Annotated in this window: 52 protein-coding genes (1 of these 52 running past the window's edge); 21 read left to right on the plus strand and 31 right to left on the minus strand. The window is 36.9% G+C overall.

Annotated elements, in window-relative coordinates; genetic code table 11:
- Positions 1–48: 48 nt before the first annotated feature.
- From DDF69_RS17070 to DDF69_RS17080, 4 genes are all read right to left on the minus strand, one after another.
- The gene (locus tag DDF69_RS17070; RefSeq protein ID WP_228411904.1) at positions 49–918 is read right to left on the minus strand and encodes an IS3 family transposase; all 870 of its coding nucleotides are present in this window, start codon (positions 916–918) and stop codon (positions 49–51) included.
- Positions 915–1349 (minus strand): hypothetical protein, encoded by a 435-nt coding sequence (locus DDF69_RS22320; protein ID WP_228411903.1) that lies wholly within the window; start codon positions 1347–1349, stop codon positions 915–917. Before DDF69_RS22320 ends, DDF69_RS17070 begins: the two co-directional genes overlap by 4 nt.
- Before the next feature lie 136 nt (positions 1350–1485).
- Complete coding sequence (pelA, locus tag DDF69_RS17075) at positions 1486–2505, minus strand: pectate lyase (protein WP_114821842.1); 1020 nt, start codon at positions 2503–2505, stop codon at positions 1486–1488.
- A gap of 78 nt (positions 2506–2583) precedes the next feature.
- Positions 2584–3771 (minus strand): DUF4861 family protein, encoded by a 1188-nt coding sequence (locus DDF69_RS17080; protein WP_228412031.1) that lies wholly within the window; start codon positions 3769–3771, stop codon positions 2584–2586.
- A 206-nt stretch (positions 3772–3977) separates the two neighbouring features.
- Here DDF69_RS17080 and DDF69_RS17085 point away from each other — a divergent pair, with 206 nt between their 5' ends.
- The 5 genes from DDF69_RS17085 (at position 3978) to DDF69_RS17105 (ending at position 10258) form a co-directional block, all read left to right on the plus strand.
- Entirely contained in the window at positions 3978–4331 is a 354-nt protein-coding gene (locus DDF69_RS17085) for a hypothetical protein (RefSeq protein ID WP_114821843.1), read from the plus strand.
- Between the two features lie 189 nt (positions 4332–4520).
- Positions 4521–6773, plus strand: coding sequence for a TonB-dependent siderophore receptor (locus DDF69_RS17090; protein ID WP_114821938.1), 2253 nt, complete (start codon positions 4521–4523; stop codon positions 6771–6773).
- A gap of 3 nt (positions 6774–6776) precedes the next feature.
- Complete coding sequence (locus DDF69_RS17095; protein WP_114821844.1) at positions 6777–8222, plus strand: ABC transporter permease; 1446 nt, start codon at positions 6777–6779, stop codon at positions 8220–8222.
- The gene (locus tag DDF69_RS17100) at positions 8223–9569 is read left to right on the plus strand and encodes a DUF3526 domain-containing protein (protein WP_114821845.1); all 1347 of its coding nucleotides are present in this window, start codon (positions 8223–8225) and stop codon (positions 9567–9569) included.
- Complete coding sequence (locus DDF69_RS17105; RefSeq protein ID WP_114821846.1) at positions 9563–10258, plus strand: ABC transporter ATP-binding protein; 696 nt, start codon at positions 9563–9565, stop codon at positions 10256–10258. The genes DDF69_RS17100 and DDF69_RS17105 overlap by 7 nt, the downstream gene beginning before the upstream one ends.
- A 98-nt stretch (positions 10259–10356) precedes the next feature.
- Here DDF69_RS17105 and DDF69_RS17110 read toward each other — a convergent pair whose 3' ends face one another.
- A complete protein-coding gene (locus DDF69_RS17110) occupies positions 10357–11652 on the minus strand; it encodes a cryptochrome/photolyase family protein (RefSeq protein ID WP_114821847.1) in 1296 nt (431 codons plus the stop codon).
- A 218-nt stretch (positions 11653–11870) separates the two neighbouring features.
- Here DDF69_RS17110 and DDF69_RS17115 point away from each other — a divergent pair, with 218 nt between their 5' ends.
- Positions 11871–12089 carry a hypothetical protein gene (locus tag DDF69_RS17115; protein ID WP_162800957.1) on the plus strand — a complete coding sequence of 73 codons (219 nt, stop codon included), beginning with the start codon at positions 11871–11873 and terminating at the stop codon, positions 12087–12089.
- 63 nt (positions 12090–12152) lie between these two features.
- Here DDF69_RS17115 and DDF69_RS17120 read toward each other — a convergent pair whose 3' ends face one another.
- The 3 genes from DDF69_RS17120 to DDF69_RS17130 form a co-directional block, all read right to left on the minus strand.
- Complete coding sequence (locus DDF69_RS17120; protein WP_114821849.1) at positions 12153–12917, minus strand: hypothetical protein; 765 nt, start codon at positions 12915–12917, stop codon at positions 12153–12155.
- The gene (locus DDF69_RS17125) at positions 12914–13408 is read right to left on the minus strand and encodes a MarR family winged helix-turn-helix transcriptional regulator (RefSeq protein ID WP_114821850.1); all 495 of its coding nucleotides are present in this window, start codon (positions 13406–13408) and stop codon (positions 12914–12916) included. The genes DDF69_RS17120 and DDF69_RS17125 overlap by 4 nt, the downstream gene beginning before the upstream one ends.
- 114 nt (positions 13409–13522) lie before the next feature.
- The gene (locus DDF69_RS17130; protein WP_114821851.1) at positions 13523–14368 is read right to left on the minus strand and encodes an AraC family transcriptional regulator; all 846 of its coding nucleotides are present in this window, start codon (positions 14366–14368) and stop codon (positions 13523–13525) included.
- A gap of 71 nt (positions 14369–14439) precedes the next feature.
- Between DDF69_RS17130 and DDF69_RS17135 the strand changes: the two genes are divergently transcribed.
- Positions 14440–15816 (plus strand): MFS transporter, encoded by a 1377-nt coding sequence (locus tag DDF69_RS17135; RefSeq protein WP_114821852.1) that lies wholly within the window; start codon positions 14440–14442, stop codon positions 15814–15816.
- A 38-nt stretch (positions 15817–15854) separates the two neighbouring features.
- Entirely contained in the window at positions 15855–16244 is a 390-nt protein-coding gene (locus DDF69_RS17140; RefSeq protein ID WP_114821853.1) for a hypothetical protein, read from the plus strand.
- 64 nt (positions 16245–16308) lie between these two features.
- Here DDF69_RS17140 and DDF69_RS17145 read toward each other — a convergent pair whose 3' ends face one another.
- The 3 genes from DDF69_RS17145 to DDF69_RS17155 form a co-directional block, all read right to left on the minus strand.
- On the minus strand, positions 16309–16959 hold the full coding sequence (locus tag DDF69_RS17145) for an HD domain-containing protein (protein ID WP_114821854.1): 651 nt from the start codon (positions 16957–16959) through the stop codon (positions 16309–16311).
- A gap of 91 nt (positions 16960–17050) precedes the next feature.
- Positions 17051–17908, minus strand: a complete 858-nt coding sequence (locus DDF69_RS17150; RefSeq protein WP_114821855.1) for an AraC family transcriptional regulator — start codon at positions 17906–17908, stop codon at positions 17051–17053.
- A gap of 121 nt (positions 17909–18029) precedes the next feature.
- Entirely contained in the window at positions 18030–19187 is a 1158-nt protein-coding gene (locus tag DDF69_RS17155) for an MFS transporter (RefSeq protein WP_114821856.1), read from the minus strand.
- A gap of 193 nt (positions 19188–19380) precedes the next feature.
- Here DDF69_RS17155 and DDF69_RS17160 point away from each other — a divergent pair, with 193 nt between their 5' ends.
- Positions 19381–19992, plus strand: a complete 612-nt coding sequence (locus DDF69_RS17160; protein ID WP_114821857.1) for a GNAT family N-acetyltransferase — start codon at positions 19381–19383, stop codon at positions 19990–19992.
- Between the two features lie 49 nt (positions 19993–20041).
- Here DDF69_RS17160 and DDF69_RS17165 read toward each other — a convergent pair whose 3' ends face one another.
- On the minus strand, positions 20042–20956 hold the full coding sequence (locus DDF69_RS17165) for a helix-turn-helix domain-containing protein (RefSeq protein ID WP_114821858.1): 915 nt from the start codon (positions 20954–20956) through the stop codon (positions 20042–20044).
- A 78-nt stretch (positions 20957–21034) separates the two neighbouring features.
- Entirely contained in the window at positions 21035–21832 is a 798-nt protein-coding gene (locus DDF69_RS17170; RefSeq protein WP_114821859.1) for an SDR family oxidoreductase, read from the minus strand.
- A 134-nt stretch (positions 21833–21966) separates the two neighbouring features.
- Here DDF69_RS17170 and DDF69_RS17175 point away from each other — a divergent pair, with 134 nt between their 5' ends.
- On the plus strand, positions 21967–25308 hold the full coding sequence (locus DDF69_RS17175) for a DEAD/DEAH box helicase (RefSeq protein WP_114821860.1): 3342 nt from the start codon (positions 21967–21969) through the stop codon (positions 25306–25308).
- 97 nt (positions 25309–25405) lie between these two features.
- Here DDF69_RS17175 and DDF69_RS17180 read toward each other — a convergent pair whose 3' ends face one another.
- The 5 genes from DDF69_RS17180 to DDF69_RS17205 form a co-directional block, all read right to left on the minus strand.
- The gene (locus DDF69_RS17180) at positions 25406–26716 is read right to left on the minus strand and encodes a T9SS type A sorting domain-containing protein (RefSeq protein WP_162800958.1); all 1311 of its coding nucleotides are present in this window, start codon (positions 26714–26716) and stop codon (positions 25406–25408) included.
- Between the two features lie 240 nt (positions 26717–26956).
- Positions 26957–28132, minus strand: a complete 1176-nt coding sequence (locus DDF69_RS17185) for an acetyl-CoA C-acyltransferase (protein WP_114821862.1) — start codon at positions 28130–28132, stop codon at positions 26957–26959.
- 156 nt (positions 28133–28288) lie between these two features.
- Complete coding sequence (locus DDF69_RS17190) at positions 28289–28816, minus strand: endonuclease V (RefSeq protein ID WP_262510859.1); 528 nt, start codon at positions 28814–28816, stop codon at positions 28289–28291.
- Entirely contained in the window at positions 28803–29612 is an 810-nt protein-coding gene (locus DDF69_RS22450) for a GNAT family N-acetyltransferase (RefSeq protein ID WP_317048658.1), read from the minus strand. The genes DDF69_RS17190 and DDF69_RS22450 overlap by 14 nt, the downstream gene beginning before the upstream one ends.
- 105 nt (positions 29613–29717) lie before the next feature.
- Positions 29718–30758, minus strand: a complete 1041-nt coding sequence (locus DDF69_RS17205) for a M28 family metallopeptidase (protein ID WP_114821863.1) — start codon at positions 30756–30758, stop codon at positions 29718–29720.
- 161 nt (positions 30759–30919) lie between these two features.
- On the opposite strand from DDF69_RS17205, the gene DDF69_RS17210 reads away from it, so the two are divergent.
- Positions 30920–32059: an aminotransferase class I/II-fold pyridoxal phosphate-dependent enzyme gene (locus tag DDF69_RS17210; protein WP_114821864.1), complete on the plus strand. Its 1140-nt coding sequence runs from the start codon at positions 30920–30922 to the stop codon at positions 32057–32059.
- A gap of 137 nt (positions 32060–32196) precedes the next feature.
- On the opposite strand, the gene DDF69_RS17215 is transcribed toward DDF69_RS17210, so the two are convergent.
- Entirely contained in the window at positions 32197–34929 is a 2733-nt protein-coding gene (locus DDF69_RS17215; protein WP_114821865.1) for a sodium-translocating pyrophosphatase, read from the minus strand.
- Between the two features lie 135 nt (positions 34930–35064).
- On the opposite strand from DDF69_RS17215, the gene DDF69_RS17220 reads away from it, so the two are divergent.
- Positions 35065–36786 (plus strand): amidohydrolase, encoded by a 1722-nt coding sequence (locus tag DDF69_RS17220; protein ID WP_114821866.1) that lies wholly within the window; start codon positions 35065–35067, stop codon positions 36784–36786.
- Positions 36787–36867: 81 nt separating this feature from the next.
- On the opposite strand, the gene DDF69_RS17225 is transcribed toward DDF69_RS17220, so the two are convergent.
- The 10 genes from DDF69_RS17225 to pdhA all read right to left on the minus strand — a co-directional run bounded on the left by DDF69_RS17225 (position 36868) and on the right by pdhA (position 46157).
- A complete protein-coding gene (locus tag DDF69_RS17225; protein ID WP_114821867.1) occupies positions 36868–37479 on the minus strand; it encodes an inorganic pyrophosphatase in 612 nt (203 codons plus the stop codon).
- 17 nt (positions 37480–37496) lie between these two features.
- Complete coding sequence (locus DDF69_RS17230) at positions 37497–38009, minus strand: hypothetical protein (protein ID WP_114821868.1); 513 nt, start codon at positions 38007–38009, stop codon at positions 37497–37499.
- 24 nt (positions 38010–38033) lie between these two features.
- Positions 38034–39209 carry a hypothetical protein gene (locus DDF69_RS17235; protein ID WP_114821869.1) on the minus strand — a complete coding sequence of 392 codons (1176 nt, stop codon included), beginning with the start codon at positions 39207–39209 and terminating at the stop codon, positions 38034–38036.
- A gap of 90 nt (positions 39210–39299) precedes the next feature.
- Positions 39300–40232 (minus strand): phytanoyl-CoA dioxygenase family protein, encoded by a 933-nt coding sequence (locus DDF69_RS17240; RefSeq protein WP_114821870.1) that lies wholly within the window; start codon positions 40230–40232, stop codon positions 39300–39302.
- Positions 40233–40305: 73 nt separating this feature from the next.
- Positions 40306–41220 carry a hypothetical protein gene (locus tag DDF69_RS17245; RefSeq protein ID WP_114821871.1) on the minus strand — a complete coding sequence of 305 codons (915 nt, stop codon included), beginning with the start codon at positions 41218–41220 and terminating at the stop codon, positions 40306–40308.
- The gene (gene radC / locus DDF69_RS17250; RefSeq protein ID WP_114821872.1) at positions 41217–41894 is read right to left on the minus strand and encodes a RadC family protein; all 678 of its coding nucleotides are present in this window, start codon (positions 41892–41894) and stop codon (positions 41217–41219) included. Before radC ends, DDF69_RS17245 begins: the two co-directional genes overlap by 4 nt.
- Before the next feature lie 29 nt (positions 41895–41923).
- Positions 41924–42502: a murein L,D-transpeptidase catalytic domain-containing protein gene (locus tag DDF69_RS17255; RefSeq protein WP_114821873.1), complete on the minus strand. Its 579-nt coding sequence runs from the start codon at positions 42500–42502 to the stop codon at positions 41924–41926.
- A gap of 13 nt (positions 42503–42515) precedes the next feature.
- Positions 42516–43184, minus strand: coding sequence for an ABC transporter ATP-binding protein (locus tag DDF69_RS17260; RefSeq protein ID WP_034696709.1), 669 nt, complete (start codon positions 43182–43184; stop codon positions 42516–42518).
- A 291-nt stretch (positions 43185–43475) separates the two neighbouring features.
- The gene (locus tag DDF69_RS17265) at positions 43476–45071 is read right to left on the minus strand and encodes a 2-oxo acid dehydrogenase subunit E2 (RefSeq protein WP_114821874.1); all 1596 of its coding nucleotides are present in this window, start codon (positions 45069–45071) and stop codon (positions 43476–43478) included.
- A gap of 84 nt (positions 45072–45155) precedes the next feature.
- On the minus strand, positions 45156–46157 hold the full coding sequence (pdhA, locus tag DDF69_RS17270) for a pyruvate dehydrogenase (acetyl-transferring) E1 component subunit alpha (protein ID WP_114821875.1): 1002 nt from the start codon (positions 46155–46157) through the stop codon (positions 45156–45158).
- A gap of 850 nt (positions 46158–47007) precedes the next feature.
- Here pdhA and DDF69_RS17280 point away from each other — a divergent pair.
- The 3 genes from DDF69_RS17280 to DDF69_RS17290 are packed head-to-tail and all read left to right on the plus strand — an operon-like array spanning position 47008 to position 49919.
- The gene (locus DDF69_RS17280) at positions 47008–47610 is read left to right on the plus strand and encodes a phosphatase PAP2 family protein (protein WP_034696715.1); all 603 of its coding nucleotides are present in this window, start codon (positions 47008–47010) and stop codon (positions 47608–47610) included.
- An 8-nt stretch (positions 47611–47618) separates the two neighbouring features.
- The gene (locus DDF69_RS17285) at positions 47619–48110 is read left to right on the plus strand and encodes a BlaI/MecI/CopY family transcriptional regulator (protein ID WP_114821876.1); all 492 of its coding nucleotides are present in this window, start codon (positions 47619–47621) and stop codon (positions 48108–48110) included.
- Between the two features lie 24 nt (positions 48111–48134).
- Positions 48135–49919, plus strand: coding sequence for a DUF4153 domain-containing protein (locus DDF69_RS17290; RefSeq protein WP_114821877.1), 1785 nt, complete (start codon positions 48135–48137; stop codon positions 49917–49919).
- A gap of 55 nt (positions 49920–49974) precedes the next feature.
- Here the strand turns inward: DDF69_RS17290 and DDF69_RS17295 are convergent, their stop codons facing one another.
- Complete coding sequence (locus DDF69_RS17295) at positions 49975–50733, minus strand: hypothetical protein (protein WP_114821878.1); 759 nt, start codon at positions 50731–50733, stop codon at positions 49975–49977.
- Between the two features lie 137 nt (positions 50734–50870).
- Positions 50871–51221: an RNA recognition motif domain-containing protein gene (locus DDF69_RS17300; protein ID WP_034696719.1), complete on the minus strand. Its 351-nt coding sequence runs from the start codon at positions 51219–51221 to the stop codon at positions 50871–50873.
- 367 nt (positions 51222–51588) lie between these two features.
- On the opposite strand from DDF69_RS17300, the gene DDF69_RS17305 reads away from it, so the two are divergent.
- From DDF69_RS17305 to DDF69_RS17330, 6 genes are all read left to right on the plus strand, one after another.
- Positions 51589–52002 carry a DUF6157 family protein gene (locus DDF69_RS17305; RefSeq protein WP_114821879.1) on the plus strand — a complete coding sequence of 138 codons (414 nt, stop codon included), beginning with the start codon at positions 51589–51591 and terminating at the stop codon, positions 52000–52002.
- Between the two features lie 97 nt (positions 52003–52099).
- Positions 52100–52495, plus strand: a complete 396-nt coding sequence (locus DDF69_RS17310) for an acyl-CoA thioesterase (protein ID WP_034696721.1) — start codon at positions 52100–52102, stop codon at positions 52493–52495.
- Entirely contained in the window at positions 52492–53052 is a 561-nt protein-coding gene (locus DDF69_RS17315) for a helix-turn-helix domain-containing protein (protein WP_114821880.1), read from the plus strand. The genes DDF69_RS17310 and DDF69_RS17315 overlap by 4 nt, the downstream gene beginning before the upstream one ends.
- A 204-nt stretch (positions 53053–53256) precedes the next feature.
- A complete protein-coding gene (locus tag DDF69_RS17320) occupies positions 53257–56124 on the plus strand; it encodes a heavy metal translocating P-type ATPase (RefSeq protein WP_114821881.1) in 2868 nt (955 codons plus the stop codon).
- Between the two features lie 4 nt (positions 56125–56128).
- Positions 56129–56857: a DUF72 domain-containing protein gene (locus tag DDF69_RS17325; protein ID WP_114821882.1), complete on the plus strand. Its 729-nt coding sequence runs from the start codon at positions 56129–56131 to the stop codon at positions 56855–56857.
- Positions 56858–57152: 295 nt separating this feature from the next.
- On the plus strand, positions 57153–57671 hold the 5' portion of the coding sequence (locus DDF69_RS17330; RefSeq protein ID WP_114821883.1) for a polysaccharide deacetylase family protein. It continues 351 nt past the right edge of the window; 519 of the gene's 870 nt are visible here — the first part of the coding sequence; it begins with the start codon at positions 57153–57155; the stop codon falls past the right edge of the window.

The following is a 57671-nucleotide window of genomic DNA, read 5'->3' on the forward strand; positions in this document are numbered from 1 at the left end:
TGACTAGTCCTGAAAATCTGATACAGATTATAGTACAAAAATAAATAATTAAACCAGAGTAATTTTACTATTGCTTTGGTTTTTGTTTTTATAGGTTTTCATTTTAATTTGTGACTGTTTATGCATTTGGTTTGGAGTTAGATAATGATTTGAAAAATGTGGGCGTAAATTATTGTAGATTTCGATAGATTCATTTACTATCTTTTTCCTTAAATTGTTGTTTATATCATGTTTATCAATATCAAACTCATGCTTTAAAATACCATTTATTCTCTCTGCTACTGCATTTTGATAAGGATCAGAGTTTTGTGTCATACTACATTTTAATTGATGTTTCTGTAAAAGTCTTTGATACTCATTCGAGCAGTATTGTAAACCACGATCGGAATGATGGATTAAAGATTCTCTCATACCTTTATACTTCTTTAGAGCTCTTTTTAAAGCTATAATACTACTCTGTGTATTTAAATTGTCTGCAACAAAGTGTCCCATTATTTTCTTAGAATACGCATCAGTTATTAAACTTAAATAGCTTGGATTTTTTCGGTTCCCTATATAAGTAATATCTGCAACCCATACCTGGTTGGGCTTTGTTATCTGATAGTCAAGGAGCAGGTTCTTATGCTTTCTAAAACGATGATGAGAGTTGGTTGTAATGTGATAGCTTTTGCGAGGTTCAATCAATAAATGATTAGCTTTTAAGATGGCAAAGAATTTATCTCTCCCTACCTTAATGGAGCTTAAGGATCTCTGTAAAATAAAATATAATTTCCTGCCTCCTAACCGGGGCATCTTAACACGAAGATTCTCTACCAGCTTTACTACCTCTGAAGCTTTATCTTTACAAACTTTCGTACGCTTGATACTTCTATAATAGATTTGTCTATTTAACCCTAACAATCCACAAGTAAAAATCAAAGTTTCTTTTTCTTTACTGCGGAAGTAATCGATTGTTCGGGTGGTGAGTTTTTTCGAATATCAATGTGATATTCTTTCTCAGCCAGATCAATCATCATATCAAAAAATATGGACTTCTTATCTGCAATATAAGCCTGCTTTTCTAAAAAAGCCTTTTGCTTTTCAAGAAGCCTTACCTGGGCTTCTAATTCCATAATACGTTGTTCAGGTGTTTTTTCCATGGCATAAGGTCTTTGGTTTTCCCAATCAAAGTTACCATATTTTCTCAGCCAATTTAAAATAGTACCATGAGATTGAATACCATATTTCTTACGACAACTAGTAATAGTGGATGCTCCACATTCAACTTCTTTCACGATTTGAAGTTTTAAACTTAAACTGTAATCCTTCTGTGTGCGTTTAATGTACGTGGATCTTAATGTTTCTTCCATAACGATTCTTTTTTGTGTATCGCTATTTCAGGACGAGACAAGTAGTCATAAAAGGAAGAGGGCGTCTCAGAAATGAGATGCTCTTTTTTATTTGAAAAAAATAAGCGGGATGAAACCCGCTCCTGTTAAAGATCAATTATTCACTTAATTTATTTTTCTCAAGCCATTTCGGGTATTCCTTGGCTAAAAGCTTTTCTGCAAAATCACCAAACCAGCTGTATCCGTTTCTCCTCTCCTCCGAAACTTCATTATAATTGTATTTTACACTTCCATCACGGTCTCCAAACAAAGGTTTATTGGTATGAATATCATAAAACCTAGCCCAGATCACAGAGTTTTTATCTTCAGCCAATACTCTTACCGCTTTTCCATTCTGTTTTGTCACATTGTAGCTGTACCCTTCTATTTTATTCTGTCTGAACCATTGTATGGCAGCTTTGATTGATTTTTCAATCTCAGGAGTTACCGGCTGCATCATTAAAAACCTTATAATTCCAACAGATTCTCCGGTGGCTAATGAAATGGGTTCGAAAGCTCTTGCCTTATCCGGCTGCAGTGTAATCTCATGATACTGATCTGCCCAAATGGAAGGAATTCCTTTCTGCAGAACCTGAGTTTTTAAAATACACCCAATTCCTTTTTGTACGGCAATTTTTGATTTTTCTTTTAATAATGAGGAAACCACATCAAAATTATTCTTTCCTTCCGCTGCATTAAAAAGAACCGTCAAAGCGTTGATCATCGCATTATCATTATAGGTCACCTGCTTTCTGTAGAGCCCTGAATTAGGGTAATACTGAGGAAAACCTCCGTTTTCATACTGCATAAGAAGGAGATAACTGATTCCTTTTTCCGCTGCTTTTAAATAATCCGGATTTTGGGTTGTTGAATAGGCTTTAATCAACGCAGTGATCTCCCTTGAGGTGGCATTGTTATCAATTGTAGCGTGATCATCACCTGTTGATTTTATCTTTTTTAAAAGAGCATCATCAATCGGCAGATTATAATTAACAACCGATTTATCCTCAAGCTGTTTTCCCCAGCCACCATTGGGAAGCTGATAGATCAGCATTTTCTCCGCTAATGTATCTTTCACCTGAGCAGAACAGTTAACCGACAATATTCCTAATGCAAATGTGTATATTTTTAGATTCATTTTTTATTATTTAAAATTAAACTGAGCATTTTACCCTCAAACACTCCCACCCTATAACTCTCAAACCCTCAAACTCTCTCATCTAATAACTTTCACCACCAAAGGTTTCGCAATGATCTCCGACTGTTTCTCAAGCAATCGCTCCCAATCGCTCTGTGTCTGAACCTGTCCGCTTTTCTGCCACGCAAATCCTGCATAATAGGTTAAGACTTTTGAAGGCTTGGTCACAACATACAGATTACTTTCATCTGGAATTTCAGAAGTGAAGGCAAGTGATTTTTCAACAATTTTAGGATCTATTACAATTCCTTCTCCTACAAATGCATCATCAATTTTTTCCCAATGAAGATAGTATCCGCTTTTATCATTCAGTTGAGTTTTTCCCTCGTTTTTGTGAAGGGTAATCCCGATGGTGTAATTCGGAACGGGCTTTTCTATTTCAAAAGTGGATTCAAATTTTGAGAAATTGGAACCCAGATCTAAAGAAATTCTTTTGGTTTCTTTCACTCCATATTCGCTCCATGGCTGGTAAGTAAGTTCAAAAACAGTTCTCAAAGGACCTTCGGCAATTGTTTTGGAGGATATAAAGTTTTGGGAAGTCTGAAGTTTTTCATTTTTCCATATCCCGATTCCACCCGTTCCACGGCTGTTTCCTACATGATAAGGATCGTAGCCCTCACCTCTTGTATCTTTATGATAATACATCGGATCTGTGAGATAGCCTTTGTACCATTTGTTGATCACAGGCAGATCTGTTCTTTTCAGCCAGATATCTACGCCGCTTGAAAGAGTACTGCTTTTGATTCCCTGTAAAGCTTCCTGCTGGCCTTTCGGACCATATACTCTGAAGGCAATCTTGTCGTTTTCCCAGGCATAATCATCTACCCTTTCCGGAACCAGCCTCGAATAAGTGGAAATTCTGCTTTCCGGAATCTGAACCTTTCCGTTCGCTACAATTGTATAAGAATTCGTCTTCCCTGCATCAATACTCACCTGAAAAAGCAATTCTTCGCCTTTTCCATCTCCATCATAATCAATCCATTGAATGGGAATCCACTTTCCTTTTACATCTTTTATTCTAAGGTCTTTTTCAGTATGCTTACTTAAAAATGATTTCAATACAGTATTGGGAACTGCTACCACTTCATTTCTGGCAAAACTCAAAGGATTCGTAACCTGAATAATGCTTTGAGCAGGTAAAAACCCGAAAGTAATGCAACCGATTGCGCAATTTAAGCCCCGAAAGGCAGTTTTTGAAATCAACATAAATTTAATCAATTAGTTAATTGATCAAAAATATAAATAATTTGCTAATATTCTACTGAAATTAATTCAAATTTTAAAGACTAAATCAACACGATTTATGAAAATAATTAAATCATCTTCATTTCAACCCAAAACTAAAAATATCCAGTACTTTTTATTCATCATTCAATTTTTATCAAATTAAATTGTACATTTGTTTTTCTATTATGCAAAAATTTCTCAGAGTCTTTTTTGTTTTTTCTTTACTTCTGATATTTGTTTCGAATGTCAGCGGGGTAACGACATGTCTTGATCATGCCAGGCACGCCAAAAGTAAAGTGATTTATAAAAAAGGTTCAAAAGAAGAGAAAATTCCTACCTTTTCACAGGACGACGAATGTCAGTGTGCGCTTCATCTGCATATGACCAATATTCTTCTCCCTGAACCTTTGAATTTGGATTTTGCTATTGACACAACCAATGATAGTGAAATGCCACAACCAAAAGCCATTTCATATCGTTGTCTTCTGGACTTTTTCAGTTCCAGAGCTCCCCCATCCCTATTTTCTGCGGTAGCGTAATCTATGCTGCCCTAATATTTCGTTTACAGATTTTTTAGTCTGTACTGTAATTCCGTGGATACCTGTGTCTTCACACCAGTAAGGATATCCTTTTTATTAATGGGCAAATTCACTGCCCGTACATCCCTGTTCATGATTACCAGTAATTTTAATTATTCGGAAATAATTCATTGTATTTCCCCAAATTCTATGAAACTTTTTAGCGTAAGTTTCATCACCGCATCATCATTTCTCTGTGCCCAATCCCGTTCTGAAGATTCATTATCTACAGTGGTTCAAACCGTTGAGGTCATCGGAAGAAAGTCTAAAGATTACACTTCTGACTACTCTTTTGCCGCCACCAAGATTGCAATGAAAAACAAAGATCTACCCTTAACACTCAATACCGTTACCAAAGAACTGATCACCGACCGTCAGGCTTTCCAGCTTGGAGATGTGATGAAAAATGTGAACGGAGTTTCTCCTTCCAGCTACTATAACCAATACAACATCCGTGGCATCAGCCAGAATGAAGAAGGCCAGATCATCAATGGAATGAGGACAAGGCAATATTATTTTTTACAGCCGATGACTTCCAATATTGAACGTGTGGAGGTTTTTAAAGGGCCGGCAAGTATTACCATGTCCAGTGTAGATCCCGGAGGAACGATCAATATGGTTACCAAAAAGCCATTGTCAAACCCTCGTCATGAAATCAGTTTATCAGGTGGAAGCTTTGAAACTTACCGTGTCACTACAGATCTTACAGGTCCTTTAAATAAGAGCAAAACTTTATTATACCGTTTTAACGGAGCGTATCAGAATGCTCATTCATTCAGGGATCATGTTAAAAACAGCGGTATTCTCATTTCACCTTCTATCACTTTTGTTCCGAATGAAAAAACATCTGTGAATGTAGAAATGATTTTCAATGATCTCTATGGAAATCTTGACCGCGGACAGCCGATTTTCGGAGCTGTGGCCGGAAAAACAGATTTGTACAGCACTCCAAGAAGCCTGAATTTAGGCGCTCCGGATGATTTTTTTAAAACCAGAGAACTCATAATCATGGGAACGGTTGCCCATCATTTTAACCAATCCATCAGTTTTAATGCTTCCTATATGAAGCAATATTGGAGAGAAAACCTGCAGGAACACAGAACAACCAACTCTTTTGTGCCTGATATGGATAACAAATCGGTTTCCAGCCTTGCCATGATGCAGTTTGTACAGAGAAAGCAGAACTGGGCCACAGATAACATTAATGCTTATTTTAATTTTAAATTCAAAACCGGTGCTGTGCTGCATCAGGCTTTGATGGGCTATGACAGTCAGATCTGGGAAAAACGCAAAGGCGGACAACAGAATGCTGCAAGAGGTTTCCTTTTGAAGAACGGTTCTGTAGCTTCTTCTTACAACCCTTCAAAAGCCTCGGAATATCAAACGGTTAACTATAATGGAACGATTATTCCTAAACCTAATGTCACTCCATTTGATCTGAATCCGGATGCTGTAAATTATCAGGGTACTGATTTTAATACCCTTAATGTGATTACACCTTTACCTTCTGCTCTTACTACCACCCATGCAGCTTATATTCAGCATCTTTTTACCTGGAAAAAGTTTAAAATCTTATCGGGAATCCGTCAGGAGTGGTTTCAGGATATCACCAATTTCAAAGAAACCAATGAAACATCTTTTACCAACAACAAACTGCTATACAGATTCGGTATTACTTATAGTGTAACGGATCATATCAATGTTTACGGGACGTATCTTACAGGTTATCAGCCTCAATCCAATACCGTAACGTTGATGCCCAACACCTCCGGTCTTACGGGATCGGCAGCAAGACTCAAACCTTTAACTTCTGATCTTAAAGAATTAGGAATCAAAGCTCAAGTTTTTGACAGAATCTCAATGAATCTTGCTGTGTATGAAATCAACCAGAGAAATATTTTAATCAATGCCAATAATCCTTCAGAACCTGATGAGCTTGTACAGCGCGGGGCAGACCGAAGCCGGGGATTTGAAGCTGAGTTTTCCGGACATATCCTTCCTCAATGGCATATTTACGGAGGCTACAGTTATATTGATGCTAAAATTCTGGATGATACCAACCTTGATCTTGTGGGAAAGAGAAAGGAAAACACGTCTAAGAATTCGGTGAATATCTGGACGCGCTACAATTTTTCAACGATTGAATTCCTCAAAGACTTTGGAATTGGGGCAGGAATGCTTTATCAGAGCTCTAAAATCCCGTGGTTTACAAGGAGTTTTGAGCTTCCCGCCTATACTACGATAGATGCTGCTTTGTATTATACTCCGGCAAAATCTGTTCAGCTTTCTTTTAATCTGAATAATATCACCAACAAAGTCTACTGGATCGGAGCTCAGAACTACCTCAGGCTTTTCCCGGGAACTCCAAGAAATTATTTACTAACTGCTACTTATAAATTTTAAACTATGGCTATTTCAAACTTACAATTGATGGTGAGAAAAACCTGGCAGGATTTGTTTAAAGGAAAACAAAATCTGCTCACCACGATTGCCGTACTCCTGTTCTGTATGCTGAGTATTGGCATAGGATATACAAAATACACGGACTCTTTTTCAAAAATAAAAGAATACCGGAAAGAAGTGCGGGAAAGCTGGGAGCACAGACCAGATAAACATCCGCACCGTATGGCACACTATGGATATCTGGTTTTCAGAATCGGGCATCCATTGAATATTTTTGATAATGGACTGGATGATTATTTAGGAAACGTCATATTTCTGGAGGCCCATAAACAGAACACTGCCAACCTTTCGGAAGCAGGAAGTTCCGGAACTTTAGTCAGATTCGGGGCGTTTAGCAGTGCATTTATTCTGCAGAGTATTGTTCCATTGATTGTTCTTTTTCTGGGATTTGGATTAATTGTTCAGGAACGTGAGAATGCCACTTTAAAGATCATCAGTGTGCAGGGAGCTTCCGGAAGAGATATTATCTGGGGTAAAATTCTGGGACTCTGGCTGTTTTCTTTATGTTTCCTGATTCCGGTTATTCCTGTTGTTTTCATGGCTGCATTCATGTCCGAGACTACCAATACAGCGGATATTGTATTACGCTTATCATTTCTGCTGCCAGCTTATATGATCTATTATTTTTTTATCTGTACGTTAACCGTAGTAGTTTCTGCGAATAGTAAAAGCACCTCATCAGCACTGATCAGCCTTATTGGTTTCTGGCTTCTTTTTATTATTGTTTTGCCTAAAGGAATTCAGTTTGCAGCACAGAATTTATATCCTGCACCTTCCCGGATTGCTTTCGAAACCACTCTGGAAAAAGATATTTTAAAATCCGGTGACAGTCATAATCCTGATGATCCGCATTTTAAAAAAATTAAAGATTCTTTACTGGCAAAGTATCAAGTGAAAACAACCAATGAACTTCCTTTCAACTACGGTGGATTTGTCATGAAGGAAGGAGAAAAAATAAGCTCACAGATTTACATCAGACATCAAAAAGAATTGCAGACCATTTACAACAAACAGCAAAGTCTGACAGATTTTTCAGGGTTGATTAATCCTGCGATAGCCATTAAAAACTTTTCCATGATTGCTACAGGCACAGATTTCTTCTCTTATAACCAGTTTCAAAAACAGGCAGAAGAATATCGCTATCAGATGGCTCAACATTTAAATGATTTGCAAATTGAGCAGATCAGCAATATTAAACCGGAAAACGGCGGGCCACCTGCTGTCATCGACCAACACAACTGGGAAAAGTTTCCGGATTTCCAGTACCGGTATACTTCCGTTCTGGATAGTCTGAAACAACAGCCAATACCTGCTGCTGCATTAGTTCTATGGATGGCTATCTGCATTATTGCGATCGAAATAAGTGGAAGAAAATTAAAATTAATCTAAATGAATCGTTATTTATATACCCAATTTTACCGTAACAAAGCCTATATCATTGCACTGCTGTTTTTATTGATAGCCGGACTGATGGCTATTTATACAGGGAAAAAGTTTTTAGACAGAAATGAAGATATTATCTCCAAAAGCGGAGCTTTCCAAAAAGAAAGTATAGAAAGGAATACAAAATTTCATAAAGATGATCTGGGGCTGGTTCTTTATTATATTAAATTCAATCTGGTAAATGAAACACCCAAACTGGCTGCTTTAAATATCGGAATGCGTGATTTAAATCCTTCTATTCAGGGATTAACCATCCGAAATCTGGAGGAACAACGCTACAATGCTGATTTTTATAATCCTGCCAATGCAGCGGTTGGAAATTTTGACTTTAGTTTTGTCATTGTTTTCCTTTTCCCACTGGTGATTGTCGCATTCTGTTATAATTTGATTTCTGAAGAAGAAGAAAGAGGAACGTGGAAACTGCTTTCTGTCCAGAGCGGTAATTTGCAAAAGCTTCTGGATCAAAAGATGCTCATCCGTCTTTTGGCTGTAACGGCTGTTTATCTTGCATTAATTATCATCGCTTCGATCTGGATAAAAATACCTTTAGACTCTTCCTATATTGCTTTTATGATCAGCGGTTGGTTGTATATTCTGTTCTGGTTTGCCCTGTGCAGATGGATTGTTTCTTTCCGTAAATCATCGGCTCAAAATGCATTAATCCTTCTTACCGTATGGGTGGGAATCAATTTTATTATCCCGATGAGCAGTAATATTCTGATACAAAAGATCTATCCGGTTCATGAATCTCTTAAAGCCGTAATGGAACAGAGAGAGGGCTATCACAACAAATGGGATGAGGCCAAAAGTCCCACTATGGAAAAGTTTTACAAAGCCTATCCACAATACAGCAATTTTAAAGTAGAAGAAAATGATGCCTTCACATGGACCTGGTATTATGCCATGCAGCATATGGGAGATCTTGAATCTGCAAAATCTTCAGAACAGTATACAGAAAAAATGCAAAAAAGGAATCAGGCAGCAAACTATTTGGGATATCTCCTTCCGAATCTTCATACTCAGCTTTTAGAAAGTCATCTGGCAAAATCTGATATGCAGAATCATTTGCAGTATGCTGCATCACTCAAGAAATTCCATGAGAAAAAAAGGTTGTTCTTCTACCCTCTTATTTTCTCGGGAAAAAATGCGGAATCTATCAACTGGGCGCAACAAACCATACAGGTATTTAAATTCTCCGAACATATACAATGGATAAAAATCCTTCTTCCTTACCTCATCTTCATTGCTTTGTTCATCATCCTTTCACAATACAAATACAGAAAACTATGTTAAAAACAGTCAACCTACATAAAAAATACAACGATTTTACCGCCCTTCATGCTCTTAATCTGGAAGTAAAAAAAGGAGAAATTTTTGCGCTGCTCGGACAAAACGGAGCCGGAAAAAGTACAACCATCAATATTCTTCTGGGACTCATTAAAGCGACTTCCGGAGATGCTTTCATTAATGATATTTCGGTAAAAGAAGAACCTCAAAAAATAAAAAAACATCTGGCTTATATTCCAGAAACAGTCCTTTTATATCCTAATCTCACGGGTATAGAAAACCTTGATTTTTTCTCTAAAATTGCAGGGTTTGATTATCAGAAAGATGCACTTGCAGCGTTACTTAAGCGCACAGGATTACAGGAAATAGCGCATAACAAAGCATTGGGAGGATATTCCAAAGGAATGCGCCAGAAAGTAGGAATTGCCATTGCACTGGCTAAAGATGCGAAAGTACTTCTCCTGGATGAGCCTACCAGCGGGCTGGATCCTATTGCTACAGCAGAGTTTACAGAAATTGTACGTCAGCTGGGCAAAGAAGGCAGAACGGTTTTAATGGCGACTCACGATATCTTCAATGCAGTGAGTGTAGCTACGAATATCGGGATTATGAAGCAGGGAGAACTGGTACAGAATTTACCGTCCAAAGCATTTACAGCACAGGAATTACAGGAGCTGTATCTGAAAACAATCTGATGAGCCTGTTACTTCAGTAAGTAACTTTTCATATTAAATATCAATTGGTTGATGCCCGGTGACATTTTCGTTGCCGGGCATTTTTCATATCACATTATTTATGTCAATGCTTTTTTATACTCTGATAAAGCTCTTTCACGGGCAAAGGTATGCTCTACGATGGGAGAAGGATATGCTGGCGTATTCCATTCCGGCAGCCATTTTTTGATGTACAATAAGTCTTTATCAAATTTTTCTGTCTGGGCCGTTGGATTAAAGACCCTGAAATAAGGAGCCGCATCACAACCTGAACCTGCTGCCCACTGCCAGTTTCCATTGTTTGCAGACAGATCGTAATCGTTGAGTTTTAAGGCAAAATACGCTTCTCCCCAACGCCAGTCGATCAACAGATGTTTACATAAGAAACTTGCCACAATCATTCTTACCCGATTATGCATATAACCCGTCTGATTCAATTCTCTCATTCCGGCATCTACGATGGGATAGCCTGTCGTTCCTTCGCACCAGTGTTTAAACTCATCTTCATTATTCCGCCAGTGGATATTATCATACTGTTTTTTGAAAGATTGATGAACCACCTGAGGAAAATGATATAAAATCTGCATAAAAAACTCACGCCAGATCAGCTCCGAAAGCCATACCGCGTTATGTTTCAATGCAAAAGCCACACATTTCCTGATGCTGATGGTTCCAAAGCGTAAAGCAATGCCGAGTTGTGTAGTATGTTGCAACGCTGGATAATCACGAAACTGATCATAATGATCTATAATAGAAGCCTCCAGAACCGGTTTTTTAAAATCAAAATCCGTTTTTTTGAAACCGATTTCCTTTAAAGTCAGAATCTCAGAATATTTCTGTGGAAAAAGGTTTTTAAAATTTAATTTAACAGATTGATAATGTTCAGGTGTTAACGCTTCCCACCATTTCCTGGCAAAAGGGGTGTAAACGGTATAAGGAGAACCGTCTTTCTTAATAATCTGGTCTTTATCAAAAATCACCTGATCTTTATAAGCTTTAAAAGGAATATTCTTTTCCTTAAAAAAATAATAGACTTCCTTATCTCTCTCAATCGCCTGAGGTTCATAATCCCGGTTACAGAAAACACCTTCAATAGTATATTCTTCAGATAATTTTCTGAATATTTCTATAGGTTTTCCATAATAAGTATTGACTTTTGAATGATATTTTTTCAATGAAACATTGATATCCGTCAAGGCCTGATGAATATAGTCAACCCTGCGGTCTTCTTTATCTTCCAGCTTTCCCAGAATATCGGTATCAAATATAAAAATGGGGATTACCGGAGCATCAGACTGGAGTGCATGATGAAGTCCAACATTATCCTCCAACCTCAAATCACGTCTGAACCAGAAAAGGGTAATTGTATTTTTCATAAAAATTCGTTTCAATTCCATGGATCATTTCTGTTTTAGAAATGCTTTCATAACTATTGATAAATATACAGATTTTAACCTATAAATAATTTTAGTAATTTATATGATTTGGCTTTATCATTACAATTTATATGATAATATGAATTAAAATTTTCCGACATTTGTCCCGATTTTTAAATGAATAGAACTCAGCAATGGAAGAATTTGAAGTACCGGTAATGTATAAGGGTCAAGAACTGCTTTTCAATGGAAAGCTGGCTACATTCTCTTATGGGTATAAATTGTATGTAGACGTAGATGGAACTGAAGTCGTTATTGAGCGTGATGATCACGGTGATTTAAGGGCTCTCCTTCCGGATGCTGCTGCGGAAAAAAATATAGACAAAGGACTTATTGAAGCCATTATAGAAGTATTTAAAGAGCTTCAGGTTTTATAATTGGTTCTGAATAAAAAGAGACTTTTGAAAAGTCTCTTTTTATTCCAATATATTGAGTTTCGTTTATTCGAAAACTACATAATTGACCTTATCTACGCCTGTATTTCCCGTTTTTTCATGATAAGCATACAAAACAAGTTCATAATTTCCCGGAGAACTGATTGTGTGATTTCCTTCAAACAGATTGGTTGAAACTAAAGACATCTCTACATTTTTTACAAATTTTCCGTCTTTTTTCAAAATTCCTTTCACTTCTATTTCATCGGAATTCCATACACCTCCTTTATCAATAACACATCCGCACATCATCACAATATTAGCCTGGAACAGGAAAGGTTTATCTTTAATACTGTTCAAAGCAATATACTGATGGGTTCTGGGTTTCAGAATATCAATAATATATCCCGGAATTTCGAGAATAATTCCTTCTCCCAAAATATGTTTTCCGGGAATCAGCCAGATTTCTGTACTTACCACCGCCTGCGCCTGTTTGCTGTTCAAAGGAGAGATTACTTCTATATTCACAAATGTAGGTTCATCAATATCCACGGCAGCCATAAAACCTCCTGTCTGTTCATCTGCAATGGAGTTTCCTCTTACTTTGGGCATTTTCATAATCAGATCCGTGTTTCCCGTACTTCCGGTGGTATTTCCTTCTGCCAGAATTCTTTGATTAAGCTTATTTCTGATGATAATATGAGCGCCGCCCAATGAAGTTCCGATAAATTTGGCATCTCTTGCTTTCGCTCTGATCATGATTTTCGTTTCCGTTGCCGAAATCATACTTGTGGAAAAAAGAAATGCTGTAATGAGAATTAATGCTTTCATGATTGAATTGATTTTAAATATTCCTGTTTAAACCTGTGGTGAAAGGATTCATTTTTTAATTCCTGATCAATATGATCCAGATACTTGAAAATTGACAAATCTTCTGATAATATCTTCAGAATTGTCTTCTCACAACTGTCCCAGATCTGCTCCAGCTGAGGAAGCATTTCAATTGCTTTGGGAGATAATGAAATGATCTGTTTCCGCTTATCTACACTGTCTTTTTTAATAATGAGGTAACCGCTTTCGCTCATTTTTTTAACGATAACCACCACCGAAGGATGGGAATATCCCAACGGTTCCGCAATATCGGTAATAGAAATTTCACCCTTTTGTTGCAGCAGCATAAAAACCAGATACCAATTAGGTTCCACATCAATTCCGAATTCTTTATAAAATTTCCGCACATCATGAGACATCCGGTCACTGATTCTCTTCAATCTGCTATCCAACGCTTTATATCCTAGTTCTTTAATAAAATCAAAATCCATCTGAAATATATTTGCTGTAAATATATATAAAAATATAAAGTCAACTATATAGTTAACTTTATATTTTTGGAATTAAATTTTAACTTAGTAAAAAGCCCTCTTCTAAAAAGATCTTTATTTAAAACTTTTCCTGTATTCTCCGGGAGTTACTCCTCTGTATTTCTTGAACAGCTTGGAAAGATGGCTTTCATCACTGAACTGGAGCTCATAAGCAATCTCACTTAGCCTGACACTGCTGTATTTTAAATAGGTTTCAACCAGTTTTAATCTATAGTCCAGCAGATAATCCTGATAAGAAATCCCTGTCTGCTGTTTAAAATATTCTCCGAAATAATTTCCGGAAATCCCAAAATGATCGGCAATAACCTGAATTCCGGTTTTCTCACGGTCTTTAATATGTTGTTGAATATAAGCAATGATCTTCATAATGGAAAAAGCTTTCCGGTTTTCCTGCAGAGCTGAAGTTTCACTCTGAATGATATTTCGGGCAATCAGATTCAGAAGGATCGACATGCAGTTGCGGATAATTAAATAATCATCAGCTTTATTTTTGAATTCATTGGCGATCTGCAGAATAAGGGTTTCTGCAAAGTTCTCATCATTTTTATTTCTGAAAACACACCCTGCTCTTGCATGATAATTATGGCTGATGTATTGCAGTTTATGTAAATTCTCACAGCTTTCAATACGATCCGCTTCCAGACGAATTTTATCAATAAATTCCACCGGACATTGAATACGGATAAGCTGAGCAGACTCACTTTCAAAGCGATAGACCTCATGTTGTGGAATAATAAAGAGCTTACCCTGAGAGAAATTAATCTTTCGCCCATCATAAGTAAACGTTCCTTTTCCTTTGACAATATAAATGAATGAGAGAAAAGTGTTGGTTTTAAAAATGATCTCTTCTTTCAGTTCTAATTCTCTTAAATCAATCTCTTCAAGAGGCAATCCTTTCATGATACACTGTATTTTCCTCCAAAAGTACAATTTTAACAGAACACAAAGCGGGTAATTTTGCATAAAAAAATATGAACATACATCCGAAACGGTGGCAGGCACTCAACTTTCTGATTGCAGGTGCTTTTCTTTCACCACTGGATTATTTTATTGTCAATATGGCTCTGCCTTCTATTAAAAAAGCAATGAATGCCAGTGATCATGAACTTCAGATGGTTATCGCCATTTATGGACTCACTTATGCAGCACTTGTTGTTTGTGGCGGACGTCTGGGTGATATTTTCGGTCGCAAAAAGATATTTATTGCAGGATTGTACACTTTTCTGTTTTCCTCTATTGCCTGCGCTTTTTCTCCGGATGTTACGTGGCTGATTATTTTCAGATTGTTTCAGGGTATTGGTGCGTCATTGCTTGCTCCACAGGTATTGGCTTCCATAAAAGACCTTTTCAACAGTCAGGAACAACCTAAAGCTGTAAGCCTCTTCAGCTCGGTATTTGGTCTTGCTTCGGTAATCGGGCAATTGTTTGGCGGAATTCTTTTAAGCATGCATTGGGGGCGATTTTCATGGGAAATGGTGTTTCTTGTGAATGTACCGATTACGGTAATTTGTATTGTGGGCATTCATTTTACCATGGACAATAAGAATAATAAAGCACAAACAGGTATTGATTTTACAGGAGCTTTGTTGTTAATTCTTGCTTTACTCATGCTCATCTGTCCACTTATTTTCGGACAGAAATTTGGATGGGCTTGGTGGATTTTTGGAATTCTTATACTTGGAATTGTAGTATTAATTTCATTTTTACAATATGAAACGAAACAGCTTCAAAATAATCGTCCGATTCTTATAGATCCGGCTTTGTTGCAGCAAAAACCTTTTGCTTTAAGTCTTCTGATTATTTTCTTTTACAATTTTACGGCCGGTTTATTCATTTGCTATCCTTATTATCTTCAGCAGTTTCTTCATCAAAATTCAATGGAGACAGGTTTGGCTATTGTTCCTTATGGGCTTGCTTTTTTCATAGCTCCTTTGGTTACTTCCAGAGTACAAATGAAAGCATACAAAATGATCTATCTGGGATTAAGCTTATTGATGACAGGCTTTCTGATGAGTGCAGTTACTTTTTATATTCAGCAGAAACCCTCGTTTGTCACTCATATTCCCCTATTTATTGCCGGATTTGGACATGGTACCATTATGCCGGTCATGATGCGGACAGCTATTTCCCTGGTTTCAAAAGACAAAGCCGGGCAGGCTTCAGGGCTGGTAAGCATCAGTATTCAGATTGGGAGTGTCACCGGAGGAGCTATTATTGGTACCCTGTTTTTTAATCTGATCCCAATTCTGGGGTTCACGGAAGCATTTGCAGCCGCTATAGGAATGATAGGTCTTTTTCAGCTGGCTGGACTTTGGGCAGGAAACAGATTAAGGAACATTATTGACTGAAAAATAAGTTTAAATCAAAAAATATAATACATTTAACAATGAACAATACAGAAAAGATCATCTGGGAAATAGAACAATTCCACAGGAATATCGAAAAATGGTTTCAGGGAAAAGCCGAAAATCAGGAAAGTCTTTATCAGGAGTTGTTATCCGGATTTTCACAAGATTTTAAAATGATTAATGGAAACGGAGATACTGTTACCCTATCGATGCTTGGAGAATGGCTTCCCACCGTATTTGGGAAATTTCCGGAGCGAAATATTGAAGTTGAAAATATTGAAGTTAATCATTCTGGCGATCATGGACTTGCGACCTATATTGAAACACAAGTCACAGGAGAAATCATAACTAAAAGAAAATCATCTGCAATCTTTTTGATCGATAAAGAAAAGGCACTATGGCTTAATCTTATCGAAAACTGGATATAAACAATAACAGCCCTGATCATCTAAGAATGTCCAGGGCTGTCAATTTTTTGAAAAAGCTATTTTCCTATTCAGACCACGGGGAATGTAAAATACAGTCGCAGAAGTTTTTTCTTTCAAAATTCGGGATCATGAAGGCGCAGACATCTGCTTTTATATTTCCGAAAGTAGTTTCTGTTTTATGCTCAAAACCACCGAAAAATGTAGGAATAATCTTCTTCTTGAAATCATTTCTCGGAAAAGCTCTGATAATCTCTTCCCGATGTTCTGCGCTCAGGTTTTCATAGCCTTCTCCCATCACATCTAATCCCACTCCTGAATACATTAAAGCGACTTCATTTTCTTTATGCTCTGCAATCCCAATGGTAGTGTGAAGTGCAATAGTATCCCAAACCAACTGAAGTTTATCCTGAGCAATACCATGGCCTTTCAAAAAGTCTCTGGCAGCATTGGCTCCGTCTACCTCAAATCTCAGATCAGGGCTGCTGTAATGAGCAACAAGTCCAAGATCATGAAATACGGAGGCCACGTACAGTAATTCCGAATCATGCGCTTTGTTTTCACGTTTTGCATTTAAGGAAGAAAACAGAAAAACACGCAAGGAATGATTGTAGATGAATTCTGTTCCGTGTTCCAATAGAAGTTCTGTCGCTTCTGTTGCAATCTTACTGTCCGGGATGATGATTCCCGCGACTTCTTTCATACGATGTACTGACATATCTTTATTTAATTTTACCCAAAGATATCCTGATTACAAATGCTTCGGAATATCAATAAATACCGATGAGATGTCAAAATTTCCGCCGAAACTATACTCCGATATGAATGAACTTACTGCGATAGTTTGCCGGCGATATTTCCGTATTTTTTTTAAAGAAGTGGCTGAACTGTTCCGATGTACCGAAATGAAGCTGATAAGCAATCTCTTTTACAGAATGCGAACTGAACTGAAGAAGTCTTTTGGCTTCCGCGATAATCTGCCCGTTGATGATTTCTTTGGCACTTTTATCAGAACAACGCTTACACAATTCACTCAACCTTCTTGGCGTAGTATTCAACAACTCCGAATAATCATTCACAGCATGAAGGGTGTGATACTTACTGCTCAGTAATTCCATAAACTTACGGTAAATGATATAATCCTGACTGTCAAAAGTTTCTTCTTTTACCATTTTTACATTCGCCAGCTTAATCATGATGATTTTCAGATAAGCAGCCAGCACGTCCATCTGATTGGTATAAGACTCCGTTTTATATTCCGTTAGTAAGCTTTTACATAAGTTTAAAAATTCATCTGTTTCGGTTTGATCCGGGATTAACTTTTGGTTGGCCGCAGCATTATTAAACAGAACTGCCTTGCAATTGCTGGCACTGGAAGGAACTCTTTCCCAAAAACAGTCGCCGAAGGAAATATGATAGCCAAAGACTTCAGAATCATTTTCAAACCTGCAGATCTGGCCTTTGGAGAGTAAAAAAATCTCATGGTCTGCAATATCAAAAGAATGCTCATCAATCGTCAGTACTCCTTTACCCTTTTCAATGATTACCATGTGATGATAATTAAGCCTCACAAAATCCACTAAATACGGCAGATCATCTTCCAATCGCTTTACGGAAAAAGAATGGTCAATAACAGATTCTGATACAATTCCTGAGACCGGTTTCATAAAAGGAAATTTTTAATAAAGATAGAAAGTATTTTAAAATGTAAGATTAGGTAACAACCACGAGCCGGAACATGTCAAAAAATGCTTAAAAGATGTCAAAAATCCCTTAAAAAGAAATTGATTATGATTTTCTGAAGACTTTCATCTGACCCGCCATAATCGCCAGTAAAATCCCAAAGCAGGCAAAAAGACCATATGAGTATCTAAGATCAAAACTTTCTGCAATATATCCGATAAGAGGCGGCCCCATCAGAAATCCTAAAAATGATATGCTGGAAACAAATGATAAAGCAATACTCGGTGCCACTGTACTCACTTTTCCTACTGTGCTGTAAACGGACGGTACACTCAGGGAACTTCCAAGACCAATGATCATAAATGCAATGATGCAGATCCACAGTTCCGGAAAGAAAACACTTAGAAAGAGGCCGCTGCTCATCAATAGGCCGCAACACTGCAGAACGATCTTTTTTCCATATTTTTCAATGATTTTATTCCCGATAAAACGTCCTAAAGTCATCATTAAGATAAAACTTGTATATCCCAATATAACAAGGTTTTCAGGTGCTTTAACTACAGTTTGAAAATAAACCCCGCTCCAGTCGAACATCGCTCCTTCAATCGCCATACTCAGAAAGCCTATAATTCCCAAACCAATCAGTGTAGGATTCACCGCTTTAAAAATTGAACGGGTCTGCGGTTCTGCTTTATGAATAATATTGGTCAGATTTTTTGTACTGTACAACCAAAGTATTCCTACCAGAATGAAAATAATAACAAAATGGTAAAAAGTTCCCACATGGAGATTGATCATCAGCAACCCGATTACTGCTCCTGTTAACCCTGCAAAGCACCATGCTCCATGACAGGAAGAAAGAAGCGTTCTTTTCGTGATAGATTCTATTTCTATAGCCTGAGTATTGATCGCAATATTGCACATATTTCCTGAAACTCCAAAGAAAAACAGTACAACACCTAATGTCCAGTATGAAGGAGATAAACCAATTAATAACAGGAAAAAAGGATACAGCATAAAGCATCTTTTAATAATCCCGCTGCTTCCGTAGATACTGATCAGTTTTCCGGCCAGAACCATCGTTGATAGCTGTCCTATAGGCATGAGCAGCAAAAGTGTCCCCAGCTGTGCTTCATTGATGGAAAGAGCCGTTTTTATGATAGGAATCCGGCTCGCCCAGGAAGAAAAAACAAGCCCATGGGCAAAGAAAAGTAAAAAACAGGCTGTTGGCATTTTGGCATTAAAAGATTCTTTCTCGTTCATTATGACAGTTTGATAAAAATTCCGTTTGCAAATTTAGCCACGCTCACCCATTAAAATCTAGTTCATTTTTGTCATTTTTATGTTCCATTTTAACCAATAATGGAAATGCCGACCTCATTATGGTGGAAAATCACTTTATTTTTTGAACACAGATTTTCATTTTTCATTAATTTCGTTGTATAAATAATGAGCCATGAAAGAAAAATGGATTGCTTATCCAACTATTTTGGAAGGAGAAACCGTTGAATTAATTCCTCTTGAAAAAGAACATTTTGAAGAATTATATGCTGCGGCTGCAGATAAAGAACTTTGGGAACTGGTTCCTACAGACTGTTCAGACAAAACCTTGTTTGATAAAAACTATGAATGTGCATTATCTGAAAGAGAAACCGGAAATCAATACCCTTTTGTCATTCGTCACAAAGAAACCGGAAAACTGATCGGATCCACACGCTTTTTTGAAATCTATCCCGCAGACCGGAAACTGGAAATCGGATGGACATGGATCACTAAAGAATTCTGGGGAACAGCCATCAATCTTGAATGCAAGCTATTACTCCTCACCTTCTGTTTTGAAATCCTGAAAACCAACAGAGTACAATTAAAAACAAAAGATGATAACTTCAGATCCAGAAAAGCCATCGAAAAAATCGGCGGTGTATTTGAAGGCATTTTACGTAAAGACAAGGTTCTCAGCGATGGCAGTACAAGAAATGCTGCTTATTACAGTATTTTGGATGATGAATGGACCACTGCAAAACTTAAAATTGAAGCTTTGATCAAAGCAAAACAAAATGTGAGCTAAAAAAGTATACCATAAAAAACACCCGATATTTTGGACCGGGTGTTTTTATCTAGTTGAAAGATTGTCTATAACTCAGAGGTGTTTTATCAGTTTTCTTTTTAAACAGCTTATTGAAAGACTGCGGATGTTCAAACCCCAGCGCATAAGCTACTTCAGATACAGAAAAACCTGTGGTGGTAAGATATTCTTTAGCCTTTTCAATCAGTTTTTCATGAATATGCTGCTGAGCATTCAATCCTGTAAGGTTACGAAGCATATCACTCAGATAATGAGGCGACAAATTGAGTGTGGAAGCCAGAAATTCTACCGTAGGAAGTCCTTTATTTAAGGTTTCCTGCTGATTGAAATAGGTTTCCAGTACATCATCCATTTTGGTCAATAAATCATTATTAACCGCCTTTCTGGTGATAAACTGTCTCTTATAAAAACGGTTGCTGTAATTGAGAAGAACATCAATGTAAGACACAATAACGTCCTGGCTTACTTCATCAATAGCGGTATTCAGTTCATTTCCAATATTGTCCAGTAACCCTGTAATGGTTGTCTTTTCCTGATCAGACAAATGCAGTGCTTCATTCGTATCATAAGAAAAGAAACCGAAGTTTTTGATATTCTTTGCCAAAGGATAACTTCTGATGAAATCCGGATGTACCAGCAGCGTATACCCACAGTATTCTGCATTCTCATCCGTAGAAAGAACCTGTCCGGGAGCCGTAAACATCATTCCTCCCTCATTAAAATCATAATATCCCTGTCCATAGCCCATTTTTCCGTTGGTAGAATATTTATAAGAGATTTTATAAAAATTCAGGATAAAACTTCGCTTCAGCATATCCTTTTTGACAGTCATCTTTGTATTATCCACAAGGCTTACCAGAGGATGAAGCGGTTTAGGGAGCTGCAGCATGCTGTGCAGTTCTGATATGGATGAAATTTTCAAAGGAGCATTATCTTTCTTTTCCATGATATAAAATTATAAATTATTTGGTGGAAAAGGCAGCATAAAGAAGATTTACTTTATACTACCTTTAAAAAATCCTGATTAAAGGAACTGTTTTCCTAACTGGTCTCTGAATACTTCATCACCCAATTCCAGGCGCTGAGCATACAAAGCTTTGGCATCTTCTCCGGCTACATATCTCAGATTTCTTTTGCCATCAGTCGCTGCTTCATACACTACTTCTGCAATCTGTTCAGGAGTAGAAGCCACTTCCATCATTCCTCCCATTTTGGAAAACAAGGAATCAATCATTTCTTCATAGGCAGGACTTGATGCAGAATCTAAAGAACGGCTTACAAAATCAGTCTTAATTCCTCCTGGAGAAACGGTTTTAATATCAATACCAAACTGATTCAGCTCAAAAGCCATACTTTCACTCCAGCCTTCCAACGCCCATTTTGTAGCATGGTAAATAGAATTTAAGGGGAAAGCAATCAAACCACCGATGGAAGTAGTAGAAATAAACATTCCGTTCTTTTTCTCTCTGAAATATGGAATGAAGGCCTGCGTTACGCGGATAACGCCTAATAAATTGGTGTTTAACTGTCTTGCAATCTGATCATCTTTTAACGCTTCCAATGGTCCCATAAGGCCATATCCTGCATTATTAAAAACCACATCCACATCAGTCAGTTCCAAAGTTTGCTTTACTGTAGACTGTATCTGGTCAAAATTGGTTACATCAAGAGGAAGTACCGTTACGTTTTCCAAAGCCGCAAGATCAGCCGCTGCTTCAGGGTTTCTCATCGTAGCGATTACTTTCCATCCTTTGTTTTGAAATAATTGGGCAGTTGCTTTTCCTAATCCTGTAGAAGCACCTGTTATAAAAATTGTTTTCATTTTTCTTGGTTTAAAATTACAGGACAAAGTTCTGCATTAGAAGAAACCCAAGAGTTGCCAAAATGGGGTAAGCTGTAGCCAAAACGGATTCTTCAATACATTTGTTTTTTGTAAGTTTGTCCCCATCTATTTTTATGGCAGAATATATTCTTGACAACATCAATATCAGTACACTTTCCGTCTATGACCTGCTGAAACATACCTCAGACAGTGCATTTATCGGGATCAGGGATTTTCGTGAGATTTATCCTGTGGCTATTGAAAACAACACAGGAATATTTACAAAACAGTCTCCACTACAGGATTTTCCAGTTGTTACCATCAGCAAAATAGGGACTTCATTACTTTGTTCCTGCACCTGTGATAATGCCAAAGACCAGCTTTGCGCTCATCAGGCGGAAATTATTCACTGTATTATTGAGGATAAAAATTACCGTCTGTTTTTTGATGAGGCTCTGCGCAAAAAAATATTTCTCCCTAAGGCAAGAGGATATGGTCTGGAAAACGAGCCGGATCTTGACCAGTATTTTGAGCTTGAATACAAAGATGGCCAAATTGAAATATTGCCCAGGATCAAGGAAATGCTTCCGGTAGATGATGTAATGCTGACAAGAGATCTGCTTCCTCAGCATCTTTCTAAACTGGATGAACTGGCTGTACTGGAATCGGGTAAAAAACAAATATTGGTCATCGGTAAACACCGTTATTACAATCATATGACCTTCTCTCTGATGGAGGCAGAGATCACGCAGACAGGAAAAATCAAAAATCCTATCACTCCCGTAGATGCCATGCAACTAATATGGAAAGCAGAGAAACCGGCAGACATTAAATTTTACACTGCTATCAATTCTTTTCAGAATAATTACAATGAAGATTACAATCCGTCTGAACTGGAAGCTTTAAAGCTCATTGTACAGAATCCTCTGGAGCTGGAAGTCTATTATCACGACCGGGAAATCGCAGAAACTGTTTCCGCAAAATCACTTTCCAAGGTTGAATTAAATACTTTAGATGCAGAGGTTCAATTATCTGTATTTAAGAAAGATCCGTTTTTTGAAATCACCGGAGAATTGATGTTTAATGACGTTGCTCTTCCATTTAAAAATATTGTTCTCAGAAACGACTATTTTGTCTATAACCGTAACGTTTTCAGCTTTGTAGATGATCGGGACATGCTTAAAATCATCAGATTTTTTAAGGCTAATAATGAAATTTTACTGGTTCATTCTTCGAAATATGAAGCTTTTATGCAGAATATTCTCTCCTCTATAGAAGAGCGTATTCATATTAATTACAGCTACATACAGCCTGCAACAAAAGTACAGCTTGAAGATAAGAATTATCAGACTGAAAAAGTCATTTATCTCCGTCAGCAGGAAAATTATATAGGAATTACTCCCGTTATGAAATACGGTGATGTAGAAGTTCCGGTGTATTCCAGAAAGCAGATTTTTGATACTGACCAGAATGGAAATCCGTTTAAAATAGAAAGAAATGAATCAGCCGAAGCCCGCTTTACTTCATTGGTGATGCAACAGCATCCTGATTTTGAAGAACAGATGGATGGTTATCAGTATTTTTATCTTCACAGAGATAAGTTCCTGGATAACAACTGGTTTCTTGAAGCATTTGAGACCTGGAGAAATGAAGGAATCATCATACTTGGATTTAACGAATTAAAAAACAATAAATTAAATCCGCATCGGGCTAAAATCAATATTCAAATCACCAGCGGACTGGATTGGTTTAATGCTCAATTAAAAGTAGGATTTGGACCCAAAGAAGCTTCTTTAAAGCAACTTCACCGTGCCATTCGGAACAAGAGTAAATTCATTCAACTGGATGACGGCAGCATGGGAATTCTCCCTGAAGAATGGATGGAAAAAATATCCGCTTATTTTCGGGCAGGAGAAATTGATGAAGAACTTTTAAAAATTCCAAAAATTAATTTCACAGAGGTTACCTCACTGTTTGAAAAAGAAATCCTGAGCCAGGAGATTCAGGAAGAACTTACCTCTTATTCTACGAAGTTTTCAAAAGTAAAAGACATTCCAGAAACAGCTATTCCTGCTGAACTGAATGCTGAATTGAGAGACTACCAGCATGACGGACTGAACTGGCTTAATTTTCTTGACAGCTTCAACTTCGGAGGATGTCTGGCGGACGATATGGGATTGGGAAAAACGATCCAGATCATTGCGTTTATTCTGTCACAGAGGGAAAAACGAGGTCACACCACCAATCTGATTGTAGTTCCTACTTCCCTGCTTTTCAACTGGCAGGAAGAGATGAGCAGATTTGCACCTTCTATAAAAGTTCTGCTTCATTATGGTGCAGACCGACCGAAAACAACGGCTCATATGCCTGATTATGAAGTAGTCCTTACCACCTATGGAATGCTGCTTTCGGACATTAAGTTTTTGAAAAATTTTAATTTCAATTATGTATTTCTTGATGAATCACAGGTGATTAAAAACCCCAATTCTGAAAGATATAAAGCCGCAAGACTTCTTCAATCAAGAAACAGGATTGTACTGACGGGAACTCCTATTGAAAACAGCACTTTTGACCTTTACAGCCAGCTTTCTTTTGCCTGTCCCGGATTGTTGGGAAGTAAACAGTATTTTAAAGATATTTATGCCATTCCTATTGATAAATTCGAATACAGCAAACGTGCTATAGAGCTTCAGCAAAAGATAAAGCCATTTATTCTCAGAAGAACCAAGAAACAGGTTGCCAAGGAACTTCCGGATAAAACAGAAACAGTTATTTACTGTGAAATGAATACGGAACAGCGCAAGATCTACGATGCCTATGAAAAAGAACTTCGTGAGTTTATTGCAGCCAATGATGACGATGATCTGAACAAGAATAGTATGCATGTTCTTACAGGCCTTACGAGGCTCAGACAGATATGTAATTCCCCTGTTCTGATGAAAGAGGGATATTCCGGTGAAAATGCTGTTAAAATCGAAATTTTGATGGAGCAAATCCTTGGAAAGTCAAAAGATCATAAAATCCTTGTTTTCTCACAGTTTGTAGGCATGCTTGATTTGATCAAAGTTGAGTTGGAACGTCATAACATTCAGTTTGAATATTTAACGGGTCAAACGAAAGACAGAGGTGAAAAAGTAGCTCATTTTCAGAACAATGAAGATATCCGTGTATTTTTGATTAGCTTAAAGGCTGGAGGTGTTGGCCTCAATCTTACGAAGGCAGATTATATTTACCTTGTAGACCCATGGTGGAATCCCGCAGCAGAAAACCAGGCTATTGACCGTAGTTACCGTATAGGACAGACCAAAAATGTAATTGCTGTACGAATGATCTGCTCCAATACTGTGGAAGAAAAAATTCTTACGCTTCAGAAAAAGAAAAAAAAGTTGACCCAGAATCTGTTGACCACCGATGGAAAGAAGCTTCAGGGGCTTTCTAAGCAGGATTTGATGGATTTACTGGGATCTGATTCATAATATTGAACTTAAACCTGACAAATAAAAAACCGACAGGTAAAGGACCTGTCGATTAAAAAACAAAAATTGATATGGATATGATTTAGATATGATGTGTCTATTTTTTAATAATCTTTTCTGTGACTGTTTTCTGATTTTTTGTCTGAATTTTAATAAGATAGGTTCCCGGAACAAAACTATCCATTGAAACGGTCATCGAATTACCTTCCAGCATCTTTTGTCCGGACATATTGTAAATTTCGTATTTCTCCAATCCTTCTTTCATCTTGATTGTCACTGAACCTGATGTAGGATTCGGATATATGCTAACTTGGGCTGATGCCTCTTTAGAAACTTCAATGGTTGAAAGGCTCTCAGGCTGAATATTTAAAGTATAATCCTCTGCCTGACCGATAAACCAATCTGAAGGACACGGAAGATTCTTCAAAGCTCCCATCCATGAATTGGATTCATAGGCTTTTACCAGTCTGAAACGGGTTTCTCCCAACTGTGCTCCTGCCGGAATGGTGATATTACCTGTTGTAACCCCGGATTGGTGACCAGAAACCGGATTTGAATTATCCAGATAGCCCAGATTAAATTGCTCATCAGCGTCAAACTGATTATTATGATTAAAATCAATATAAGCATAAGCAGATACGGTAGTCTGCCCGTGTGTGCCTCCTGTCACATTTATTGGATAGCTATTTCCACGATTCACATTGAAAACGGTTGCTGTAAAGTTTTCAAGAACATCAGAATTCCCGTCAAGTGCACTGTTTCTAACAACTCCGGCAAATTCTACCGTACTGATCTCACTCACGGTTGAGCTTGTAATATTTTCAGTACCGCAATAAGGAGCCGGGAAACTCGCTGTATTTCCTATGATATTAACCGTGTAATCTTCCGTCTGCCCTGCTCTTAAACTGCTGTCACAAGCTGAACTTATAGAATTAGCAGCTGCCGGATTGGAATAGGCCTGAACATTGGTATTTTTAAGAACCCTCATTCTTGTGCTTCCACTGGCAGCATTGGCAGGAATCATGATGGTATTGTTGATGGTAAAAGCATTGGCAGGATTAGCCGCTTCAAGCCTTCCGATATAAAAACTTTCTCCTGCATCATCAAAATTACCATTCTGATTAAAGTCTATAAAAACGACTACATCACTTGGAAATGTGCTGGACGGGCCTTTCACCGAGATTGGGTAAGAGCTTCCCGACTGCAGATCTGTAGATATTGTCGTAAAGTTCTCATAAATTTGTGCATTTGAGGACTGAACTGGTGATGAATTATTAATTGTTCCGAAAGTTACATGACTGATCATGTTGCTGTCGGCTCCATACTGAAAGGTTGGCATACAATATTGCAGCTGCGCTTTCATGAGCGATGCAAGTACAATACCAGAAAGAGTAGTTATTTTTTTCATTTTCTTTGTTAAATTTCTTGAGACAAATTTATATTTATTTAGAATGAATAAAAATAACAATATGATGATATTTGTCAGTTTAATAAAAATAGAGCATTTACCTTTCGTTTTTACTCATTGAATATTCTGTTTGATCAATGAATAATCAATCTGTTACCAACGCAAAAGATCTTTCTCAAATTTAACTTTAAGAAAGATCTTTTTATTAGAATAATTGAAATCTAAGGTAATTTATCCCTTTTAGCCTATATTTTCGATAAGAACTGCGGAAGCGCCTCCTCCTCCATTACAGATGGCAGCAATTCCATACTTCCCTTTTTCCTGGTGTAAAACATTCACTAAAGTGGTTATAATTCTTGCTCCCGAAGCACCGATCGGATGTCCCAATGCCACTGCTCCTCCGTATACATTTACTTTGCTGATATCATATCCCAGAATTTTCTGATTGGATAAGATGACTGAAGAATACGCTTCATTAATCTCGAAAAAGTCGATATCAGAAAGACTAAGACCGGTTTGTTTCAACAGTTTTTGAATAGCGATGGAAGGTGAAGTGGTAAACCATTCCGGTGCCTGAGCGGCATCTGCATAGGCAATTATTTTTGCCAGTGGTTTTAAATTATGCAGCTCTATCGCCTCAGAGGATGCTAATAATAAGGCTGCAGCACCGTCATTCAGATTGCTGGAGTTGGCTGCTGTAAGTGTTCCGTCTTCTCCAAATGCAGGTTTCAACAGGGAAATTTTCTCCGGGATCAGTTTATCAATATCTTCGTCTTTACCAACGATTGTAGTTCCCTTTTTACTTTCAATCGATATTGGGACCAGTTCACTAACAAACTTACCATTTTGGGTTGCTTCCTGCGCCCTCTGATAGGAAAACAATGCATATTCATCAAGCTCCTGTCTGGTAAGTCCATATTTTTTCACACCCAGTTCGGCTGCACTTCCCATGTGAAAATCATTGTAAACATCCCATAGTCCATCTTTGATCAATCCATCAGTAAGATTCATATCTCCCAGTTTTGTTCCCTGACGGATTTTAACATAATGCGGAACATTGCTCATACTTTCCATTCCTCCAGTCATAACAATCTGATCCAGTCCAAGCTGGATCTGCTGAGCCCCAATCATCGCTGCTTTCATTCCGGATGCACAGACTTTATTAACTGTTGTTGCATCCTTATCAACAGGAATTTTAGCAAAAATTGACGACTGCCTTGCAGGAGACTGTCCCAATCCGGCACTTAGTACATTTCCCATATACACACTATCAATGTGCTCAGGAGAAAGCCCAATACTTTCATAAGCATTCTGAATGGCAAGAGCTCCCAATTGAGGCGCTGTAAATCCGGACAGGCTTCCCATAAAACCTCCTACCGGAGTTCGTTTTGCTGCTACTATAAATACTTCTTTCATAGATTTTATTTTTGCAATATACCGATCAGTATATTTTTAATTAAAAAAAATCCCTTTTTATATTGACAAAGGAATCTCACAAAGATAATCAAAATATACCAATCGGTATATTAATAAGATAAAAAAAATCTTACTGCTCTGGTAAGATTCTATTGTTTATGCTCTGCTTAGCTGATCAAGTTTTTTTAGCAGTGTGGGCATTCTGTAATCGCCATGCATCTGTTCTACTTTTAATTGAACTTCATCTACATCTATTCCTTTCGCTGTTACAAAAAGTGGCGTTTTACTTTCTCCACGCACCACATTTCTTCGGTGGGAATCAGGAGTTCTAAATTCATTTTTTGCAATCCCAACAATAGGATACTTTTCTTCCAGTTCTTCGTAAAGGTGTCCACCCAAACCAATTTTTCCATCATTATCCAAAGTGACATATCCATCGACAATGATAATGTCTTCTGGTCTTAATGTTATTTTCTTCAACAGACTCAAAATACAGGGCAATTCTCTTTTGTAAAAGGCTCCGCTTTCATATTCTGAACTTACGGGAATCTGTTCTATAAAGACTTCTACTTCTTTTTCAAAGGTCCAGTCTTCAAATGCAATACATACGGTATTGGCATAATCCTCATAATAATAGGTATCAAATGCGTAAATCATATTTCTTTCTTCCTTAAAAAAACTCACCGAAATGCCACAATATCCCAGACGGATCGTGAACAAAACATTCTTTACCCCAATCCATTGTTCTTACAGGAGTGAGTCTTACATTTTCATATTTGTCCGTAAGCCCCAAAGAAAGAAGTTCTTTCCAGAATTCATCTGTATTGGCAACTTCCATAAAGATCATGGTATTATCCACCCAGTCTTTTGCATAGTAATCCTGAAGGTAAAACCCTATTTCTTCTCTTATAAACAGAGATAATTTAGGTTCCAGAACAATTTCTTCAAATCCTAGATCTTTGTAAAAATTTCTGCTGATCTCAAAGTTTTGTGCTCCGACAAAAGGTCTGATAGATTTCAGTTTTGGGGTCATAGTTTTTCTATTTTTCCAGTTTTCATAAGTCATTTCAAACCTGATTTCCCCGTTTCCATGAGTTCCAGCTTCCTTCCAACCAGATTTCCTGTAGAAGATCTCAGCTCTTGTTCCTGGTGAGGTCCCCAGCCATACGGTATCTTCAGTTTGTTCAAAATACCAGTTGAGCATGATATCATGAAGTTTTCTACCCACTCTCTGGTTTTCAAAATCCGGATGTACAAAAAGTGCCCAGATATTGTTCTCTTTCAGATCTGCAATGGAAAAACCAACGATCTGATCTTCCACCTCACAAACCCAACCTTTTCCTCTTTGGAACAGAAACTCTTCACAGTCTTTATCTGTAACCAATCCAGGATCTGACAGCATGTTTTCTTTCACAAAGTTTCTCACAATCTGTATGTGTGGAATATCTTCTGGCTTTGCTTCCCGGATTATGGTTTTCATGGTAATGTTTTTGTTGGCAAGTTTATGGGAATGATTTTTTTTTAACCCTTGTCAAGGTTTTAAACCTTGACAAGGGTTAGAATCAATCCGAATTAAAATTGGTGATTATTTTCTGTCAACGACAATTCTTTCTTCTCTGTTGGCAATATCCCAGGCTGTGGTAAAAATAAGCTGAGTTCTTTTTTCCAACAACTGATAATCAATTTTTTCAGGATCATCACCCGGCTTGTGATAATCTTCATGAATACCATCAAAGAAAAATGCGACAGGAATATTATGTTTGGCAAAATTATAGTGGTCTGAACGGTAATACAATTGTTCAGGATCATTCAAGTCATCATATTTGTAATTCAGTTCCAGGTTATTGGTTCTTTTGTTCGCCGCTTCGTTGATTACTTTAAGCTGAGAACTTAACATTTCAGAGCCAATCACATAGACATATTGTTTTCCTCTGTTGGCAGGATCATCACGTCCGATCATATCAATATTAAGATCAACAACAGTATTGGCTAAAGGGAAAACCGGATTCTCTGAATAATATTCTGAACCAAACAGCCCATGTTCCTCTCCTGTAACATGAAGAAACAGAATGGATCTTTTAGGTCCTTTACCTGCTTTTTTAGCCTGCTGGAATGCTTTAGCAATTTCCATTACGGCTACAGTTCCACTTCCGTCATCGTCTGCTCCATTGTATACCACTCCATTTTTGGTTCCTACGTGATCATAATGAGCAGAAACAACTACAATTTCCTCCGGCTTTTCACTTCCTTCAATAAAAGCTAAAATATTTTCAGAATCAGGAAGGTTTCCCCCTCCTCTTTTTTTCATGAATTCAGAAGGTACTTTCTGATAGTAAGAGCCTAATGCTTTAGGAGCTGAAATACCTAGATTCTTATAATAATTAATCATATACTCACCCGCTTTTTTCTGTCCTTTGCTTCCGGTGTCACGCCCTTCCATATCGTCTGCTGCAATGACGTACAGGTTTTTCTTTAAATCCTCTGCATTAATCTCTTTATAGGCATTGTTAAATGCTTTGTTATGTTTTGTTGAAACAGGATGTGAAGCATTCCCGTCAGATATTTTTGCCGTTCCACAACTGGTCACTACAGCCATTGCCAATAACGGAATAAGTATTTTTCTCATAAAAGATAAATTTCTTAAAAATAATAATTTTTATTGAATCCCGGCATCAATAATCACCAGGACAAAATAATATGCAATTCATTACAAATCTACTAACATATGGAGTTTAAGTATAATTTTGATATTAAAATTTTATTATATTTGATTAAAATACAAAATAGGTGGATAAAATTTACGGATTTACTCATTATTCCTTTTTTACGGAAATGTCCGAGCTGGCAACCAGGCACGGAAGCTTTGATCTTTCTCTGGGACTTCCCGATTTTGATATTGATGAACGCCTGAAAATATTTTTAAAAGAAGCTGCTGAACACAATACGCATCACTATGAACCTCTTGCCGGCAATCCTCTTCTGATAGAAAGCATTATTCGTTTCAATGCAAAAAGAACGCATAAAATCTCTGTTACAAACAAAGAAGTCACCATTATTCCGTGTGCAACCTTTGCTTTATATACTTCTCTTAAATCTATTCTGAATCAAGGTGATGAAGTCATCATTATTCAACCTTCATACTACACTTATGGACCAGCTGTTGTTATGAATGGAGGAATTCCTGTTTATTATGATCTTGATGGAGATTTTACCATCAATTGGAATTTGTTTAAGGATTGTATTACTGAAAAGACAAAAGCAGTCATTGTCAACTCTCCCCAGAATCCCACCGGAAAAGTATGGAAAAAAGAAGACTGGCATCAGCTCTATGAACTGATTAAAGACCGTGATATTTATTTAATTTCAGAAGAAATATATGATACTTACTGTTATGATGAAACCGAACATTATAGCTCTTTCATCCATCCTGGACTCAGGGAAAAGACTTTCTGCATTTTTTCTTTTGGTAAAATGTTTCATACTTCGGGATGGAAAGTGAGTTATATGCTCGCTTCAGAAGCTTTAACAGCAAGATTCCAGTGCCACCAGCAGTATATTTCTTACAGTGCGAATGCTCCCGCACAATATGCTATTGCAAAATATCTCGATGTATTTGATCCGGATATCAATAAAAAACTTATGCAGAAGAAAAGAGATATTTTTAATGAAATGATGAAGGAAACACCATTTCAGATTGAAAAACAAGCGGAAGGAAGTGTTTTTCAAGTAGTTAACTTCAGGACTATTTCTAAAAGCATGACGGATGTGGAATTTTCCAAGTGGCTAACGATTGAGAAGAAGGTTTCCTGCCTTCCACTTTCTGCTTTCTATAATTCAAGACAAAATTCTGATTATATAAGGTTTAGTTTTGCTAAAAAAGATGAATTGATCATTCAGGCTCTGGAGCATTTGAAAAGGAATCTTTGATGTTGCTGCAGTTGTTTTTCCCACAGATCGCACAGATTTTCACAGATGATTGTAGATATTTATTTGTGTGAGTTTTCGTTTTATAATCTAAAAAAGCACCGCCATTGCGATGCTTTTGTACTATTTCTACATTGATTTTAAAGAGCCAATACTCTTACATCAATTCTTCTGTTTTTTGCTTTGCATTCATCAGTATCATTAGCTTCACATACAGGATGTTGTGATCCATAGCCTTCTGCTTCTATTCTGTCTGCTGAAATACCTAACTCAAGCAGTTTAAGTTTGGCTGTCTGTGCTCTCAGATTGGATAGCTTAAGATTACTATCCTCATTACCGCTATTGTCTGTATATCCGCCCAGTTTTATTTTCAGATCCGGATAAGCATTTAAAATTTCTGACAAAGTAATTAATTGAAGTGCGGATTCTGCTTTCAGATCACTTGAACCTGTTTCAAAATAAAGATTTTCAATCGTGTACCACTTATTTGGATCTAAAGCTGATTTATCTTTTTGTTTCACCACATTATAAAGTTGGTAAAGCTGGCTTCCATCACCCAGGGCAATTGTTTTCCCTCCATCCAGTTTTATTTTCTGAATATTTCCTGTTTCATATACAAAGTCTCCGTTTTCATTAAGGTGCCCTTTAATTTCTCCCGGAATGACTGTAATGATTTTAGAATCTCCATTTACAGTAGGTGCAGAACCGGAAATTCCTGTAAGACTTTCAATTTTTGCTTTTCTGTTGGCTTCAATTTTATCTTTATGCAAAACAGCCAAAGTAGGTGCAATTACCAAAGAAACGATTGACATTAATTTAATCAGGATATTCATCGAAGGTCCTGATGTATCTTTAAACGGATCTCCGACAGTATCTCCTGTTACGGAAGCTTTATGAGGTTCTGAACCTTTATAATACGTCTGCCCATTGATATCAACTCCTTTTTCGAAGGATTTTTTTGCATTGTCCCAGGCACCTCCAGCGTTGTTCTGAAACATTCCCATTAAGACACCACACACTGTAGCACCAGCCAGAAATCCTCCCAATACTTCAGGACCAAAAATAAATCCTATTAACAAAGGAGAAACGATGGCGATCGCACCAGGAAGCATCATTTTTCTGATGGATGCATCTGTAGAAATGGCAACGCATTTTTCATATTCCGGCTGCGCTTTCCCTTCCAGAATTCCCGGAATTTCACGGAACTGTCTTCTTACTTCTTCTACCATGGCCATCGCTGCCTGTCCTACTGCGGTAATCGCCAATGAGGAGAAGATAAACGGAATCATCCCTCCTACAAAAAGTCCGGCAAGAACATCTGCCCTGTAAATATCAATACCGTCAATTCCTGCAATACCTACAAAAGCCGCAAACAAAGCCAGCGCAGTCAAAGCAGCTGAAGCAATGGCAAATCCTTTTCCTGTAGCAGCGGTTGTATTTCCTACGGCATCAAGAATATCTGTTTTCTCTCTTACTTCTTTCGGCAGTTCACTCATCTCAGCAATACCTCCGGCATTATCTGCGATAGGTCCAAAAGCGTCAATGGCAAGCTGCATGGCTGTGGTAGCCATCATTCCAGCTGCGGCAATGGCCACTCCGTAAAGTCCGGCACACAGATAAGAACCATAAATTCCTCCAGCCAGTACAATGATTGGAAGTAAAGTGGATTCCATTCCAACGGAAAGCCCGCCGATAATATTGGTTGCGTGCCCTGTAGAAGACTGTCTCACAATACTGGAAACGGGTCTTTTCCCCATGGCAGTGTAATATTCTGTAATAATGCTCATTAAAGTTCCCACTACCAGACCTACCATGATAGCTCCGAATACACCCATTTTCGTAAACTCATGACCTCTGAGAACCATTTTTTCAGGAAGGATATAGGTTACCAGGAAATAAGAAGCAATGGCAGTAATCACAATACTTCCCCAGTTTCCAAGGTTTAATGCATTCTGTACACTGGAAGTAGACGAACCGTCATTATCATTGATTTTTACAAATAAAGTTCCGATCATTGAAAATATAATTCCTGTTCCTGCAATCAGCATCGGCAAAAGAATCGGGGCAAAACCTCCGAAAGCATCATCAGAAACAGTTTCTCTACCTAATACCATCGTGGCAAGAACTGTCGCCACATACGATCCGAAAAGGTCTGCTCCCATTCCGGCAACGTCTCCTACGTTATCTCCTACGTTATCTGCAATAGTCGCTGGATTTCGGGGATCATCTTCAGGAATTCCGGCTTCTACTTTTCCTACAAGGTCTGCACCTACGTCTGCAGCTTTTGTATAAATACCACCTCCTACTCTTGCAAAAAGGGCAATAGATTCAGCGCCAAGAGAAAATCCTGTAAGAATTTCAATAGTTTTTTCCATTTCATGAGAGTCTACTGTGGCTTCAGGGGCAAAAATCTGTTTAATAATCAGAAATAACGCTCCCAGGCCTAGAACAGCCAGTCCGGCAACTCCCATTCCCATTACAGAGCCTCCTGTAAAAGATACTTTAAGGGCTTTTGACAGTGAAGTTCTTGCAGCTTCTGCCGTTCTCACATTCGCTTTGGTAGCGATTTTCATTCCTATAAACCCTGCTGAAGCGGAGAATACAGCTCCTACGGCAAAAGCAATTCCGATACTCCAGTGTGAGTTGGCATTACTGGACCCCATTACTGCCAATAGAATGGCAACTACTACAACAAAGTACGTTAAGATTTTGTATTCAGCCTTTAGAAAAGCCATTGCACCGTCTGCAATATGGCCGCTGATTGTTTTCATTTTTTCATTTCCTGCATTCTGTTTATTGACCCAGTTGCTCTGAAGAAATGTATAAAGCAAAGCTATGACACCAAAAATTGGCACTAACACAAATAGATCCATAGTTTATTATTTTATATTAAAAAATTGAGATTAGTCTTATAAATATAATGAAATTATAAACACATAATAAAATTCACTAATAATTATCTATTATTTCGTAAATTTGTTTCTCACCGTGATTTGAATTAATTATTTATGAAAAGGATATTATACACTATTTTTTTATCTGCAAGTATAAGCAGCTGTCAAAATAAGATTCCACAGGAAAAAGCCGAGATACTTTACTTCGGAGGTCCTATTATCACAATGGAGGATTCTTCTCCACAAGTTGAAGCTGTAGCAATAAAAAACGGGAAAATACTTTTTGCGGGAACAAAATCGGATGCAGAACGTTTTTCAGAGCCAGCGACTAAAATGATTAATCTTAATGGAAACACTCTTCTTCCCGGGTTTATAGATGTTCATGGACATCTTACTTCAAGAGCCGGGATGATGGATGTTGTAGATTTATCTCCTGAACCTTATGGCACTGTAAATTCAATTAAAGATTTACAGACTACAATTAAAAACTATATCAAAGACAAAAAAATTACAGGTCAACAACCCATTATCGGAAATGGTTATGATGATGCAATTATGACAGAACACCGTCATCCTACAAAAGCTGAACTGGATGTCATTAGTACAACCAATCCTATTATTGTTATTCATGCCTCAGGTCATGCCAGCGTAGCAAACAGTGCAATGTTAGAACTTCTGGGAATAACAGAATCCTCAAAAGATCCCGAAGGAGGTCACCTAGGAAGAGACAAAAAAACAGGAAAACTGAATGGAAAATTAGAAGAGAATGCAAGTTTCACCGCTTTATTGACCTTAACAGAAAAAATGAATAAGGGAAAAGATACTCAGGCTCATGCAATGAAAAATCTGATGAAGGCCCAGGATGAATGGCTCAGCTATGGACAGACTACTATTTGTGACGGGAGAACAATGGGAGAAAGTGTTGCTCTGTTAGAAAAGGCGGCGGCTCAAAACCTTTTTAAGGCTGATATTGTTTACTTCCCTGATTATGAATATTTCAAAAAGGATTTCAACAGTTTCAAACCAAAGTATATGAAATATGAAAATCATCTGAAATTAGCCGGATTCAAATTTTCTGATGACGGTTCTCCACAAGGTAAAACGGCCTGGCTCACTCAGCCTTATTTAGTTCCTCCAGAAGGTCAGTCTAAGGATTATAAAGGATTTCCTATTTTTACGGATGAAACCTTATATAACGACCTGAAAGTCCTTTTCCAAAATCACATTACTGCCCAGCTTCATGTAAACGGAGATGCCGCAATTGATCAGGCCATCCGTGTTATTCAAAGGTTGAAAGATGAAAACATTTACAAACCGGAATTGCGGGCAACATTAATTCATGTACAGAACAGCCGCCCCGATCATATTCAAAAAATAAAAGAATTAGGGGTTATCCCTTCTTATTTTTCTACGCATGCTTATTTATGGGGAGATTGGCATTATTCGAGTGTTTTCGGCCCTGAAAGAGCTGCTTTTATCAGTCCGGCCAATTCAGCATTAAAAGCAGGAATTACGTTTACGATTCATCATGATGCTCCGGTTACACCACCCGATCTGATTACAGCCGTATACGCAGCAGTGAATAGAAAAACGCGATCTGGAATGATTTTAGGCCCTGATGAAAGAATCTCTCCACTTGAAGCGTTAAAAGCGATTACCATTAACGGAGCTTATCAATTGCAGGAAGAAAACAGAAAAGGGTCTATTAAAGCTGGTAAAATAGCTGACTTTGTTATTCTTGATCAGAATCCTTTAACCATAGCTCCTGAAAACCTCAGAAACATTAAAGTTCTGGAAACGATAAAAGAGGGAAAATCAGTGTATAAAAGAAATTAACCTGCTGATACAGAATAAAATATTCACAAAAAAAGCAGATGATTTTTCATCTGCTTTTTTATTATTCTAGGGAAGAACATCTTATCCTCCGAATTTATCTGCATAGTCTGTTTGAGAAGCTTTGATCACTTTTCTTGCGTGTTCAGCTCCGTAAACTTCCTGGATTCTGCATTTTGCAGGCTCATCCGGTAAGTTTTTATATGTCAGGAAGTAGTGCATCAATCTTTTTACTTCTGCTTCCGGTAATTCAGAAATATCTCTGAAGTGTCCGAAAGCGTGGTCATTGATCATTACGGCAACAATTTTATCATCTGCTTCACCTCCGTCGATCATTTTGAAACCTCCGATTGGAATAGCTTCCATCAATAAACCTCCGGCATGGATATTGTGAGAACTTAAAACACAGATATCAAGTGGGTCATGATCACCCATAGTAACGTCAGCAGCACCTGATTCTACAGCAAGTCTCATCACTTCCTTATCACAGTATGTTCTTGGAACAAAACCATATAAAGCCGGGATAATGTTAGAGAATTTCTGTGGCCTGTCTACCTTTAAGTATCCTGTTTCTTTATCTACTTCATATTTAATAGTATCTGAAGGAACAATTTCCACAAATACGTTGACAACATTTGGCGCATCTTCTCCTGCAGAAATTCCGTGCCATGGATGTGCTTTAAAATTTGGAATCATTATTTATCTGTTATTTTTTAAGTTATTATTAAAATTTCTTTTCTTAAATCTTCTATGGTTTCAGCAATATAGTCGTTGCTTTCCATATAATTCATGATGAAAATCGTTTTGAATTCATCCAGCTGAACTTCTCCTTTTAGCCCGTCATAGGTTTTGTGAAGCAGTTCTATAATTGCATTCTTTGAGTCTACGATATTCTTCCATGAATTTTTTGCGATGTATAACTGTTGTGAAGAGTTATACTCAAATTCTTCATTGATTGCTTTTTCTGTCAGGAAAATAAATTCATGAACCGCCAGTCCCCTGTCGAACCTCTGGATAAGATTGGAGGGTTTCATTCTGTCCAGAAACAAGGTCATTCTTTCATAAGAATGTGCTTTATTCTCTGAATTTGATTTCACGGTAAGCAGTTTGATTTCCTGGTTCTTAAGCGTAATGTATGAGTGTACAAATTGTCTGAGCAAAACCAGAAAAGGAATTGCAATAATTAATGCAAATGCATAAGGTAAATATCCTGATAGACTCGTCATAATTTTAGACTGCAAAATTACTAATTATTTTCCGTCTTCTAAAGAGTTTTTAAAGATATCCACTTTAGAAATTTGTATATAGACCAATGCAAGCATGATTATCAGATAAAAGCCAAGCATCATCCTGTTTACGAGAGACGGAAAAACCAAAAATCTCAACAAAACAGTTCCATAAATAATTGCAAAAAACAAGGCCTGGGACTGGTTCTTTTTATTATGAAATGAAAAACGATTCGCCAGAATGACTACGATAAAAATCAACAGGACTGGAAAATAGGAAGTATTGAACTCCAGCATGATATTACTTTTAATAAAACGAAAATAATCTGCAAAGGAAAATGGATCAGGCTGCGATACAGGATAAATCTGAACTTTCGTAAACTGATTCATAAAAAGCGTAGACCACGAAACCTGATTGAAAGCCTGTATCAAAAAGAAGGATAGAAATATATACCCGTATGATATCAATAATGAACCTGTTTTAACATGAAGGCTATCTCTATAAAAATAAATAACGGCGTACAGGAATGAATAAAAAATAAAATACTCAGGTCTTGTAAGCACACAAAGCATAGCCAATATGCCTGCGAAGAAGAAATTTTTTCTCAGTAAAAACACATAAAAGCTCAAAAGAAGCAGTAAACATGATAACGAATCTGCTGAAACGTGCCGGGCCGCCTCTGGTAAAGGTTTAAACAGTGAAATTAAAATTGTAAGGATAAAGGCAAGAGGATAATTTCTCAGAATTTTTATCAAAAAGCTGAAAATCAGGATAAGAATGAATGCGTAAGAAATAACTGAAATCAAAGAGATGGAAGCAGAAGCACTGAAACCAAGCTTAAACAATGACCAGCCGATAAAATTATAAAAAGGTTTTACCACAAAAAGCTGTAGCTCTTCTTCGTAGGCTTTGGGATTTTGTGAGATGATTTTATAATAAGTACTCTCCCCTTTTGCTACTTCCTCAACCATAGGATCAACGGGGCCAAGGCCTGCAAAATCGGGATTCTTTTCCCTCAGTTCGTCATATACCTTCTGATGAATTTCTTCAATTTTCATTTCAGGATATTCCGTTTTATAAATCAGCCCCATATACGCTTCCATATCAGTGTTGTAATAATGATGGCTGTACAGGTAGTATGACATAAAGCATACATAGATTGAAAATACAAAAACAAGAATATTCTTCTTTTTTTCCATACACTGATATTATAAGAATACAAATGTAAAAAAACTATCTTTTTAAATCTGTATTCCTATAAAAAGCTTTACGAAGGGGAATCTTTTGTCTTAAAGTTCAAACAGTGCCGGCCTCTGGGTTACTTCATGGTAGCATACACTGTTTTCATCGAAGAAATGGTAAACAAGACTTTTTCTCGTTCTGTTTTTATCGGTATGAGGTTCTCCACCGTGCAGAATATTGGCATGCCAGATTAATAGATCACCTTTTTTGGCTTTAAAGATTTCTTTCTTCAAGCCTAATTCTTTTACTTTATCCTCCAGGAAAGTTTCATAAGCTCTGTAGCTTTTCTTACCAATTTTCAAAGCTGTCCCTTCATTATCATAATCAGAATTCAGGAAATAAGGAAGTTTATGGCTTTTAGGAATATAATGAAGTGCTCCGTTATTCTCATCTACATCTTCCAGGGCAATCCATACTCCTAATAAACCGCCTAATGGATACGTGGTCATGTGAATACTGTCAGAATGGGTTTTCTGTTGGCTGCCATTGATAAAATTGATGCTTTGGAAAAGTTTGGATTTTCCATCCAGAAGAACAGATAAAAAGTCTAACAGTTCCGGATCACTCCCAATATTTTTAATGATTTCTGAATGATGGATTGCAAACATCAGCTTTCCTCCGTATATGAACTTCAAAGTCCCATCCTTCATCAGTTTATCAATTTCAATATTGATTTGATCCGCTGTTTCCGGAGTTATGAAATTCCTCAGAATCATATAGCCATTCTCATCATACTGAAGAGCACTTTCTTTATTTTCGTCAGAAAGCTTCTTAAAAAAAGGAGTTTCCTTGAGTTTTGTATCATCCAGTATTCTGTCGCTAGCCGGAAGGTGTGCAAAATCTTTACTTGAAATACTTGAAAAATAGTTCTTATTGATTCCGTATTTTTTATATAAAGGAATATTATGCTTTAATTTATTCTTTTTAAACAAGTTATAAAGCATGTATGATAATTTGTACTGACGAATCTGTTGTAACATAACTGTTTTACTAAGGATTTTATAAAGTTACGGAATATTACTTAATTAGAACCGGTCTAAACAATGCTTTTCATCATAAAAAAGACTTTCCTCTTAATACAAGATATCCTAACTTTTTGAAAAGGTTCTTTTTTGAATTTTCAATAATTCCATAGGGTCTCAGCTCTGGACGAAATCCCCTGAAAAATTCTTCAATATTAGGTAATTCTCCCCCTTCAAAATCAAAAATATGAGTTTCTATATTTTCTTTAATAAGATGATCAATCAATACAGATGCTCCTGATAATCTGACATAATCTTTATCATTAAAATTTCCTAAAAGCGCTATCATATTACCATCAGAATACGTAGCAATCACATTAACAATCTTTTGCTGATAATAAAAAGCTGTGAATTTCAGATATCCGGACTTATAAAAACTTTCAAAAATTCTCATGAATTCAAACAGATCATGGTCTTTATTCAATCCTATTGTATTGGATTCAATGAAAGCTTTCGCTTTCTCATAAGGGATTACTTTGATTTCTGATTCTTTTAAAACAGCTTCATCTAACCGAAGTTTTCTTTTTCTTTTAGGTGAATATTTCGAATAGACTTTCTCATAAACCTCAGGATATAATAAAAAGTTCTTTTTGATTCTGATCTTTGTACGAAGCTGATTGACATCATTGAAAGGATATGCCCTGATCATATAATTTTTTTCCAGATATTCTAAAAATGCCTCATTAAGATCAACATCATCTTTGCCGGAAAAAACACCAAGCTGCTGACAAAGCTTAGGATTATGTACAATTTTCATCCCGTATTTTCTTACGAAAGGAACAGGCATTACTGCTTCGTAATCTTTGTAAACAAGAATTTCCCAGGGCATTGTAGAAGTTGTGTCTAAAAAATGTTTTGCAGCAGAATATTTTCTTTGTTCGGAATTTTCTAAACATTGAGCATATTTTACAAAATCAATTTCATGGTATTTCAATCTTCTAATCATAATAATCCTGCGTCTGAGAAACTAAAATACGAATCCTGCGTGACAATAATATGGTCCAAAACCTGAATACTTAATGTATTTCCCGCTTCTTTTATTTTCTGTGTGATATTGATATCTTCCCGACTTGGTTTTAAACTTCCGGAAGGGTGATTGTGGGCTATAATAATGCCAGTTGAAAAATGATCCAATGCTGCCTTATAGAGCGTTCTCACATCTACAATAGACTGACTGATCCCTCCCTGCGTGAGTTGAGAAACATGAATCACTTTATTGCTATTATTAAGGAAAATTGCCCAGAATTCTTCTGTTCTAAGATCAGAGAGCTGGTTTCTGAGAATCGCATAAGCGTCGTGACTGTTTCCAATAATTGTTTTTTCAGGAATTTCCTGTACCGCTCTTCTTTTTCCGATTTCTAAAGCTGAAATAATTGAAATGGCCTTTGATTCTCCAATACCTTTGAATTTCATCAGATCTTTGGCGGAAAGCAAGCTCAAGTCATGCCAGTTGTTATTCACAGAGGCTAAAATTTTTCTTGCTAATTCCAACGCATCTTCTTCTCTATTTCCACTTCCCATAATAATTGCCAGAAGTTCGGAATCAGAAAGAGAGCTTTTGCCTTTCTGCAAAAACTTTTCTCTGGGTCTGTCATCTTCGGCAAGGAGTTTTATGGCCATGGAAAAAAATTATAGATGAATATGATCAATTAATAGAAAGCATATAAAATGACAGGTTTTGTAGACTTATCAATATATTTTGCTGTTTCTTTTAGTGCATTGACGGAAAGCATAGGACATCCTAAGCTCAGACATGCAGGAGATTTTGATTCTGCATCAGGAATACATCCGTAAGAATGGAGGACTATTGCTCTTTGCATGGCATTGCTATTGGTTGCATCCAGCCCTGCAAGGCGGTACGCTTTACCAAACTTCCCTATATAACTTTCTCCAATAATATATTTTCCAAGTGATGACTGATAAGATCCTTCAATATTACTGAATTTCAAAGCATCCGATTTTGGAATCACAGAACCTGAACCATGAGAAACTACTGCCTGCTGAAGAATTGTATTATTTTTCAGGTTATAAATAAAATAACGATACTTCCCGGAATGAATTTTAAAGTTGATGAAAACAGCCAGTTCCTGATTGTACTCTTTTCCTTTAATATAATTTTTAATCTCCGAAATTCTTGTCTGAGGAATAGCCAATGAGCTCAACTGCTGGGATTCAGCTTTTGAACAGGAGATTACAATTAAAAAAAGAAAAATAAAGTGTTTCATCATCCGGTTTTATATACTACTCTATGATCATTCCGTCTTTCATAACGAGCTTTCGGTCTGTAATTTCGGCCAGATTCGGGTTATGCGTTACAATCACAAAAGTTTGGTTGTATTTATCTCTAAGATCAAAAAACAAGCGGTGAAGATCATCCGCATTCTTAGAATCCAAATTCCCTGTAGGCTCATCTGCAAAAATGATTTTCGGAGAATTGATTAAAGCTCTTGCTACCGCTACCCTTTGTGCTTCTCCACCTGAAAGTTGGTTGGGTTTATGATTCAGTCTCTGTTCGATCTTCAGATCCTCAAATAAAGCATAAGCTTTTTCAAGAGCTTCTCTTTCGTTGGCTCCTGCTATTTTTGTCGGAAGCAAGACGTTTTCCAGCGCTGTAAACTCCGGAAGAAGCTGATGAAACTGAAATACAAAACCTATATTCTGATTTCTGAATTTTGACAGCTGCTTATCATTCATATTAATAAATGATTCTCCTGCAATTTCAATTTCAGTATCATATTTATTAGATTGACTAGGGTGATCCAAGGTTCCCAGAATCTGCAGCAATGTAGATTTACCAGCTCCTGATTCTCCTACAATAGAAACCACTTCTCCCGTTTTGATTTGAATATCAACTCCTTTCAGTACTTCTAAATTCCCATAAGATTTATGGATATTTCTTGCTTTAATCATGACTCAAAAGTAGTGAATTGCCTGCAAATAAAAAACCGCTTTTTGAAGCGGTTTATATTTTATTTTAGATTTCTCTGAATTAGATTTCTCTGATCTATTCATATAGGTCTTTTCCATTAATTTTTTTAATTATTCCCGTCTTATTTTTTTATAAAAATTTTTGTAATATACACTTTTTTCTAAACCTATAAGGTTTTGTTAGCTATCTCCATTTCCATTTCAATTTCCATTTACTGAAGAAACAAAAAAACCTCCCGATTTGGGAGGTTTCCATATTTTCAATTCAGAAAATTACAGTAACAAAGTTAATGGACTTTCTAAATAAGTTCTTAATGTCTGTAGGAACTGAGCCCCTGTAGCACCGTCTACCACTCTGTGGTCACAAGCCAATGAAAGTTTCATCGTGTTTCCAACTACAATCTGACCATCTTTAACGATTGGTTTCTCGATAATAGCTCCTACTGAAAGGATTGCAGAGTTTGGCTGGTTAATGATACTTGTAAATGTTTCGATTCCGAACATTCCTAAGTTTGAAATAGAGAATGTAGATCCTTCCATTTCATTAGCTTTAAGACCTTTACTCTTAGCTCTTGAAGCCATATCTTTTACGGATGCAGAAATCTGAGTATACGTCATCTGATCTGTATTTTTCAATACCGGAACTACCAATCCGTCTGGAATAGCTACTGCCACACCAATATTGATATTTCCTCTGTGGATGATCTTATCACCTGCCCAGCTTGAATTTACCTGAGGATGTTTTCTTAAAGCAATTGCAGTTGCTTTAATAATCATATCGTTGAAAGAGATCTTAGTATCAGGTAAAGAATTGATTTCTTTTCTAGCCTCAATTGCTTTATCCATATTGATCTCCACCATCAGATAATAGTGAGGTGCAGAGAATTTACTTTCAGAAAGACGTTTTGCAATAATATTTCTTACCTGAGAGTTTGGAGTCTCTGTATCTTCACCCTGTACGAAGCTTACTGCAACAGGAGCAGCGCTTGCTGCAGGAGCTGAAGCAGCTGGTTTTGCAGATGGCTGATAATTTTCAATATCTTTTTTAACGATTCTTCCGTTTTCACCAGAACCCTGAACACTGTTGATATCCACCCCTTTATCCTGAGCCATTTTCTTAGCCAACGGAGAGATTGCTACTCTGTCAGAAGATGAAGAGCTCGCAACCGGAGCAGCTTTTTCTTCTGTTTTAGCTTCTGCTTTTTGTTCAGCTGGTTTTTCAGTTGACTGACCGGCAGCTTTTGGAGCTCCTACAGCGGAAACATCTGTTCCTGCAGGGCCAATGATTGCCAATACGGAATCAACCGGAGCAGCACCTCCTTCTTCTACACCTTGCTTCAATAATACACCATTGAATTCAGATTCGAAATCCTGTACCGCTTTATCTGTTTCGATCTCAGCAAGGAGATCTCCTTCTTTTACTGTATCGCCTACGTTTTTGTGCCATTTAGCAACCTTACCTTCTGTCATTGTATCAGAAAGTCTTGGCATTGTAATAATTTCTACTCCTGCCGGAACTTCTGCAGCAGCTGGCGCAGCAGTTTCTGCTTTAGGCTGATCTTCTGATTTTTTTTCTTCAGTTGCCGCAGCGGGAGCAGCCGCCCCACCTGTTAATCCTGAAATATCTTCTCCTTCATTCCCGATAATAGCTAAAACAGAGTCTACAGCAGCAGCACTTCCTTCTTCTACACCTACGTATAAAAGGGTACCTTCTATTTCAGATTCGAAATCCTGAACTGCTTTATCAGTTTCAATTTCAGCTAAAATATCTCCTTCTTTTACTTTATCACCTACTTTTTTATGCCATTTTGCCACCTTACCTTCCGTCATTGTGTCGGACAGGCGGGGCATCGTAATTACTTCTGCCATAATCTATATTGATTTGAGATTCGAGATTTGAGATTTGAGATTTCAGAAATTTCAAACTTCAAATTTCAAATAAATTTTTATTTTTTAGTTTTCTAATTTGTCTAGGAATGGATAATCTTCCTGAGCATACACATACTCATAGATTTTTTCTGCATCCGGATACGGAGAGTTTTCCATAAATTCGATACACTCTTCAACAAAGTCTCTGGATTTGTTATCCATAGCTTCCAATTCTGCTTCTGTAGCCCATCCGTTTTCTAAAATTCTGTGTTTTATCAATTCGATTGGGTCATCATTTTTATGAAGCGCTACTTCTTCTTTAGATCTGTATGGCTCAGCATCAGACATAGAGTGTCCTCTGTAGCGGTAAGTTCTTGCTTCAATGAACGTAGGTCCGTCTCCTCTTCTTGCTCTTTCAATAGCTTCGTAAGCAGCTTCTGCTACTTTTTCAGGATCCATGGCATCTACAGCAAGGCAAGGCATTTCGTATCCTAATCCTAATTTATAGATATCTTCGTGGTTGGCAGTTCTTTTTACAGAAGTTCCCATTGCATATTGGTTGTTTTCTACAACAAATACTACAGGAAGTTTCCAGTTCATTGCCATGTTGAAGGTCTCATGTAAAGAACCTTGTCTTGCAGCTCCGTCACCAAAGAAACAGATGTTTACTGCTTTTCTGTCGAAATATTTATCAGCAAAAGCAATACCTGCACCTAATGGAATTTGTCCTCCAACGATACCATGTCCTCCGTAAAAACGGTGTTCTTTACTGAAAATGTGCATAGATCCACCCATACCTCCGGATGTACCTGTAGCTTTACCACAAAGTTCAGCCATGATTCTTTTAGGATCTACTCCCATCGCCATTGGATGGATGTGACATCTGTAAGCAGTAATCATACTGTCCTTTGTAAGATCCATTGCATGTGTAAACCCGGCAGGGATAGCTTCCTGACCGTTATACAAATGTAAAAATCCTCTGATCTTTTGTTTTAGGTAAAGAGAACGGCATTTGTCTTCAAACCTTCTCCACATTGTCATATCTTCATACCACTTCAGGTATACCTCTTTAGAAAATTCTTTCATGTGTTAGCTCTTGCTTTTTTATGATGAAATAGTTGAGCAAAATTATGAAAAAAACTTTGTTTTTATTCTATACATAGATAACTTTTCGATTTTTCTGCAAAATCTATTTGCGGGCTGTATGGATTATTCTTAATTTCCGACCCCTTGGAAGAAGGATACAACTACGTTTTATCCGTTACATTCTTTCTATCAGATTTCAGAAATCGTCCTATCCATAGGGATTTTCCGAAACGACACATGATTCGGAGATATCAGGATTCTTTACATTTTCTTCTCCTATTTTATTCCTCTTTAATTATTGTTAATATATATTTTGGTTATTTCAACAGCTTCTTTTCCGGCGAAAAATCTGTAAGTTTCGGGGTTCTGGCTTCAATTTCACTAACGAAATTACCGTATTGCTTTGCGGTTCTGGCTTTAATTTCCTTCCAACTCTTTATCTACCACTAGCAGGTAAACAAATTCTGTTTTTTCTCTGAATTCCGATTCCCAGATCATGGTAAATCCCTATTTCATGATTCTCAATGCATGATCTAGGAAGCGGTAAAGAAAAACCCGTTTATTTTCCTTTCGAATTTCATAGATTCTTAATTGATGAACAGGTTGTGGTGTAACACTATTTTCCCGGGAAACCTTTTGACCAAAGGCTAAATAACTTAACAATATAAATAATACGTATAGATGCTTCATGATAATGATGATTAAAAACTGATCAATTAAAATTAAACATTTCATTTTATCAAAAACAACTGGTAATCAAACAACTTATCTATTGAATCAGCGATTCCATCACATGGTTTTCATTTGATTTTTGAGGTTATAATAGTATATTTGGTTTTTAAACTTGATTATGGAAGAAAAACAATCTTCATTATTACACAAAATTTCAAAAGTCATCTCTGATTTTTTTAATCCTTTGGTCTCTCTGATCATTTTCTTTATCTACATGAGCATCAGAGAATATTCCCTTAAAGATTCTATGTTGTATTTTCTTCCTGTATTATTGATGATCATTATTCCGGTGGTGATATGGCTGGTGTGGAATGTAAAGACCGGAAGATATACCAATATGGATGTTTCCAACCGTGTCCAAAGGAAAACCTTATATATATTTATTGCAGTATGTGTAATCGCTTATCTTCTTTTTAATTATATCAGAAACGGATATATTGATCTTGTCATGCTATTTATTCTGGTGCTTCTTTTCGCTCTTCAGATCAGCAATCTTTTTATCAAAAGCTCGATGCATACGGCGTTCAATGTATTTGTAGCTGCGCTCTTTTTCTCACTGGACTGGAAAATGGGTCTTGCATGGCTGGGAATCGCTATTTTGGTCGGAATCACCCGTATTATTTTAAAAAGACATACCGTAAAAGAAGTATTTATGGGGGCTGGAATAGCTTTTCTGGTATCTTTTATCTATCTTTATTGCAATATTCAATTTCAACATTAGAATACTCTATGAAAATAAATCATCTTACTGCCGCAGAAGAAAACTTTATGAAGCTGTTTTGGAAAATGGAATCTTTCTATCTGAAGGACGTTATGGAGCAGCATCCGGAACCGAAACCACACCAGAACACGGTTTCCACTTATTTGAAAATATTAGTTGAAAAAGGCTATCTATCTACTGTAAAAGAAGGAAGAATCTTCAAATACAGCGTGCTTGTTCCTTTAGAAGAGTATAAAAAATTCCTGTTAAAAGAGCTTTCTCACAACTTTTTTAATAACTCAGGGAAAGAAATTCTGGAGCTTTTATTAAGTGAAAAATTAATTTCCCAGGAAGATATGAAGGGCTATTTTGATCTAAAAATCGAAATAAAGCCAGCCAAAGTGGAAGAACCTAAGTTCGAAGTTGCTGAAGAAATCCTGAATCCTAAAAAAGAAAAGAAAACCAAGGGAAAAGAGAAAGAAAAAGACAAGGACAAAAAGAAAAAAAAGAAAAAAGATTAATCTAAACCTTAAAAACACCAAATCATGAAAACAAAATTCCAGGAAACTCTAAGCCGGGCCAATGAAGTCATTTTCCGATATCCAATGATTTTGGTCATGGCTTTATTAGCTTCTATTGGGACCATATGTATTGTGGAAACAGAGCGCAGTGAAATTACTTCTTATATAAAGTTCACCATTTGTACATGTCTCGGAATTTCTCTGATGTTTGCATTAAAAATGTTGTCACAGAGGATCGGGAAAGAGATATTACTACAGGCATCCGGTATTATTTTTCTTATAGGTTTTTATTTTATTCTGCCTGATAAGAAGAATGGGTTTACAGAAGTTTATGGATATATCATTGCTGTTACTGCTCTTCTTTCCCACTTACTGGTATCATTTGTTCCATTTCTGGAGAAAGACAGAGAGCTCAGATTCTGGCAGTATAACAAAAATCTTTTTATCAATATCTTTCTCACTGCCGTATTTACAGGAGTTCTTACAGGCGGTGTGGAATTAGCCATCTTAGCGGTTGATAAACTTTTTGATTTCAATTTTCATGACAGAATTTACAGAGATACATTCTTTGTTCTCGCTATTTTTGGAAGCAGTTTTATTTTCCTTTTATTTAATGATAAAGGCTTAAATAATCTTGAAAAAGACGGTACCTATCCTGTTGTTTTGAAATTTTTCACTCAGTTTATTTTAATTCCGTTACTCCTTATCTATGTAACAATTCTTTATTTTTATTCTGTTAAAATAGTAATCAACTGGCAGCTTCCAAGAGGCTGGGTTTCTTACCTTGTTTTAGCGTATAGCATTGTTGGCATCCTTGCATTACTTCTGGTTCATCCGTTGAAAGAAGAAAACGCAAAATCCTGGGTCAGAATATTTTCAAAAGCATTCTATTATACCATTGTTCCTTTGATCATTCTGCTTTTCACTGCTATTTTTACTAGAATTTTAGAATATGGTTATACAGAACCAAGGTATTTCGTTCTCCTGCTTGCCCTATGGCTGTTAGGCACTGTTGTTTACTTTATTTTCAACAAAAAAACTACGATAAAGTTCATTCCTGTCAGCTTATTTTTATTTGGTGCTTTTGCATTGGTTTTCCCATACCTTAATGCATTCAGTGTGGCTAAGAGAAGCCAGAAAGCAGAATTGATGAATATTTTAAACCAGCATCAGCTAATGAGTGCCGGCAAGATTAATTTTCAGAAAAAAGTTACAGATACGGTTCGTAATGAAATTGCCAGCAAATTTGAATTTCTGGCTGAAAGAAAACAAGGTGAATTTCTATCTGGTTTACTGAACGAAAAAGATCAGGCTGAATTAGCCGACAATATTAAAAATGGCACATTTTATAGTATCAATTACGATATTCAGAATAAGTTCTCAGATGTGAATGTCACCGTAAAAAACAGAGCATATGAAATGAAAAGACTCGTTCTTATTCGTAAAGAACAGGCTGTAGAAATCGGAAATTATCAATATTTAATTTCTTTCCATCGGTATAGCAGGGATCCCCAACAACTGAATAATGACCAGTTTGAGCTGACAGATGACCTGACAGAAAAATCCTCATTAAAACTCAGTTTAAATGATCAGGAAGAAATAGATTTCGGACCACAGATCATTAAACTATTTGAGGAAAATAAAAACAAGAAAGGAAATGTAGTAATTCCTGAAATTGCAATGGAATCTGATTTAGGTAAATATCACGTTAAACTTATTTTCAGTGAAATTACAAGAGAAAAGTACTCTGAAGATGACAATGCCAGTATTTATTACGAAAACGTTTACATCCTTATAAAATTAAAATAAGCATAAAAAAGAGACTATCTTGTGGATAGTCTCTTTTTTTTTCGTGTTGTATGATTTATCTGTTGGTTCCGGAGCTCCAAAGCGGAGAATTTCTTCCGTAGATCACAAGATTTCCATCATTTTGTACTGTAAGTTTTACAGCACCTCTGTTTTCTGTATTTGAACTCCACACGGCTCTATTATAAGAATCATATACTACAAGGTTTCCGTCACCCTGAAATTCAGCTTTGCTTCCTCTATTATCTGTTCCTGTAGCCCAAATAGCATTTCCGTTTCTATTAGCTAAAACAAGATTACCATCATCCTGGAAAACCAGATAGTAACGTCCGTCTGAAGAATACAATTTTGCATCTTTGCGGAATCTGTAGCCTGTTGAAACATAATCATTGCTTCCGTAACGGTTACGGTTTCCCCAGCCATTATTATTTCTGATACCGCCTTTAGATGCCCATAAAGGACTGGAACCATTATAGATAACAAGATTACCATCATCCTGAACTGATAATTTATCAGCTCCCTTACCATCAGTATTTGAACTGAAGGCAACACCATTTCCACGGGTATACACTACAAGATTACCATCTTCCTGAAAAATTGCTCTTACTCCTCTGTTGGTGGTCTTTGATTCCCATGCAGGTGCACCGGATCTGTTATAAAAAACCAGATTTCCATCATTCTGAAAGATCAGGTAATATTCATTATTATCTGCCCAGTATTTTCTGTCCTGTCTTATGGTCTGTCCTGCATAAATGCTTTGTGCGTTGACCAGCAACCCACCAAACACCATCATTAATGCTAATAAATGTTTTTTCATTATAATTATTTTTTGATTGATTGATAATTTCTAAAATTATGCCAAAACATCATCATTTTCCAACCCAAGTTATAATCAAATGATTCACTGGAAATTAAATTCCATAAAAAAAGCGGCTTAAAAGCCGCTTCATATTTTTACCAACGATTTCCGCCTCCGCCACGGTTGTTACCATAGCCTCCGCCTCTATTGTTGTTGTTACCATAACCTCCACCTCTGTTGTTATCGAAGCTTCTTCTTGGCTTCTCTTCTCTTGGCTTAGCTTCAGATACGTTTAGAGTTTTTCCGTTAAATTCTTTTTGGTTAAGAGCTTCAATAGCTTGCTTTCCTTCTTCATCACCCATTTCTACGAAACCGAAACCTCTGGAACGACCAGTTTCTCTGTCTGTAACGATTTTAGCTGATGATACATCCCCAAATTCTGCGAATAGATCGTGCAACTCATACTCTTTAGTTGCGTAATTGATGTTTGAAACAAAAATGTTCATTTTAAATAAATTAAAAAATTAATAAAAATTTGGTATATAAAAGAAAAACAACATAAATTAATGAACAAATATTGATTCCAAATATAAACGTATGCAAGATACAATTAAAAATTTCAAATCAAAGCTTTTTTTAAATATTTCTCACATTATGTTGAATCTACAAATAAAAAAAGTGCATAAAACTATTTTAACCCATTGAATACTAATCAATTACATAACAATACATTTTATTATAAAATTAGTTAAATATTTAAAGCAAATGCCAACGCTGAGTCCTCAAAATCAAGTCAATATGACAGACAATAGTCTATTGATCAACTTCCTTACTTCCCTGTTATTCATAAAATTTTAAATACTGAAACCAAATATGAAATCTTACACCACAAATTATACCAATACATTCATTGAAGTAGCCGAAGACTGTCCCGTTTTCCGCGCACAGATTCCTCCCGAAAAGAAGGACAAAACACTCGCCAATCTCCAGTATGAGAAACTTATAAAAAGTCCTTATCAATATTCCTCTGATGATCTCATTTTTGAATGCTACGCCATTAAAAATGAAATTCCGGAAAGTGAACAGGAGCTTGAAAGAGAAAAGTTCTTTTCCAAAGGTCAGCCTTGCCTCCGGTGTTCTCCCTTAGCGAAAAAATATGGATTTGGATTCCATCATAATATAGAAGGAAAGGTCGCGCTCATTGCCATAGAAAGTGAAGAATATCAAAAATTGCTGAATGACCCTTCCATAGCAAAAACGAAGGCCATGCGTTCCAAAAGAAAATGATTGAGAAAATGAATGATTATTTTCAGATCAATAAATACTATTCTTTTGAAAAGATCAGCTTTTAACACTAAATTTGTACTGCAAATTATTAAAAGATATGAACTACCATACCAGAAAATGGGTGAAACCCGAAGATTTAAACCCCAATCATTCACTTTTCGGAGGAAGACTTCTTCAATGGATTGATGAAGAAGCTGCGCTTTATGCTATTATTCAGTTGGAAAACACAAAAGTAGTCACAAAATTTATTTCTGAAATCAACTTTGTCAGCTCAGCCAAACAAGGCGATATTATAGAAATAGGAATTGAAGCTACTCATTTCGGCTCTTCTTCCATTACTTTAAGATGTGATGTACGAAACAAAATGACTCATCAAACCATCATTACCGTAGAAAGAATTGTCATGGTAAATCTTAACGAAGAAGGCAATCCTGCTCCTCATGGGAAAACCCAGATAGAATTCGTAAAAGACAGGTTAAACAACAGCCTATGAAGATTTTCATAAAGAATATGGTCTGCAACAGATGCATTGCGGCAGTAGAAAATATTTTCCGTAATGCAGATGTAAAGATCACAAATATCTTACTGGGAGAAGTAGAAACGGAAGCTGATGTTTCTCCTGAAAAAATGCAACTCATAGAAAAAGGACTGCTTGATACAGGTTTTGAAAGGATTATGGATTCTGCGCATCAGACTGTAGAAAAAATCAAAAACCTGATCATTGTAAAAATAAGCGACCTTGATATCCCGGAAGACTTTCTGCTTTCCGAATTTCTAAGTTCAAAACTTCACAAGGATTACAGTGCTCTCTCCAAGACATTTTCTCAAAACGAAAATATCACATTAGAGCAATTCTTTATTCTTCAGAAAATAGAAAAGGTAAAAGAACTTCTTTTATACAACGAATTCAACCTTACTGAAATTGCAGGAAAGCTTGGGTATAAAAGCGTACAGCATCTTTCTTCCCAGTTCCGCAATGTGACCGGATTCACTCCTACTGAATTCAAAAAACTCAAAGAACACAATCGCAAAGCGCTTGACAATCTTTAATACGTTTGAGTGTTTGAGCGTTTAGGCATATAGGAGTTAAATATTCCTATCACACTAACAAACACTCAAACACTCATACCCTACAACACTCAAACTCTTATACTCTCAAACTCTCCCACTCACCTAATTTTATAACTATTATCCTTAAATTTATAACAACCTTAGGTTTCCATTTTGGAAATTTGTAGTATAAATTTAAGAATCATGGAACAACAGTATAAAATACTCGGAATGACCTGTTCCGGCTGCCAGAAAAAAATTTCAAATCAACTGAACAGTGTTGATGGTGTTAAAGCCGATGTAAATCTGGAAACCCATACCGCCACCATTACTTCTGATCATGAAGTGAAACTTTCAGTATTAAATGATGCTCTGACTGAGATAGGAAAATACAGACTTGAAGATCCCGGTCATCCTGAAACAGCCTTTGTAAAACCTCAGGACCGTGTATCTCCATCTTCGGTATACTATTGTCCAATGGAATGTGAAGGAGATAAAGTATATTTCAAACAGGGCGAAAGATGTCCTGTATGCAAAATGTATCTGGTTCCTATTGAAGAAAAGCTGGCTAAAGATCCTAATCACAAACCAACCTATTCATCAACCAATCTTCCAGAAAACTTTAAAGATAGTATCGGAAAGCATTATTGTCCGATGTTTTGCGAAGGGGATAAAGTATACGATGAGAAAGGCAGCTGCCCTGTCTGTCATATGGATTTAGAGCCAATTACTGAAGAACTCGCTCAAAAAGCAACCTCACATCAGCATCACGCTCATTCCCATTCTCATTCTCACCATCATCACGACCATAGCCATCATCATGAAACCCCTAAAGTAACTGATGAAATGGCAGGCAGGTATTACTGTCCAATGTACTGTGAAGGCGATAAAACCTACGACTCCAATGTAGGATGTCCGGTTTGCGGAATGGATCTTGTAAAATATCCCGAAAAGAAAACCGCAAAATACACATGTCCTATGCACCCGGAAATCATCCGTGACGAACCAGGAGACTGTCCGATATGTGGAATGGATCTCGTAAGAATGCCTGACAGTGGTGATGATGACGAAGATGAAACCTATACGATATTAAAAAGGAAGTTCATTCTTTCACTTGTTTTTACCATTCCGGTTTTCATTCTTTCAATGGGAGGAATGTTGATCAACTTCCCTTTCTCTCATCAGATCCAGGGATTTATTGAACTTGCTTTAACACTTCCGGTGATGTTTTATTCAGGATGGTTTCTGTTGAAAAGAGGATGGCTTTCCTTCAAAACATGGAACCTGAATATGTTCAGCCTTATTGCTCTGGGAGTTGCTGCAGCATTTATTTTCAGTATTGTTGCTCTGATATTTCCAGACATTATTCCACATGAAATTCGTGGGCACAATCATGAAATCCCGTTATATTTTGAAGCAGTCTGCGTGATTCTAACGCTTGTCATTTTAGGCCAGCTGATGGAAGCAGCAGCTCATAAAAAAACAGGAAATGCCATCAAAGAATTAATGAACCTTTCACCTGATGAAGCCAATCTCATGATAAATGGAGAGGAAAAGAAAGTGCTGCTTTCTCAGGTAAAAATAGGCGACTTATTAAAAGTAAAACCAGGCGAAAAAATTCCTGTGGACGGTAAAATTACCGAGGGAAATTCTATTGTAGATGAAAGTATGATTACCGGAGAACCTGTTCCTGTTGAAAAAAATGTTGACGATAAAGTATCTTCAGGAACCATAAATGGCAATCAGGTATTCATTATGAAGGCAGAAAAGGTAGGTGATGAAACCCTTCTTTCCCAAATCATTAAAATGGTGAATGAAGCCAGCCGCAGCAAAGCTCCTATCCAGAAACTTACAGATAAGGTTTCAAAAGTGTTTGTCCCTGTAGTCATTCTTATTGCAGTTCTTACATTCATCCTGTGGCAGTTTTTCGGTCCGGAAGGAAAAAGAACCTTATTTGCTTTTGTAAATGCTGTTGCCGTTTTAATTGTGGCTTGTCCCTGTGCCCTTGGACTGGCCACTCCAATGTCTTTAATGGTTGGAATCGGGAAAGGTGCTAAAAACGGAATCCTGATCAAAAATGCAGAAGCTCTTGAGCAGATGAATAAAGTAAATGTTCTGATTACCGATAAAACAGGAACTTTAACAGAAGGGAAACCTTCAGTAGAACATATTGAAACCATAAACGGGGATCAGTATCAGATTTTAAAACTGGCTTTTTCTTTGAATCAAAATTCTGAACATCCGCTTTCCAATGCCGTAATAAAAAAAGCAAAAGAAGAGAATCTGACAGCTGAAAAAGTAGACCAGTTTGAGAATATCTCCGGAAAAGGAGTAAAAGGAAATATCAACGGTAAGATTGCTTATCTTGGAAATGAAAGTCTCCTGACCTCCCATCAGATTATGATTCCTGACAGCTTAAAACAGAAAGCAGTAGAAGTTCAGTCTAAGGCCCATACGATTTCCTATATCGCACAGGATCACCAGGTGCTGGGATTCGTAAGCTTTACAGATAAAATCAAAGAAAGCTCGAAAAAAGCTGTTAAGCAGTTGCTGAGCGAAGGAATAGACGTCATCATGATGACAGGAGATAATGAACATACCGCAAAAGCTGTTGCTGATGAATTAGGAATCAAACATTTCAAAGCCAACTGTCTTCCTGAAGATAAGCTGAATGAGGTAAAGAAACTCCAACAGCAGGGTAAAATCGTAGCGATGACCGGAGACGGGATCAATGACTCTCCTGCCCTTGCCCAATCTGATGTGGGAATTGCCATGGGAACAGGAACAGATGTTGCGATTGAAAGTGCTGAAATTACTTTACTGAAAGGAGATATCTTAGGCGTTGCAAAAGCTAAACTGCTTAGTGAAAAACTTCTCAAAAACATTAAAGAGAATCTGTTCTTCGCATTCATCTACAATGTACTGGGCGTTCCGGTTGCGGCAGGATTATTGTATCCATTCTTTGGAATTCTTTTATCACCAATGATTGCAGCTGCAGCCATGAGCTTCAGTTCCCTGTCTGTGATACTGAATTCATTGAGATTAAACTCCGTGGATCTGGATATAAAATAATAACATGACAAAAGAAAATCTTTACATAGGATGTTCGGGATTTTACAATAACGACTGGAAAGGGTCTTTATATCCTGAAAATGCCCAAAGTAAAGATTTTCTTTCTTTATATTCAACCGCGTTCAATGCCGTAGAAATCAATTCTACTTTTTATAGAAAACCAACTTCAAAAACACTGACGAAGTGGCATGATGAAACACCTGACGATTTCAGATTTTTCATTAAAATTCCAAAGGCTATTACGCATCAAAACCGGCTTGAAAATTCCAAAGATGAGATTGCTCTCTTCTGCGACCACATTCAGGACAGTCTGAAAGATAAGCTTTCCGGATTTCTGTACCAACTTCCTCCTTCCTTTAAAAACACAGCAGAAAATACAGAGCGGATCATTGATAATATTGATCACAGATTTCTTAACGTCATTGAATTCCGCCACAACTCATGGTGGCAAAAGGAAATTTTTGATCTTTTAAAAAAGCACAATATTATTTTCTCAGGGGTCAGTTTTCCCGGCAATCTTCCCGAAGATCTTATTATTAATCATCCGGAAATACTCTATTACAGGCTTCATGGAAAACCTGTTCTTTACAAATCAGAATATAGTAAAGATTTCATGGATGCATTAGCCGAAAAGATTAAAAATACCACGCAAACCTCATTTATTTTCTTCAATAATACCTGGGGAACAGCAGCTATCAAAAATTCCCTGTACTTAAAAAGCATTATAACATAATAGACGGGCTGTAATGATTTGATTTTGTTAAAATAAAATAATTCCCCGTCAATTGAAGAATATTAAAATCTTAACAGACATAGAAAAATACTATCGTTTTCACATTTATAAATGTTAAATTTTAAAGAAAAGAAAATCATAAATTTACAATTCGTCAGGTAATGGAAATCTCCCTTAAAATAAAGTTCTTAAAATAAACTTAAAAAGAAAAAACGCTGCACAGCTTGGCATATAATTTGTTAATTTTCAACTGTTGTTTTTAACGATTTTTAACAATTTAAATTCCATTATCTTTATGAGAAAAATTTTTGCGGGAAAGTCAAGAAATATGACTTTTCTCGGGATGGTTGCATTGATGAGTGCAACTTCAGCATTACTGAACAGCTGTAATTTCAAAAATGAAGTGAATACTGACCCCGTCGTCAGTTCACAGGAACATCCTTCCGCAGAAATAGTCCCCGATAATAAGGAAGAAGAAAGTGTAGACCCGGATAAAAGAGTAATTTATCTTACTTTCGATGACGGCCCCAATCAGGGAACAGAAAATCTTTTAAAAATCCTTGACAAAAGAAATGTTTGTGCCACTGCCTTTCTGGTAGGAAAACATGCTTATGGAAGTAAAAGACAAAAAGACGATCTTCTGCTTTTGAAGCAGAACCCTCTTGTAGAACTTGCCAATCACAGTTTCACGCATGCCCATAACAAATACACTGATTTTTATAAAAATGCACAGGCTGTAGTTCACGATTTTGATATCGCCAAAGACAGTCTGAAGCTTACCGATAAAATAGCAAGAACTCCGGGAAGAAATATC

Source organism: Chryseobacterium sp. KLBC 52, from assembly GCF_003347605.1.
Classification (GTDB): Bacteria; Bacteroidota; Bacteroidia; order Flavobacteriales; family Weeksellaceae; genus Chryseobacterium.

Excerpts from the sequence above, each read along its gene's own strand:
- DDF69_RS17220 (WP_114821866.1), top strand. The coding sequence starts at position 35,065 with ATGAAAAGGATATTATACACTATTTTTTTATCTGCAAGTATAAGCAGC.
- DDF69_RS17110 (WP_114821847.1), bottom strand. The coding sequence starts at position 11,652 with ATGAAAAATACAATTACCCTTTTCTGGTTCAGACGTGATTTGAGGTTG.
- DDF69_RS17125 (WP_114821850.1), bottom strand. The coding sequence starts at position 13,408 with ATGGATTTTGATTTTATTAAAGAACTAGGATATAAAGCGTTGGATAGC.
- radC (WP_114821872.1), bottom strand. The coding sequence starts at position 41,894 with ATGGCCATAAAACTCCTTGCCGAAGATGACAGACCCAGAGAAAAGTTT.
- DDF69_RS17255 (WP_114821873.1), bottom strand. The coding sequence starts at position 42,502 with ATGATGAAACACTTTATTTTTCTTTTTTTAATTGTAATCTCCTGTTCA.
- DDF69_RS17170 (WP_114821859.1), bottom strand. The coding sequence starts at position 21,832 with ATGAAAACAATTTTTATAACAGGTGCTTCTACAGGATTAGGAAAAGCA.
- DDF69_RS17160 (WP_114821857.1), top strand. The coding sequence starts at position 19,381 with ATGAAAGAAAAATGGATTGCTTATCCAACTATTTTGGAAGGAGAAACC.
- DDF69_RS17265 (WP_114821874.1), bottom strand. The coding sequence starts at position 45,071 with ATGGCAGAAGTAATTACGATGCCCCGCCTGTCCGACACAATGACGGAA.
- DDF69_RS17155 (WP_114821856.1), bottom strand. The coding sequence starts at position 19,187 with ATGAACGAGAAAGAATCTTTTAATGCCAAAATGCCAACAGCCTGTTTT.
- DDF69_RS17320 (WP_114821881.1), top strand. The coding sequence starts at position 53,257 with ATGGAACAACAGTATAAAATACTCGGAATGACCTGTTCCGGCTGCCAG.
- DDF69_RS17180 (WP_162800958.1), bottom strand. The coding sequence starts at position 26,716 with ATGAAAAAAATAACTACTCTTTCTGGTATTGTACTTGCATCGCTCATG.
- DDF69_RS17140 (WP_114821853.1), top strand. The coding sequence starts at position 15,855 with ATGAACAATACAGAAAAGATCATCTGGGAAATAGAACAATTCCACAGG.
- DDF69_RS17260 (WP_034696709.1), bottom strand. The coding sequence starts at position 43,184 with ATGATTAAAGCAAGAAATATCCATAAATCTTATGGGAATTTAGAAGTA.
- pelA (WP_114821842.1), bottom strand. The coding sequence starts at position 2,505 with ATGAATCTAAAAATATACACATTTGCATTAGGAATATTGTCGGTTAAC.
- DDF69_RS22320 (WP_228411903.1), bottom strand. The coding sequence starts at position 1,349 with ATGGAAGAAACATTAAGATCCACGTACATTAAACGCACACAGAAGGAT.
- pdhA (WP_114821875.1), bottom strand. The coding sequence starts at position 46,157 with ATGAAAGAATTTTCTAAAGAGGTATACCTGAAGTGGTATGAAGATATG.
- DDF69_RS17300 (WP_034696719.1), bottom strand. The coding sequence starts at position 51,221 with ATGAACATTTTTGTTTCAAACATCAATTACGCAACTAAAGAGTATGAG.
- DDF69_RS17165 (WP_114821858.1), bottom strand. The coding sequence starts at position 20,956 with ATGGAAAAGAAAGATAATGCTCCTTTGAAAATTTCATCCATATCAGAA.
- DDF69_RS17240 (WP_114821870.1), bottom strand. The coding sequence starts at position 40,232 with ATGTTACAACAGATTCGTCAGTACAAATTATCATACATGCTTTATAAC.
- DDF69_RS17100 (WP_114821845.1), top strand. The coding sequence starts at position 8,223 with ATGAATCGTTATTTATATACCCAATTTTACCGTAACAAAGCCTATATC.
- DDF69_RS17080 (WP_228412031.1), bottom strand. The coding sequence starts at position 3,771 with ATGTTGATTTCAAAAACTGCCTTTCGGGGCTTAAATTGCGCAATCGGT.
- DDF69_RS17095 (WP_114821844.1), top strand. The coding sequence starts at position 6,777 with ATGGCTATTTCAAACTTACAATTGATGGTGAGAAAAACCTGGCAGGAT.
- DDF69_RS17130 (WP_114821851.1), bottom strand. The coding sequence starts at position 14,368 with ATGAAAGGATTGCCTCTTGAAGAGATTGATTTAAGAGAATTAGAACTG.
- DDF69_RS17175 (WP_114821860.1), top strand. The coding sequence starts at position 21,967 with ATGGCAGAATATATTCTTGACAACATCAATATCAGTACACTTTCCGTC.
- DDF69_RS17290 (WP_114821877.1), top strand. The coding sequence starts at position 48,135 with ATGAAAACAAAATTCCAGGAAACTCTAAGCCGGGCCAATGAAGTCATT.
- DDF69_RS17120 (WP_114821849.1), bottom strand. The coding sequence starts at position 12,917 with ATGAAAGCATTAATTCTCATTACAGCATTTCTTTTTTCCACAAGTATG.
- DDF69_RS17085 (WP_114821843.1), top strand. The coding sequence starts at position 3,978 with ATGCAAAAATTTCTCAGAGTCTTTTTTGTTTTTTCTTTACTTCTGATA.
- DDF69_RS17215 (WP_114821865.1), bottom strand. The coding sequence starts at position 34,929 with ATGGATCTATTTGTGTTAGTGCCAATTTTTGGTGTCATAGCTTTGCTT.
- DDF69_RS17280 (WP_034696715.1), top strand. The coding sequence starts at position 47,008 with ATGGAAGAAAAACAATCTTCATTATTACACAAAATTTCAAAAGTCATC.
- DDF69_RS17135 (WP_114821852.1), top strand. The coding sequence starts at position 14,440 with ATGAACATACATCCGAAACGGTGGCAGGCACTCAACTTTCTGATTGCA.
- DDF69_RS17285 (WP_114821876.1), top strand. The coding sequence starts at position 47,619 with ATGAAAATAAATCATCTTACTGCCGCAGAAGAAAACTTTATGAAGCTG.
- DDF69_RS22450 (WP_317048658.1), bottom strand. The coding sequence starts at position 29,612 with ATGAAAACCATAATCCGGGAAGCAAAGCCAGAAGATATTCCACACATA.
- DDF69_RS17115 (WP_162800957.1), top strand. The coding sequence starts at position 11,871 with ATGTATAAGGGTCAAGAACTGCTTTTCAATGGAAAGCTGGCTACATTC.
- DDF69_RS17145 (WP_114821854.1), bottom strand. The coding sequence starts at position 16,959 with ATGTCAGTACATCGTATGAAAGAAGTCGCGGGAATCATCATCCCGGAC.
- DDF69_RS17205 (WP_114821863.1), bottom strand. The coding sequence starts at position 30,758 with ATGAGAAAAATACTTATTCCGTTATTGGCAATGGCTGTAGTGACCAGT.
- DDF69_RS17150 (WP_114821855.1), bottom strand. The coding sequence starts at position 17,908 with ATGAAACCGGTCTCAGGAATTGTATCAGAATCTGTTATTGACCATTCT.
- DDF69_RS17090 (WP_114821938.1), top strand. The coding sequence starts at position 4,521 with ATGAAACTTTTTAGCGTAAGTTTCATCACCGCATCATCATTTCTCTGT.
- DDF69_RS17295 (WP_114821878.1), bottom strand. The coding sequence starts at position 50,733 with ATGAAAAAACATTTATTAGCATTAATGATGGTGTTTGGTGGGTTGCTG.
- DDF69_RS17325 (WP_114821882.1), top strand. The coding sequence starts at position 56,129 with ATGACAAAAGAAAATCTTTACATAGGATGTTCGGGATTTTACAATAAC.
- DDF69_RS17105 (WP_114821846.1), top strand. The coding sequence starts at position 9,563 with ATGTTAAAAACAGTCAACCTACATAAAAAATACAACGATTTTACCGCC.
- DDF69_RS17185 (WP_114821862.1), bottom strand. The coding sequence starts at position 28,132 with ATGAAAGAAGTATTTATAGTAGCAGCAAAACGAACTCCGGTAGGAGGT.
- DDF69_RS17315 (WP_114821880.1), top strand. The coding sequence starts at position 52,492 with ATGAAGATTTTCATAAAGAATATGGTCTGCAACAGATGCATTGCGGCA.
- DDF69_RS17230 (WP_114821868.1), bottom strand. The coding sequence starts at position 38,009 with ATGACGAGTCTATCAGGATATTTACCTTATGCATTTGCATTAATTATT.
- DDF69_RS17235 (WP_114821869.1), bottom strand. The coding sequence starts at position 39,209 with ATGGAAAAAAAGAAGAATATTCTTGTTTTTGTATTTTCAATCTATGTA.
- DDF69_RS17310 (WP_034696721.1), top strand. The coding sequence starts at position 52,100 with ATGAACTACCATACCAGAAAATGGGTGAAACCCGAAGATTTAAACCCC.
- DDF69_RS17305 (WP_114821879.1), top strand. The coding sequence starts at position 51,589 with ATGAAATCTTACACCACAAATTATACCAATACATTCATTGAAGTAGCC.
- DDF69_RS17245 (WP_114821871.1), bottom strand. The coding sequence starts at position 41,220 with ATGATTAGAAGATTGAAATACCATGAAATTGATTTTGTAAAATATGCT.
- DDF69_RS17225 (WP_114821867.1), bottom strand. The coding sequence starts at position 37,479 with ATGATTCCAAATTTTAAAGCACATCCATGGCACGGAATTTCTGCAGGA.